The sequence below is a fragment of the Bradyrhizobium sp. LB14.3 genome (genome assembly GCF_040547985.1).
GTDB lineage: Bacteria > Pseudomonadota > Alphaproteobacteria > Rhizobiales > Xanthobacteraceae > Bradyrhizobium.
In genome coordinates, this window is sequence record NZ_JBEPQT010000017.1 from 1 (window position 1) to 57141 (window position 57141).

The 57141-nt window shown below is 63.9% G+C and carries 53 protein-coding genes, 1 tRNA gene and 1 pseudogene (1 of these 55 only partly in view); 31 read left to right on the forward strand and 24 right to left on the reverse strand.

The annotated features are described in order from the left end of the window. Positions 1–194, forward strand: a pseudogene (locus ABIB00_RS26260) (IS110 family transposase); the annotation flags it as partial. Between the two features lie 299 nt (positions 195–493). On the opposite strand, the gene ABIB00_RS26265 reads toward ABIB00_RS26260, so the two are convergent. After that, positions 494–1876, reverse strand: coding sequence for an MFS transporter (locus ABIB00_RS26265; RefSeq protein ID WP_354106363.1), 1383 nt, complete (start codon positions 1874–1876; stop codon positions 494–496). Positions 1877–1976: 100 nt separating this feature from the next. Here ABIB00_RS26265 and ggt point away from each other — a divergent pair, with 100 nt between their 5' ends. Both ggt and ABIB00_RS26275 read left to right on the forward strand, forming a co-directional pair. Next, on the forward strand, positions 1977–3728 hold the full coding sequence (gene ggt, locus ABIB00_RS26270) for a gamma-glutamyltransferase (RefSeq protein WP_354106364.1): 1752 nt from the start codon (positions 1977–1979) through the stop codon (positions 3726–3728). 96 nt (positions 3729–3824) lie between these two features. Next, positions 3825–5120 (forward strand): MFS transporter, encoded by a 1296-nt coding sequence (locus ABIB00_RS26275; RefSeq protein ID WP_247352487.1) that lies wholly within the window; start codon positions 3825–3827, stop codon positions 5118–5120. A 33-nt stretch (positions 5121–5153) separates the two neighbouring features. Here the strand turns inward: ABIB00_RS26275 and ABIB00_RS26280 are convergent, their stop codons facing one another. After that, positions 5154–5819 carry a glutathione S-transferase family protein gene (locus ABIB00_RS26280; RefSeq protein WP_354106365.1) on the reverse strand — a complete coding sequence of 222 codons (666 nt, stop codon included), beginning with the start codon at positions 5817–5819 and terminating at the stop codon, positions 5154–5156. 166 nt (positions 5820–5985) lie between these two features. Between ABIB00_RS26280 and ABIB00_RS26285 the strand changes: the two genes are divergently transcribed. The 4 genes from ABIB00_RS26285 (at position 5986) to panE (ending at position 9778) form a co-directional block, all read left to right on the forward strand. Continuing rightward, positions 5986–6567, forward strand: a complete 582-nt coding sequence (locus tag ABIB00_RS26285; protein ID WP_247444182.1) for a DUF2239 family protein — start codon at positions 5986–5988, stop codon at positions 6565–6567. A gap of 85 nt (positions 6568–6652) precedes the next feature. Beyond that, positions 6653–8002, forward strand: coding sequence for an MATE family efflux transporter (locus ABIB00_RS26290; RefSeq protein ID WP_354106366.1), 1350 nt, complete (start codon positions 6653–6655; stop codon positions 8000–8002). 94 nt (positions 8003–8096) lie between these two features. Beyond that, on the forward strand, positions 8097–8705 hold the full coding sequence (locus ABIB00_RS26295; RefSeq protein WP_247352494.1) for a 2-hydroxychromene-2-carboxylate isomerase: 609 nt from the start codon (positions 8097–8099) through the stop codon (positions 8703–8705). Positions 8706–8854: 149 nt separating this feature from the next. Further along, complete coding sequence (panE, locus tag ABIB00_RS26300) at positions 8855–9778, forward strand: 2-dehydropantoate 2-reductase (protein WP_354106367.1); 924 nt, start codon at positions 8855–8857, stop codon at positions 9776–9778. Positions 9779–9790: 12 nt separating this feature from the next. Here the strand turns inward: panE and ABIB00_RS26305 are convergent, their stop codons facing one another. The 4 genes from ABIB00_RS26305 to ABIB00_RS26320 all read right to left on the reverse strand — a co-directional run bounded on the left by ABIB00_RS26305 (position 9791) and on the right by ABIB00_RS26320 (position 13368). Continuing rightward, positions 9791–10384, reverse strand: a complete 594-nt coding sequence (locus ABIB00_RS26305; RefSeq protein ID WP_247352498.1) for a c-type cytochrome — start codon at positions 10382–10384, stop codon at positions 9791–9793. A 199-nt stretch (positions 10385–10583) separates the two neighbouring features. Beyond that, positions 10584–11852, reverse strand: coding sequence for a PQQ-dependent sugar dehydrogenase (locus ABIB00_RS26310; protein WP_247352500.1), 1269 nt, complete (start codon positions 11850–11852; stop codon positions 10584–10586). Between the two features lie 378 nt (positions 11853–12230). Then, entirely contained in the window at positions 12231–13217 is a 987-nt protein-coding gene (locus tag ABIB00_RS26315; protein WP_354106368.1) for an NAD-dependent epimerase/dehydratase family protein, read from the reverse strand. Positions 13218–13293: 76 nt separating this feature from the next. After that, positions 13294–13368, reverse strand: a tRNA-Gly gene (locus ABIB00_RS26320). Between the two features lie 273 nt (positions 13369–13641). Between ABIB00_RS26320 and trxA the strand changes: the two genes are divergently transcribed. Together trxA and ABIB00_RS26330 are read left to right on the forward strand one after the other, a co-directional pair. Continuing rightward, entirely contained in the window at positions 13642–14565 is a 924-nt protein-coding gene (gene trxA, locus ABIB00_RS26325) for a thioredoxin (protein ID WP_354106369.1), read from the forward strand. Between the two features lie 31 nt (positions 14566–14596). Next, entirely contained in the window at positions 14597–15274 is a 678-nt protein-coding gene (locus ABIB00_RS26330) for an LON peptidase substrate-binding domain-containing protein (RefSeq protein WP_247352505.1), read from the forward strand. 12 nt (positions 15275–15286) lie between these two features. Here ABIB00_RS26330 and ABIB00_RS26335 read toward each other — a convergent pair whose 3' ends face one another. The 6 genes from ABIB00_RS26335 to ABIB00_RS26360 form a co-directional block, all read right to left on the reverse strand. Next, positions 15287–17785: an EAL domain-containing protein gene (locus ABIB00_RS26335; protein WP_354106370.1), complete on the reverse strand. Its 2499-nt coding sequence runs from the start codon at positions 17783–17785 to the stop codon at positions 15287–15289. Positions 17786–17981: 196 nt separating this feature from the next. Then, the gene (locus tag ABIB00_RS26340) at positions 17982–18575 is read right to left on the reverse strand and encodes a cytochrome b/b6 domain-containing protein (RefSeq protein WP_354106371.1); all 594 of its coding nucleotides are present in this window, start codon (positions 18573–18575) and stop codon (positions 17982–17984) included. A 63-nt stretch (positions 18576–18638) separates the two neighbouring features. Beyond that, the gene (locus tag ABIB00_RS26345) at positions 18639–18917 is read right to left on the reverse strand and encodes a PepSY domain-containing protein (protein WP_247352511.1); all 279 of its coding nucleotides are present in this window, start codon (positions 18915–18917) and stop codon (positions 18639–18641) included. A 176-nt stretch (positions 18918–19093) separates the two neighbouring features. Next, a complete protein-coding gene (locus ABIB00_RS26350) occupies positions 19094–19891 on the reverse strand; it encodes an SDR family oxidoreductase (RefSeq protein WP_354106372.1) in 798 nt (265 codons plus the stop codon). Between the two features lie 25 nt (positions 19892–19916). Next, complete coding sequence (locus ABIB00_RS26355) at positions 19917–20720, reverse strand: crotonase/enoyl-CoA hydratase family protein (RefSeq protein WP_354106373.1); 804 nt, start codon at positions 20718–20720, stop codon at positions 19917–19919. Between the two features lie 43 nt (positions 20721–20763). Next, the gene (locus tag ABIB00_RS26360; RefSeq protein ID WP_354106374.1) at positions 20764–21114 is read right to left on the reverse strand and encodes a hypothetical protein; all 351 of its coding nucleotides are present in this window, start codon (positions 21112–21114) and stop codon (positions 20764–20766) included. Between the two features lie 108 nt (positions 21115–21222). Here ABIB00_RS26360 and ABIB00_RS26365 point away from each other — a divergent pair, with 108 nt between their 5' ends. Beyond that, positions 21223–21753, forward strand: coding sequence for a TetR/AcrR family transcriptional regulator (locus tag ABIB00_RS26365; RefSeq protein WP_247444192.1), 531 nt, complete (start codon positions 21223–21225; stop codon positions 21751–21753). 61 nt (positions 21754–21814) lie between these two features. Beyond that, the gene (locus ABIB00_RS26370; protein ID WP_027535355.1) at positions 21815–22012 is read left to right on the forward strand and encodes a Trm112 family protein; all 198 of its coding nucleotides are present in this window, start codon (positions 21815–21817) and stop codon (positions 22010–22012) included. 32 nt (positions 22013–22044) lie between these two features. Here ABIB00_RS26370 and ABIB00_RS26375 read toward each other — a convergent pair whose 3' ends face one another. Next, a complete protein-coding gene (locus tag ABIB00_RS26375) occupies positions 22045–23265 on the reverse strand; it encodes a ubiquinone biosynthesis hydroxylase (protein WP_354106375.1) in 1221 nt (406 codons plus the stop codon). 149 nt (positions 23266–23414) lie between these two features. Here ABIB00_RS26375 and tesB point away from each other — a divergent pair, with 149 nt between their 5' ends. Further along, on the forward strand, positions 23415–24287 hold the full coding sequence (gene tesB, locus ABIB00_RS26380; RefSeq protein WP_247447901.1) for an acyl-CoA thioesterase II: 873 nt from the start codon (positions 23415–23417) through the stop codon (positions 24285–24287). 31 nt (positions 24288–24318) lie between these two features. Here tesB and ABIB00_RS26385 read toward each other — a convergent pair whose 3' ends face one another. Further along, entirely contained in the window at positions 24319–25212 is an 894-nt protein-coding gene (locus tag ABIB00_RS26385) for a DUF4339 domain-containing protein (protein ID WP_354106376.1), read from the reverse strand. A gap of 240 nt (positions 25213–25452) precedes the next feature. Here ABIB00_RS26385 and ABIB00_RS26390 point away from each other — a divergent pair, with 240 nt between their 5' ends. The 13 genes from ABIB00_RS26390 (at position 25453) to xth (ending at position 39031) form a co-directional block, all read left to right on the forward strand. Continuing rightward, positions 25453–25791: a P-II family nitrogen regulator gene (locus ABIB00_RS26390; protein ID WP_007604102.1), complete on the forward strand. Its 339-nt coding sequence runs from the start codon at positions 25453–25455 to the stop codon at positions 25789–25791. Positions 25792–26022: 231 nt separating this feature from the next. Next, complete coding sequence (locus ABIB00_RS26395; protein WP_247447904.1) at positions 26023–27324, forward strand: ammonium transporter; 1302 nt, start codon at positions 26023–26025, stop codon at positions 27322–27324. A gap of 43 nt (positions 27325–27367) precedes the next feature. Continuing rightward, on the forward strand, positions 27368–27682 hold the full coding sequence (locus tag ABIB00_RS26400) for an ArsR/SmtB family transcription factor (protein ID WP_354106377.1): 315 nt from the start codon (positions 27368–27370) through the stop codon (positions 27680–27682). After that, complete coding sequence (locus ABIB00_RS26405) at positions 27679–28032, forward strand: SRPBCC family protein (protein WP_354106378.1); 354 nt, start codon at positions 27679–27681, stop codon at positions 28030–28032. Before ABIB00_RS26400 ends, ABIB00_RS26405 begins: the two co-directional genes overlap by 4 nt. Before the next feature lie 41 nt (positions 28033–28073). Then, positions 28074–28676, forward strand: coding sequence for an ATP-dependent Clp protease proteolytic subunit (locus ABIB00_RS26410; protein ID WP_354106379.1), 603 nt, complete (start codon positions 28074–28076; stop codon positions 28674–28676). Between the two features lie 431 nt (positions 28677–29107). Beyond that, a complete protein-coding gene (locus tag ABIB00_RS26415; protein ID WP_008142813.1) occupies positions 29108–29446 on the forward strand; it encodes a P-II family nitrogen regulator in 339 nt (112 codons plus the stop codon). Positions 29447–29483: 37 nt separating this feature from the next. Continuing rightward, positions 29484–30932, forward strand: a complete 1449-nt coding sequence (locus ABIB00_RS26420) for an ammonium transporter (protein WP_354106380.1) — start codon at positions 29484–29486, stop codon at positions 30930–30932. Between the two features lie 193 nt (positions 30933–31125). Then, positions 31126–32724 carry a caspase family protein gene (locus ABIB00_RS26425; RefSeq protein WP_354106381.1) on the forward strand — a complete coding sequence of 533 codons (1599 nt, stop codon included), beginning with the start codon at positions 31126–31128 and terminating at the stop codon, positions 32722–32724. Between the two features lie 118 nt (positions 32725–32842). Then, positions 32843–33247 (forward strand): GFA family protein, encoded by a 405-nt coding sequence (locus ABIB00_RS26430; RefSeq protein ID WP_247352536.1) that lies wholly within the window; start codon positions 32843–32845, stop codon positions 33245–33247. Between the two features lie 231 nt (positions 33248–33478). Beyond that, positions 33479–34693, forward strand: coding sequence for an aminotransferase class I/II-fold pyridoxal phosphate-dependent enzyme (locus tag ABIB00_RS26435; protein ID WP_354106382.1), 1215 nt, complete (start codon positions 33479–33481; stop codon positions 34691–34693). A gap of 9 nt (positions 34694–34702) precedes the next feature. Next, complete coding sequence (locus ABIB00_RS26440; RefSeq protein ID WP_354106383.1) at positions 34703–37177, forward strand: DNA translocase FtsK; 2475 nt, start codon at positions 34703–34705, stop codon at positions 37175–37177. 152 nt (positions 37178–37329) lie between these two features. Then, entirely contained in the window at positions 37330–38085 is a 756-nt protein-coding gene (locus ABIB00_RS26445) for an outer membrane lipoprotein carrier protein LolA (protein WP_247352892.1), read from the forward strand. Positions 38086–38215: 130 nt separating this feature from the next. Next, on the forward strand, positions 38216–39031 hold the full coding sequence (gene xth, locus ABIB00_RS26450) for an exodeoxyribonuclease III (RefSeq protein WP_354106384.1): 816 nt from the start codon (positions 38216–38218) through the stop codon (positions 39029–39031). A 54-nt stretch (positions 39032–39085) separates the two neighbouring features. Here xth and ABIB00_RS26455 read toward each other — a convergent pair whose 3' ends face one another. Both ABIB00_RS26455 and ABIB00_RS26460 read right to left on the reverse strand, forming a co-directional pair. Next, the gene (locus ABIB00_RS26455; protein WP_354106385.1) at positions 39086–39529 is read right to left on the reverse strand and encodes a cyclic nucleotide-binding domain-containing protein; all 444 of its coding nucleotides are present in this window, start codon (positions 39527–39529) and stop codon (positions 39086–39088) included. A 58-nt stretch (positions 39530–39587) separates the two neighbouring features. Then, positions 39588–40274, reverse strand: a complete 687-nt coding sequence (locus ABIB00_RS26460; protein WP_007598630.1) for a response regulator transcription factor — start codon at positions 40272–40274, stop codon at positions 39588–39590. Between the two features lie 202 nt (positions 40275–40476). Here ABIB00_RS26460 and ABIB00_RS26465 point away from each other — a divergent pair, with 202 nt between their 5' ends. Together ABIB00_RS26465 and ABIB00_RS26470 are read left to right on the forward strand one after the other, a co-directional pair. Beyond that, positions 40477–41046: a L,D-transpeptidase family protein gene (locus tag ABIB00_RS26465; RefSeq protein WP_502917885.1), complete on the forward strand. Its 570-nt coding sequence runs from the start codon at positions 40477–40479 to the stop codon at positions 41044–41046. A gap of 6 nt (positions 41047–41052) precedes the next feature. After that, positions 41053–41826, forward strand: coding sequence for a 2-keto-4-pentenoate hydratase (locus ABIB00_RS26470; protein ID WP_354106386.1), 774 nt, complete (start codon positions 41053–41055; stop codon positions 41824–41826). A 22-nt stretch (positions 41827–41848) separates the two neighbouring features. Here the strand turns inward: ABIB00_RS26470 and ABIB00_RS26475 are convergent, their stop codons facing one another. Next, positions 41849–42538, reverse strand: coding sequence for a YggS family pyridoxal phosphate-dependent enzyme (locus ABIB00_RS26475; RefSeq protein ID WP_354106387.1), 690 nt, complete (start codon positions 42536–42538; stop codon positions 41849–41851). Between the two features lie 107 nt (positions 42539–42645). Here ABIB00_RS26475 and ABIB00_RS26480 point away from each other — a divergent pair, with 107 nt between their 5' ends. Beyond that, the gene (locus tag ABIB00_RS26480) at positions 42646–44343 is read left to right on the forward strand and encodes a diguanylate cyclase domain-containing protein (protein ID WP_354106388.1); all 1698 of its coding nucleotides are present in this window, start codon (positions 42646–42648) and stop codon (positions 44341–44343) included. A gap of 3 nt (positions 44344–44346) precedes the next feature. Here ABIB00_RS26480 and ABIB00_RS26485 read toward each other — a convergent pair whose 3' ends face one another. Beyond that, positions 44347–45393, reverse strand: coding sequence for a GGDEF domain-containing protein (locus ABIB00_RS26485; protein ID WP_354106389.1), 1047 nt, complete (start codon positions 45391–45393; stop codon positions 44347–44349). A 192-nt stretch (positions 45394–45585) separates the two neighbouring features. On the opposite strand from ABIB00_RS26485, the gene leuS reads away from it, so the two are divergent. From leuS to holA, 3 genes are read left to right on the forward strand one after another with little or no spacing between them, the layout of a single operon-like run. Next, on the forward strand, positions 45586–48210 hold the full coding sequence (leuS, locus tag ABIB00_RS26490) for a leucine--tRNA ligase (protein WP_354106390.1): 2625 nt from the start codon (positions 45586–45588) through the stop codon (positions 48208–48210). Beyond that, positions 48197–48748, forward strand: coding sequence for an LPS assembly lipoprotein LptE (lptE, locus tag ABIB00_RS26495; RefSeq protein ID WP_247352557.1), 552 nt, complete (start codon positions 48197–48199; stop codon positions 48746–48748). Before leuS ends, lptE begins: the two co-directional genes overlap by 14 nt. Positions 48749–48795: 47 nt before the next feature. Next, the gene (gene holA / locus ABIB00_RS26500) at positions 48796–49824 is read left to right on the forward strand and encodes a DNA polymerase III subunit delta (protein ID WP_354106391.1); all 1029 of its coding nucleotides are present in this window, start codon (positions 48796–48798) and stop codon (positions 49822–49824) included. Between the two features lie 274 nt (positions 49825–50098). Here holA and ABIB00_RS26505 read toward each other — a convergent pair whose 3' ends face one another. From ABIB00_RS26505 to rho, 6 genes are all read right to left on the reverse strand, one after another. Beyond that, positions 50099–50983, reverse strand: coding sequence for a ParB/RepB/Spo0J family partition protein (locus ABIB00_RS26505; RefSeq protein WP_354106392.1), 885 nt, complete (start codon positions 50981–50983; stop codon positions 50099–50101). A gap of 149 nt (positions 50984–51132) precedes the next feature. Beyond that, entirely contained in the window at positions 51133–51987 is an 855-nt protein-coding gene (locus tag ABIB00_RS26510) for a ParA family protein (protein ID WP_247448231.1), read from the reverse strand. 30 nt (positions 51988–52017) lie between these two features. Continuing rightward, a complete protein-coding gene (gene rsmG, locus ABIB00_RS26515; protein ID WP_502917887.1) occupies positions 52018–52701 on the reverse strand; it encodes a 16S rRNA (guanine(527)-N(7))-methyltransferase RsmG in 684 nt (227 codons plus the stop codon). 99 nt (positions 52702–52800) lie between these two features. Then, on the reverse strand, positions 52801–54681 hold the full coding sequence (gene mnmG / locus ABIB00_RS26520) for a tRNA uridine-5-carboxymethylaminomethyl(34) synthesis enzyme MnmG (protein WP_354106394.1): 1881 nt from the start codon (positions 54679–54681) through the stop codon (positions 52801–52803). 282 nt (positions 54682–54963) lie between these two features. Continuing rightward, positions 54964–56322 carry a tRNA uridine-5-carboxymethylaminomethyl(34) synthesis GTPase MnmE gene (gene mnmE / locus ABIB00_RS26525; protein WP_354106395.1) on the reverse strand — a complete coding sequence of 453 codons (1359 nt, stop codon included), beginning with the start codon at positions 56320–56322 and terminating at the stop codon, positions 54964–54966. 317 nt (positions 56323–56639) lie between these two features. Next, on the reverse strand, positions 56640–57141 hold the 3' end of the coding sequence (gene rho, locus ABIB00_RS26530) for a transcription termination factor Rho (RefSeq protein ID WP_247448236.1). It continues 764 nt past the right edge of the window; 502 of the gene's 1266 nt are visible here — the last part of the coding sequence; its start codon lies off the right edge, out of view; it ends in the stop codon at positions 56640–56642.

A 57141-nucleotide genomic window follows, 5' to 3' on the forward strand; every position in this document is an offset into this window, starting at 1 on the left:
CCCACATCATCCTGACCAAGCCGATCAAGGGCTGCGCGCAGCTCAAGAGCTGGGCAATGCGGATCGCCAAGCGCGCCGGCATGAACAAGGCCAAAGTGGCGCTCGCGCGCAAGCTCGCCGTGATCATGCTTCGCATGCTCAAGGACAACGTACCTTTCAACTCGACTGCCAAGGCAACCGCCGCCGCAGCCTAAACAGGAGCGAACAGGTTTTCGGGCGGGTCACCACACCAGCCTTCCCGAAGCGAAGTCCCTTCGCCGGGACGATGGACCAGGTCAGGCCGTCATCCGGGTTGTCGACGCATCCCACGATGCGATCACGCTTCCGTAGATTGGCCGGCCTGCTCCTCTCTAGAACCCCATCAGGCGACGGCCTCCGCGCCGATCCCGTACAGAAGCAGGTTCCCGGCGAGAGGAATGACGCAAAAAGGGATTGACTAACCAAGGCCCGTTACAGAAGCCCGGATGGAGCGAAGCGAATCCGGGCTACGAAACTACTCTCGCACCCGCATCAACAGTCCCAGCCCCGCGACGAAGAACACCACCAGCACGGCCATGCCGGCCTTCTGGCTCGCCGTCACCGCGGTGATCACGCCGATCAGGAGCGGGCCGATGAAGGACGTCACTTTCCCCGTCAGTGCGAACAGACCGAAATACTGCGCGATGCGGTCCTTCGGCGCGAGGCGGATCAGGAGCGTGCGTGAGGCGGCTTGCAGCGGACCACCGGCTGCACCGATCAGGCAGCCCAGCACCAGATAAGCGCGTTCGGCCGCCGCGGCGAACATTGCACCGCCAGGCGCGGGCGGCGCGACCTCGATGAAGAAGATCGAATCCTTGTCGACCAGCAGGATCGCCGCCACCGCCAGCAGCAGGACCAGCATGCTGCCGGCGATCACACGCTTCGGCCCGATACGATCGTCCAGCTTGCCGCCAAGCCATGCGCCAAACGCGCCGGCGATCGCGAGCATGATGCCGAAGGTGCCGATCTGGATCGTGTGCCAGCCGAACGTGCCCGCGGCATAAATGCCGCCGAAGGCAAACAGCGACACCAAACCGTCGGTGTAGATCATGTTGGCGAGCAGAAACGCCGCGAGCGATTTCCGCTGCGGCAGTCCCTTGATCGATTGCTTCAGCTCCGACAGGCCTTCGTGCAGCGCCTCGCGCACCGGGCGCTTCGCCGGATAGTCCGGCGTAAACAGGAACATCGGCGTCACGAAAAGGATGAACCAAAGTCCGGTCAACGGTCCGGCGGCGCGGTCGCCCTGATGGCTGGCGGGATCGAGCCCGAACAAAGGCGTGAGCCCGAGCAGCGTGCGGCCGGTCTCGGGATTGGCGGCGAGCAAACCGAGCACGATCATCAGGCTGACGATGCCGCCGATATAACCTGTCGCCCAGCCGGTGCCGGAGAGCCGGCCGAGCCGCTCCGGCGGGACCAGGGTTGGCATCATCGCGTTGTTGAAGAGGGTGGCGAATTCCGCGCCGACGCTGGCGAGCGCGACCGCGGTGAGCAGCGGCGGAATGATGGAGGGATCGCCGGGCTTTCCGATCCACAGCGTGCAGGATGCCAGCACCAGCACCGCGCCGAAGCCAGCGATCCATGGCTTCCTGCGGCCCGAAGCATCGGCAATGGCGCCTAGCAGCGGCGACATCAGCGCGATCGCGAGGCCCGCGGCAGCCATCGCAAAGCCCCACAGCGATTGGCCGGTAGCGGGATTCGGCGCAATGGCGGTGGCAAAATAGGGTGCGAACACGAAGGTCGTGATCAGCGTGAAATAAGGCTGCGCGGCCCAATCGAAGAAGATCCAGCTGACGACGGCGGCGCGCGGCGGAAAGGTCCGCTCCGCCTTGATGCGCGCATCCGAGGTAATCGTCGTCATCGTCCAGACCTCATCACGAACAGTTTTGCTTCTCTTGGGTCAAACCGTATAGCATTGCGGCGGCGCGTGTGAACTGGCCGAAGGCCGCGGCGGAAATTTGATGATGTCGTCTTTTTCGACACGGCGAGCATTTTTCGCCTTCATTGCCACTCTGGCGTTCAGCCTTCCAACCGCGACCGCGCAGGATGCGCGGCGAGCTTATGTGCCGCCCGCGCTCGACACGGTGCACGCCGTTCCCGCCGAGCATGGGATGGTGGTGGCGCAGGAGAAAATCTCGGCGCAGGTCGGCGCGGACATCCTGCGGCGCGGCGGCAATGCCGTCGATGCCGCGGTCGCGACCGGCTTTGCCATGGCGGTGACCTATCCGCGCGCCGGCAATATCGGCGGCGGCGGCTTCATGGTGATTCATTCCGCCGAGCGCAACGAAGACATCACCATCGACTATCGAGAGACTGCGCCGGCTGCGACCACGCCGCAGATCTTCCTCGGCGCGGACGGCAAGCCCGATGCGGCGAAGTCGCGGGATTCCGCGCTCGGCGTCGGCGTGCCCGGCACCGTCGCGGGACTTGCGCTGGCCCTGGAAAAATATGGCTCGGGCCAGTTCACGCTGGCGCAATTGCTCGAGCCCGCGATCGCGATCGCCCGCGACGGCTTCGTCGTCAGCGACGACATTGCCGACACACTGCCGGGCTGGCACCGGCGCCTGGCGCGCTGGCCCACCTCAGCCAAAATCTTCTCGCGGCCTGATGGCACGCCACTCGGCGAAGGCGACAGGCTGGTGCAGAGCGATCTCGCCGAAACCCTGTCGGCCGTCGCCGCACAGGGTCCGCGCGGTTTCTATGAAGGTCCGGTCGCGGAAAAACTCGCCAAGGCCGTGAGCGACGCGGGCGGCATCATGACGCCGGCCGATTTGAAATCCTATCAGGCGGTGATCCGCGCACCGGTGCGCGGCACCTATCGCGGCTATGACATCGTGTCGATGCCGTTGCCGTCGTCCGGCGGCGTGGTGCTGGTGGAGACGCTCAACATCCTCGAAGGCTTCCAGCTCGTCGATTTGAAGCAAGGATCTCCGGCCTCGCTGCATCTGCTGATCGAGGCCATGAAGCGCGCTTATGCGGACCGTGCGCGCTATCTCGGCGATCCCGCCTTCGTCAACGCACCGATCGGGACGCTCATCGCCAAGGACTACGCCGCCAAGCTGCGGGCAACCATCTCCGCCGATCGCGCCACGCCGTCGAAGCAGCTCGTTTCCACCGCCACCTCGCCGCACGAGGGCAGCAACACCACTCATTTTTCCGTCGTCGACGGCAGCGGCAACGCCGTCAGCAACACCTATACGCTGAACTTCAGCTACGGTCTTGGCCTCGTCGCCGATGGCACCGGCGTGCTGCTCAACAACGAGCTCGACGATTTCACCGCAGCTGTCGGCGCTTCCAATGCCTACGGCCTCGTCGGCTTCGAGCCCAATTTGCCCGGGCCCGGCAAGCGGCCGCTGTCCTCGATGTCGCCGACTATCGTGCTGAAGGACGGCAAGCCGGTGCTGGTGACAGGCTCGCCCGGTGGCAGCCGCATCATCTCGACCGTGCTCCAGGTGATCGTCAACGTCCTCGACTACAAGATGGACGTTGCGGCCGCCGTGGCCGCGCCGCGGCTGCATCACCAATGGCTGCCCGACGAGGTGCGGATCGAGAGCGGCTTTCCCGACAATGTCCTGCTCGAGCTGAAGGCGATGGACCACCTCATCGTCGAGCCGATGGGGCAGACATCGGCGAACTCGATCGCGGTGACCGCCAACGGGCCGCTTGGCGCACGCGATCCACGCACGCGAGGCGCGGAAGCCGCGGGGCAGTAGCTCTGTCCCGGCATAGCGCGAAGGCCTGCTCGTGCTTGCGCAAGCCACCGCGCGTGCTACCACCGCCCGCATAAGGGAATTGCCGGGGAGACGCTCATGACCACGACCGATCCGACCGAGCGCATCGAACGCGCCGAGATCGAAGACACCAGCCTTCTTGCCTTCTATCGCGACATGAACGCACCGGAGCGCCGGACATTCTGGGCTTGCGCGGCAGGCTGGGCGCTGGACGGCATGGACTTCATGATCTACCCGCTGGTGATCGGCACCATCATCGCGCTGTGGAAGGTCGATGCGGGATCGGCCGGCCTCGCCGGCACCGTGACGCTGCTGGCGTCCGCCATCGGCGGCTGGCTCGGCGGTTATCTCTCCGACCATATCGGCCGGGTCAGGACGCTCCAGATCACTATCATCTGGTTCTCGGTGTTCTCGTTGGTCTGCGCGGTCGTGCAGAATTTCGAACAGCTCCTGATCGCGCGCGCGGTGCTGGGCCTCGGCTTCGGCGGCGAGTGGGCGGCGGGCGCCGTGCTGATGGGTGAAGCGATCCGGCCGCAATATCGCGGGCGCGCGGTCGGCTCGGTGCAATCGGGCTGGGCGGTCGGCTGGGGCCTCGCGGTGCTGTCGCAGGCGATCCTGTTCTCGGCTTTGCCGCCGGAGACGGCATGGCGCTGGATGTTCGTGATCGGCGCGCTGCCGGCGCTGCTGGTGTTCTACATCCGCCGCTCCGTCACCGAGCCCGAGGTCGCGGCCGAAGCCCGCGCCAAACAGGCCGCGAGTGGCAATCGTCCGGCGCTCTGGGAAATCTTCTCCGGCCCGATCCTGAAAACCACGATCCTGGCGTCGCTGATGGCGACGGGCTGCCAGGGCGGCTATTACGCCGTCACGTTCTGGGTGCCGCAATTCCTGACCAAGGAGCGGCACCTCTCGATCGTCGGCTCGACCGGCTATCTCTCGACGCTGATCATCGGATCCTTCATCGGCTATCTCGTTGGTGCCTGGCTTGCCGACCGGATCGGACGGCGCAATCTGTTCCTGATCTTCTCGATCGGCGCGATGGCGGTGGTGCTGCTCTACACGCAGCTGCCCCTGACCAACGAAATCCTGTGGGTGCTCGGCTTCCCGCTCGGCTTCTTCGCCTCGGGTTATTTCTCGGGGATCGGCGCGTTCCTGACCGAGCTTTATCCAACGCGGCTGCGCGGCTCGGGCCAGGGTTTTTGCTACAATTTCGGCCGCGGCATTGGCGCGCTGTTTCCGTTCCTCGTCGGCTCGCTCTCGGCGACGACGTCACTCGCGAACGCGATCGCTATGTTTGCAGTGGTGGCCTACGCGCTGTTCTTCATCGCCGCCTTCGCGCTGCCGGAGACCCGCGGGCGGATATTGCACGCGGACTAACGGGCACCATCGTCCCGGGGGCGGCGAGGAAACTTACCGCCCCACCTGATACGGCCCGCCCTTCTCAAGCGCACGGTTGTACGCCGGCCGCGCGTGAATGCGCTCCAAAAACGCCATCGCCTTGGGATGGCCGAGCTCGAGCCCGCCCCGCGCCTGGGCTGCCTCGAGCGGAAAGCTCATCTGGATGTCGGCCGCGGTGAACTCGCTGCCGGCGAACCACTCGCTCTTGCCGAGCTCGCCTTCCCAGTAATCCATGTGCTGCTTGAGCTGCGGATTGACGAGCGCGCTGAGCGCCTGGTTCGAGACTTTGCGTACCAGGGGGCGCAGCAGCGCCGGCGCGCGCTTCGGCATCAGCGTGAACAACAGCTTGAGCAGCAGCGGTTGCATCGCCGAGCCTTCCGCATAGTGCAGCCAGTAAGTGAAGCGCAGCCGCTCGGGCGTGTTCAGCGGCGGGACCAGCCGGCCGTTGCCGTAGGTGGCGATGAGATATTCGATGATCGCGCCTGATTCGGCGACGGTGTTGCCGTTGTCGGTGATGACGGGCGACTTGCCGAGCGGATGGATGGCGCGCAGCTCCTTCGGCGCGCGCATGTCCGGCTGGCGCTGATAGCGCACGATCTCGTAAGGCACGCCCAACTCCTCGAGCAGCCACAGCACCCGCTGTGAACGGGAATTGTTGAGGTGGTGTACGGTCAGCATCGCGTGGTCCCCGGGGGCTAGGCGTGGTCGATCGGCCGCGCGTTCGTGCCAGCCCGGGAACGCAATGTCGAGCCATCCGGCCGGATATTTTCACCCGGGTATATTGACGCCGAGAATTTACCCGGGTATTAAACTGTCCGACGTCGTCAATTTGGCAGTGATTTCGATGCAGAGGACTTTTACCGCATTCCAAGGCCCGCGCCGACTGGCGTCGGGACCGGCAGGAGAGGTCGCGCTGGTCGTCAAGCGGATCGCCCCATTGCCGGACGAGCCTATCATCATCTTCGAGGACGACACGGGCCGATCAATCGACTTCGATCTGCGCGGCGGGGATCGCGAGGTGTTGGCGCGGCTGACAAAGCTGGTCCCGCCTCCAGTTGAGGAGACGATACCGTCGAGCGAACCGCGTGGCCGCGGCCGGCCGAAGCTCGGCGTGGTCGCGCGGGAGATCACGTTGCTGCCGCGGCACTGGGAGTGGCTCAACGCGCAAGCAGGCGGCGCCTCGGTCGCGCTGCGAAAGCTCGTCGACGAAGCGCGCCGCGCGAGCGGCGACAAGGACCGCGAGCGTCAGGCGCGCGATGCGGCCTATCACTTCATGTCGACCATGGCCGGCAATCTGCCGCAGTTCGAGGAAGCTTCGCGCGCGCTGTTCGCGGATGACCGGCGGCGCTTCACCGGACTGATCGCAGATTGGCCCACTGACATCCGCGATCACATCGTCAAGCTCGCCTATAGCGACCGCGCCTAGGCGCGCCTTTACTCACAAACCCATCGACGGTCGAGCCGCGCATTGCGCGGCAACGGCTTCGCATGCCCTGATGAAAGACACATCCATGTCCGCCTCCAAACCGCTCCGGACGACGTTCCTGCGCTTCCTCGCACCGTTGATGCTGAGCAATGCGCTGCAATCGCTGTTCGGCACCGTCAGCAACGCCTATCTCGGCCAGATGATCGGCGTCGACGCGCTCGCGTCGGTCTCGGTGTTCTTCCCGGTAATATTCTTCCTGTTCGGTTTCGTCATGGGGCTGAGCACCGGCGCCACGGTCCTGATCGGCCAGGCCCATGGCGCGAGCGAGCAGGGTCGGATCAAGATTGTCGTGGGCACCACGCTCGCGGTCGGCCTGTTGCTGTCGATTTCGATTGCGCTGATCGGCGGGATCTTCAGCCGGCAATTGATGATGATGCTTGCGACCCCCGCGGACATTCTCGACCAGGCCAGCGCGTATGCCCGTGTCATGCTGTTCACCATGCCGCTCGGCTTCGTCTTCCTGCTGATGACAGCGATGATCCGCGGCGTCGGCGATGCGCTGACGCCGCTGCTGGCGCTGGCGTTGTCGACCGCGATCGGCTTGATCCTGACGCCAATGCTGATCCACGGGTCGCTCGGATTGCCGGCGGCCGGAATCACCAGCCCGGCCTGGGCGGCGGCGATCGCCAACGCGCTGACGCTGATCCCGCTGGCCGCCTATCTGCTGCGGAAGAAACATCCGTTGGCACCGGACGCTGCACTGCTGCGTCATCTCCGGCTCAATCGTGTGGTGCTGGGACAAATCCTCGGTATCGGACTGCCGAGCGCGATCGGCATGGTGGTGATGGCGATCGCCGAGCTGGTGCTGCTCGGCCTCGTCAACACCTATGGGTCCGACGCCACCGCCGCCTATGGCGCGGTCAACCAGGTGATGGGCTATACCCAGTTCACGGCGATATCGATTTCGATCGCGGTCTCGATCCTCGGCGCGCAGGCGGTTGGCCGCGGCGACAGAACGCGGCTCGATGGCATCGTACGCACCGGCCTCATGTTCAACATCGTCCTGACAGGCGGGCTGGTGGCGCTGATCTATCTCGCGCCGCGCGCCGTGCTCGGTGTCTTCATCACTGACGACATCGTGCTCGATCTCGCGAAGAGCTTGCTCCAGATTGCGTTGTGGAGCTCGGTGCCGTTTGGCCTTGCGACCGTGTTTTCAGGCGCGATGCGCGCTGCCGGCGTGGCGCTGACGCCGATGCTGCTCTCGATCGTCGCCATTGTCGCAATCGAGCTGCCATCTGCGGTGATCCTGAGCCGCACGATCGGCCTACAGGGTGTGTGGGCCGCCTATCCGATCGTGTTTTGCGCCATGTTCCTTTTGCAGATGGGCTATTACCTTCTGGTGTGGCGCAAGCGAACGATCCGGCGTCTGATCTGACGACATCATCAAGAGATTACGACCGTCATTAAGCGGTGGACCCGTGGCGCGCGCTGCGCCACAATGTGAAAAACCGACGTCAGGGAGAACGATTTTGACCCGCACAGCCCCGCAATTCCTGTTCGATTTCGGCAGTCCGAACGCCTATCTCAGTCATCTCGCGATTCCGGCGATCGAGCAGCGCATCGGTGTCAAGTTCGAGTACGTGCCGATCCTGCTCGGCGGCATCTTCAAGTCGACCAACAACAAGTCGCCGGCCGAGACGCTCGCCGGCATCAAGAACAAGCGCGAATTCCACACGGTCGAGACCGAGCGCTTCGTCAAGCGCTTCCAGGTTCAACCCTATGTCATGAATCCCTTCTTCCCCGTCAACACGTTGAACCTGATGCGGGCGGCGATCGCGGCGCAGCTCGAAGGCGTGTTCGAGACCTATGTCGCGGCCGCCTTCCATCACATGTGGCGCGAGCCGAAGAAAATGGACGATCCTGAAATCGCGGCGAAGGCGCTGGCGTCTTCCGGTCTCGACGCCCAAAAGCTGTTCGCCCGCGCGCAAGAGCCCGAAGTGAAGGGCAGGCTGATCAAGAACACCGAGGAGGCCGTCGCGCGCGGCGCGTTCGGCTCGCCGACCTTCTTCGTCGGCGACGAGATGTTCTTCGGCAAGGAGCAGCTGCGCGAGGTCGAGGAGATGGTGTCGGGAAAGTAGCCCGCTCATTCTCCAGCGACAGAATGTGATCGCGGCAGCATTCTGGATTGCTTCGCTTCGCTCGCAATGACGACTATAGATAGTTCGCCAAGAACAACAGTAAGAACTATTGCAAGCATAACAGCAAGAGCAACAACAAGGACAATCCCATGCGTATCCTCGTGGTCGGTGCCGGCGCCATCGGCGGCTATTTTGGTGGCAGGCTGTTGCAGGCCGGCCGCGACGTCACCTTCCTGGTCCGGCCGCGGCGCGCCAGCGAGCTCGCGAGCGCCGGCCTCGTCATCAAGAGCCCGAATGGCGACGTGACGCTGAAGGATCCGCCGCGGGTCGAGGCCGACGAGCTCAAGGACAAGTTCGACGTGGTGCTGTTGAGCTGCAAGGCGTTCGATCTCGACGACGCCATCAAGTCGTTCGCGGCGGCGGTCGGGCCCGACACGGCGATCATTCCGATGCTCAACGGCATGAAGCATCTCGATATCCTCGACGGCAAGTTCGGCAAGGAGCGCGTGCTCGGCGGCCTCTGCGCCATCGCCGCGACGCTCAACGAGAAGCGCGAGGTGGTGCAGCTCCAGCCGATGCAGTCGATCAATTACGGCGAGCGCGACGGAAAGCTGTCGGATCGCGTCAAGGCGATCGACGAGGCCTTCAAGGACGGCATCAATGGTGCCACGGCCAGCCAGAACATCATGCAGGACATGTGGGAGAAGTGGGTGTTCCTCTCCTCGCTGGCGGCGTCCACCAGCCTGATGCGCGCCTCCGTCGGCAACATTCTCGCCGCCCCCGGCGGCAGGGACTTTTTGCTCGGCATGCTGGACGAGACCAGCGCGATCGCCACCGCCTCAGGCTACACGCCGGGCGGTCCGTTCTTCGAGCGCGTGAAGGGTAACCTCACCACCGAGGGTTCGCCTATGACGGCGTCGATGTTCCGGGACGTCAAGGCCGGCCTGCCGGTCGAGGCCGATCACGTCATCGGCGACCTCATCGCGCGCGCCGATGCCGCCAAGGTGCCGGTGCCGAAGCTGCGCATCGCGTACACGCATTTGAAGGCGTATGAGAAGCAGCGGGCGGGCTGACCGCACCTTCCGCTATTTGAAGTACGCGAGATAGTGCGAGACGGCCGTGATCTCCTCGTCGCTCATGTGATAGGCGACGTCAGCCATCGCGGCGCCTCCGCCGCCGACGCGCTGGTTGGTCTTGTAGTCGCGCAGCGCCTTGACCAGATATTCCTCGCGCTGACCCGCGAGTCGCGCGACGGCCTTGGTGCCGGCAAAGCTATCGGTATGGCATGAGGCGCAGCGGCGGCCGACGGCAACTTGCGCGCCCTTTTTCGACAGGTCCGGGTCTTTGTCTTCCTCGCCCTTTGGCGGCGTCATTTGCGCGAAATAAGCACCGAAATTGCGGACGTCCTCGTTGGTGATTTCCTCCGCGATGGGCTGCATCTGGTCGTTCTTGCGCGAACCAGCGCGGAAGAACACGAGCTGCCATTGCAGAAATTGATCGGGCTGGCCGGCGAGCGAGGGGATATTCTCGGTCTGCGAGATGCCGTTCTCGCCGTGACAGCCGGAGCAGACGGCGGCCTTCTCCTTGATCGCGGCGTTGTCGGCGGCCTGGGCCGGGACGAATGCGAGCGCTGTGAGCGCGAGCGCGTTGATAGCGAGCGAGATGACCTGCCGGCGCATGATTGAAGATTCCGCTTTGACGAGTTCGTCATTCCCGGAGCGCGCCTGAGGACGAACCCGGACTCGATAACCCTCGTTCGTGGTTTTGGGTTCCAGACTTGTACGCAGGCAGCGCGCAGATTCGGAACCACAGCGTGCGAAATTGAAAACGAGAAAGGCTGCGGTGCCCCTCTGCCCCGCAGCCTCGCGTCCTTGTACGCTACTTCTTGCTGTAGCTGATGCGGTAGATCGCGCCGGCCCAATCGTCGGCGACGAGGATCGAGCCGTCCTTGGCGAGGATGATGTCGTCGGGACGGCCGAGATAGCCCTGGTCGCCCTCGATCCAGCCGGAAGCAAACACCTCCTGCTTGGCATTCTTGCCGTCGGGTCCGACGATCACGCGCATGATGCGGCCGCCCTGGTATTTGTGACGATTCCAGGAGCCGTGCTCGGCGATCAGGATGTTGTTCTTGTACTCAGGCGGAAATTGATCGCCGGTATAGAACTTCATGCCGAGCGGAGCGACGTGCGCGCCGAGGTTCAGCACCGGCGGCGTGAACTCGGAGCACTTGTGGCCCATCGCGAACTTCGGATCGGGCAGGTCACCCTGATGGCAATAGGGATAGCCAAAGTGCTCGCCCATCTTCGAGATCATGTTCAGCTTGTCGCTGGGTAGATCATCGCTGACCCAGTCACGCGCGTTCTCGGTGAACCAGTACTTGCCGGTACGCGGATCGACGTCGCCGCCGACCGAGTTGCGGACGCCGAGCGCATAGACTTCGGCATTGCCGGTCTTGGGATCGACGCGGCGGATTTGCGCGACGCTGGTTGGGGGCACGCCGATGTTGAAGGGCGGTCCGAACGGAATGTAGAACCAGCCTTCCTTGTCGACCGCGATGTATTTCCAGCCGTGCGCGGCATAGGACGGCATATCGTCATAGACGACCTTGCCCTCGCCGAGATTATCCATCTTGGCTTCGGCATCGTCGTAGCGGATCAGCTTGTCGACCGCGATGACGTAAAGCGCGCCGTCCTTGAAGGCCAGACCGGTGGGCATGTTCAGCCCCTTCAGGATGGTCTTGACCTCCTTCTTGCCGTTGTTGTCCTTGATGGCATAGACGTTGCCGAGGCCGAACGAGCCGACGAACAGCGTGCCCTTGTCACCCCAGGCCATCTGCCGCGCGGCCAGCACACCGGACGCGTAGACCTCCATCTTGAAGCCCGCCGGCAGCTTGACCTTCTTGACGATATTGGCGAGTTCGGCCTCCGACGCGCCGGTCGGCGGACCCGACGGCGGCGCCAGGCCCTTCTGCGCCTCGGTCTCGTCGCCGAGGAACCAGTCATCCGGCGGATGGGTCCAGAACTCCTTGGTGCCGGATTCGTATTTCTTCAGCGGCTTGTTCTTGTCCTGCGCGTAGCCAGCGCTGGTCCCCGCAAGAAGGGCCACGGCCGCAAGCGCCAACACGGATCGATGGAACATCGATGTCATCGCGTCACTCCCTAAGGCAGCCGTCAGGGCTGCACGTTATTTTATTATGGCTAGTCGAGAGGCGAAGTTTTGAGTCTGTCGAGAGGACAGACGCAAAAAAGGTTAGCACATCTGCGAGCAGTGAGAAGCGCGCCGCATGCGATGCCATTGCCCTCGATAAAAATTGAGACGGATGTTCTCGGCCCGAGCACGACAGCGGCACGGTCTCGCTGCAACGCGGAATCGAGACAGCGCGTGGCCAATTTGCAGGCAGCAGGACGGTCGGGAACAAAAAAACGCGAAAACAACCCCATGCACAGTAGAACGGCGGAGGCCATTTTGGTCCCGGTGACCCCGGACAGGCATTTGAAGCGTCGAGCAAATTGGCAAAAGCGGCGACTACGGGGCGGCGGGGTAGGGACCATCGCCGAAAATCGTCTCGTGATAGCCTTTCGACCCCACATCGCGCGCCAGCGTGCTGCGAAAATCGCGGCCATCGCGAAGGCAGTTCAGGACATGGGCGAAGTCGAATGCGGGCCGCCAGCCCAGCTCGCGCATCGCGCGGTCGTTGACATAGACCCGGTCGATCTCGGGGAACAGCCGCCAGCCGCGCGCCGCATAGAGCTCCGCACAATCCGGATAGAGCTCGCGCACGACAGTGGCCGCATCGCGCGCAAGTGCTGCCAGATGGCGCTGCTCGAACGGGCTGGTGGCCGACACGATGTAGCGGGCAAACCCGATCTTCGGCGCCCGCTCGGCGGCGAGCAGATGGGCGTTCACCGCGTCCGCGATATCCAGCCGGCGATAGAGCAGCTCGTTGGCCTGCGCGTTCTCCGGCGCGTAAGCTGATCGCATTGCAGGATCGTCATCGTCTTCGGGGAAGAAGCGCGAGGTTCTCAAGATCAGGACCGGCAGGCCGCGCTCGCGACAGAACAGCTCGCAGAGAGTTTCGGCCATCAGCTTGGTCGTGCCGTAGATGTTCTTGGGCACCGCCGGCAGGTCCTCGGTGACCCACACCGCGGCTTGGCCGGCGTCGGGCCGAAGCTGCGAGCCGAACGCGCTGGTTGTGCTGGTGAAGACGAAGCTGCGCACGCCAGCGGACACCGCCGCTTCGAGCAGATTGAGCGTGCCGGTGACGTTGGTGTCGATGAAATCCTGCTTGGAGTGCGTCGCCACATGCGGCTTGTGCAGCGTCGCTGTGTGGATCACGGCGGTAACGCCGGCCATCTGGCCTCGCACGAAATCAGAATCGACGATCGAGCCGACGGCATCGGTGAAGGGCGATGCCTTCAAATCGATCCCAAGCACAGTTGAACCGCGTCCGCGGAGCGTGCGGAGAAGGGCCTCCCCGAGATGGCCGGCGCTGCCTGTGACCAGAACTGTCATTCGAGGCCCAATACAGCCGCCACCGGCGTGGGAAACCACGACCCCGTCCGGCTCGGCTGGATACTTTGGGAAAAATTGGAGCGGGCGAAGGGGCTCGAACCCTCGACCCCGACCTTGGCAAGGTCGTGCTCTACCACTGAGCTACACCCGCATCCTGTGTCGGCCGCGTGACGCGCCCGGCAACGGCTGTCGTATGCCAAAACCGGACGCCGAATGCAACAGCTACGCGCGGCATAGATTCGCATTGGACGGCCCATATGGACCCAAACCCGGGCAAATCGGCCAAAAACGCCCCGCAACCGCCGAATCGTCGCGCACGGATTGAAATTCGGCCGCCCCGGCCCAATTTTAGGGCGGACAGCGAAGCATATGAATTGGCGGCGTGCTAAAGACCCGCCATTCCAGATACAGACGAGGGGATCCCGTGACGATCATCGAACAGGGTAACGGAGCGGCGGGCCCGGCTGCGACCGATCTGATCAAGGACACGACCACCCAGACCTTCGTGAAGGACGTCATCGAGGAATCGAAGCACCAGCCGGTGCTGATCGACTTCTGGGCGGAATGGTGCGGCCCCTGCAAGCAGCTTACGCCCTTGCTGGAAAAGGCCGTCAAGGCCGCCAAGGGCAAGGTCAAGCTGGTCAAGATGAACATCGACCAGCACCCGGCGATCCCGGGCCAGATGGGCATCCAGTCGATTCCGGCGGTGATCGCCTTCGTCAACGGCCAGCCGGCCGACGGCTTCATGGGCGCGGTGCCGGAGAGCCAGCTCAACGCCTTCATCGAGAAGCTGACCAAGGGCGTGACCGCCCCGGGTGAGCCGAATGTCGCGGAAATCCTCCAAGAGGCCGAGGCCGTGCTCGCCGAGGGCGATGCCGCTGCGGCCGCCCAGATCTACGCGGAAGTGCTGGAGCACGAATCGACCAACATCGCGGCCCTTGCCGGACTCGCGAAATGCTACGCCACCTCCGGCGCGATGGAGCAGGCCAAGCAGACGCTGGCCATGGTGCCGGAATCCAAGCGCAACGACCCCGCGGTGAAAGCCGTGCAGGCCGCGATCGATCTCGCCGAGCAGGCGCAATCGCTCGGGCCGGTCGCCGAGCTGGAACAGAAAGTCGCCGCAAACCCGCTCGATCATCAGGCGCGATTCGACCTCGCGACCGCGCTCAACGCGCAAGGCAACCGCGCCGCCGCCACCGAGCAACTACTCGCGATCATCAAGCACGACCGCAAATGGAACGACGACGGCGCCCGCAAGCAGCTGGTGCAGTTCTTCGAGGCCTGGGGCGGCACGGATGATGCAACCGTCGAGGGACGCAAGCGCTTGTCGATCATCCTGTTTTCCTAAGGCGAGCAGGCAAGGCCAGGGGACCGGGCAGATGCCGATCAATATCGAATATCGCGGGCCCGCCGACCTTCCGGAGATCCTTCCGGTGTTTCCGCTGCCGGGCGCGCTGCTGCTGCCGCGCGGGCAGATGCCGCTCAACATCTTCGAGCCGCGCTACCTCGCGATGATCGACGATGCCTTCCGCGACGGCCATCGCCTGATCGGGATGATCCAGCCCGACATCGCGCACTCGCGGAAGAACTCCGACAGGCCGGCGCTGTTCAGCGTCGGCTGTGTCGGCCGCATCACCCAGCTCGCCGAATCCGGCGACGGCCGCTACATTCTCGAGCTGACCGGCGTCTCGCGCTTCAGGGTGCTCGAGGAGCTCGAAGTGCTCACCGCCTACCGGCAGTGCAAGGTCGACTTCTTCGCCTTCGTCGACGATTTCACGCCGCGCATGGGCGAGGACGAGGTCGATCGCGAGGCGCTGCTGACGGTGCTGGCGGACTTTTTGAAGGCCAACAACCTCAAGGTCGATTGGGAGGGCGTCGAGACCGCTCCCAATGAGGCGCTCGTCAACGCGCTGGCGATGATGTCGCCCTATGGCGTGGCCGAGAAGCAAGCGATGCTGGAAGCGCCTGACTTGAAGACCCGCGCCGAAATCCTGATCGCCGTCACCGAGATGGATCTCGCCAAGAAGCGCACCAGCGGCGATCCGCCGCTGCAGTGAGGGCTTGGACGCTCAGGCAGCGCGGACGGCCGCTCCGGCACCTCGCAGTATTCTGGCGATGTCGGATGCAGGCATCGGCCTACTGAAATAGTAGCCTTGCGTCTCGACGCACCCCTCCTCACGGAGGATATCCAGCTGCTCCTTCGTTTCGACGCCCTCGGCGGTCGTCACCTTACCGAGGCTGATTGCGAAACGAACCACTGCTCGCGCGAGATGGTGCGCCTCTGCCCGCGCGCTGGATAGTTCGTTGACGAAACTGCGGTCGATCTTGATCTTGTCGAACGGGAATCTTTGCAGAAAGCTCAGTGATGAATAGCCGGTGCCGAAATCGTCCAGGGCGATCCGCACGCCGAGTTCGCGCAATTGGCCGAGCACTGCAAAAACAGCCTCGCTGTCATGCATGATCGCCGTCTCGGTGACCTCGAGCTCGAGTCGGTGCGACGCGACTCCCGAATTCGCCAGCGCGCCGATAACGACCGGAACAAGCTCCTTGCTCCTGAATTGAGCGGGAGACAGATTGATCCCGATCCTGACATGCGCAGGCCATTTGGCCGCTTCCGCACAGGCGGTTCTCAGGACCCATTCTCCCAGCGGCACGATCAAGCCGGTCTCCTCCGCAAGCGGGATGAATTCGTTCGGCATGACCAGACCGTGCTGTGGGTGATGCCAGCGTAGCAAGGCCTCGAAGCCGCTGATTTTGCCGGTCGCGGAGCTGACGAACGGCTGGTAGTGGAGCTCGAATTGATGGCCGGCAATCGCAGCCCGCATGTCGCGCTCCAGGTTGCGTCGCGCATGCATGAGCTCGTCGAGTTCCGGCTCGAAGAAGCGGAATGCACCACGTCCGCCACTCTTGGCGGAGTAGAGAGCGAGATCCGCACTCTTCATGATCACGTCGGAATCGTTGCCATCACGCGGCGCGATGGCAATGCCGATGCTGGTGCCCACCGTGACCCGGTGATCGCCGAGATCGAACGGTTCGCAAAGCGCTTTTCTGATGTTCTCGGCGAGGGCGGCGGCTTCCACGGCTGGGCTGGTCACGTAGTCGATCACCGCGAACTCGTCGCCGCCCAGTCGAGCGATCAACGCAGTTTCCGTGGTGCATTCGCGCAGACGCGCAGCAACGGCGCGCAGCAGGGAATCGCCCGTCGGATGTCCAAGGGTGTCGTTGACTTCCTTGAAGCGATCGAGGTCAAGTATGAGCACGGCTAGATCGACGCCGCCGTTGCGCGTAACCGCAATGGCATGCTCCATCCGCTCTCTGAGCAGCACGCGATTTGGCAGATCGGTCAGCGCATCGTGTTGCGCCATATGAGTGATCTTCGCCTCGGACCGGCGTTGCTCGGTGACGTCGAGATGCGTAGCCACCCATCCGCCACCGGCCATTGGCTGTCGCGTCACGCAGATCAGCCGACCATCCGCAAACTCGTCGATTCTGCTCGAGACAGCATCGAAAGGCAACGCGGCCAGCTTCGAGATGAATTGCTCGGCAGCGTCCTCGCTGGGGTCGCCCTTGAGGACTCCCTTCACGATGCGATGCCTGATGATGTCGGTGTGCGATGTCCCCGCCCTCAGTAGCTCCGGCGGCAGCCGATAGAGCAGGGCATAACGCTCGTTGCAGACGACAAGCCGCTTCTCCGCATCGAACATGCAAAGGCCCTCGACCATGTTGTTGATGGCCGTGTCCAGCCTGATTTTCTGGTCCTGGATTTGCTTTTGCGAATCTTCTACCTGTTGCCTGGCGAGCGAAAGCTCACTGATGATTTCCTCGAATCTGCTGGTTCTGGTCGCAAGGCGGCGATCCGCCAGCACGCCGATAAAGCTCATCCCGAGTACTGACAGAGCCACACCCGCAATTGCCACGGCGAGGAAGCCGGGAGAAAGCGACAAGGTATCGCTTGCCAGCGTCGGGTCTGGGATGATCTGCACGGCCCCCATAGCCGTGAAATGATGCGACACGATGGCGAGAGTCAGCAGCAGCGCCGCTACGAAGGTCCCCCACTTGTTCTTGCTGCCCAGCGCAACCGCAAGGGCGGCGTAGCCCAGGACCATGCCGAGGGCGATGGAGACGAGCACCAGCTCCGGCGACCAGCTCACGCGACCAGGCACTTCGAGGGCCCACATGCCGAGATAGTGCATGCTCGCAATACCGGCGCCGATAATTCCGCCGCCGGCAGCCGCGCGCCACGGGCCGGAATTGCTGACGGCAACGCCAAAACCGCATGACGTCAGGATCATCGCCGCGGCGAGCGACAGAGCTGTCAGAGCGATGCCGTAACCGGTTGAGACTCCGGGCTCGTAGGCGAGCATTGCAACAAAATGCGTTGCCCAGATTCCATAACCGATGGCGGCGCCGGCGATCGCAATCCACATCAGCCGGGTCCAAGCTCGCGACGCGATCGCCCGATGAAAAATGCTGACGGCTACAATACTTGCGGCGAAGCAAACCAGACCGGCGAGCATGACAAGGCGCCAATCATGCTCTGCCGTGAGGCAGGTAAAAACGCGGAACATCGAAATCGCCTCCGTCGTCCGATATCGCCGATTGTGGATGGGCTAAACGTTCTTCGCGTTAATTTGGTGCAACTCCTGATTGCATGCTTAGCGGCAGGTTAACGCTATCTATGCAATTCGATTTGCCGAGCATTTGCGCGGAGGATGTAGCGCCATCAGACTGCGAACAACCTGTGCCGAGATCCGCAACGGACATTTAGAGATGACCGCGGATGCGCTTGCGTCCCGTGATCATCGCGCGGATCAGGTTCTCGCGCTGAAGAAGCCCCATCAGCAGCACGCCCAAGACGTGCAGCACGACCAGGACGATGACCGCGTCCGATGAATAATGGTGGGTGTCCTCGACCCACCAGACGCCGAAGAAGGTCACGGTCACCGACATCGCGCCTGATATCGTCGAGACCGCGAGTGAGGCCAGCAGCGCCACCAGCATCAACGTGCCGGCGGGATTGAGCCCGATATAACGGCCGGTGATGCCGCGGCGCAGATTCCAGAGATAGCGCGGCGCGGCCCGAAGCCTGACGCCGACCATGCGGAAGCGCGAATAGCGGCTTCCCCAAAAACCCCAGACCAGACGGAAGGCGAGAAGCCCGAGCACCGCATAGCCGACGATGCCGTGAAGTCCGTCATAGACGGTGGGCGTGAACCAGGCGGCCAGAACGCAAGCCGCGAGCGCCCAGTGCCAGAGGCGCAGCGGGAGATCCCAGATCGTGACTGTCCGCGAAGCGGTTCGATCCGCGGGGCTCCGGTTGGACACCCCGCGCGCTTCCGGTACCGGTTCTTCAATCAAGCGAGGGCCACCCTCAGGCGTGACTTTGCGCAGACCATTTGCGCGCAGACTATCTCGCGCGGTCTACTTCGCAATCGTGTGCTTGAGGCTGAGATCTTCGGGGCTGTAGAACAGTTCGTAAAGCTTGCCTTCCTTGACGCCGTAGACCTCGTAGCAGGAGCCTTCGATCTTGGAGCGTCGCACCTCGTAGCCCAGCGCCTTGGCCTTGGCTTCGGCTTCGCTCGCCGGCTTCCACGACGCCTTGTCGAGCTTGGTGCAGTCCTTGAAACCGTCAGCCATGGCCGCCGATCCCGCGCCAATCCCGATCGTCAATGCAATGGCAACAACACGAATGACCTTCACGAACGTCTCCTCCTCTGTCGTGGGCGCTGCGCCTGGGGCGAAGCGGGACCGAAGGAAGCAAAGCACATGATGAAGTCAATCCGGTTCAGCGCCGGCAGGCTTTAGAGTTATTCTAACGATCCGAAAAAGATCAGTTCTCTCCGTATGCAGCACGCATTTGCCGGACTACTGCGGCCTTACGTCTCACGGTTTGCGCGCAGCCAATCCGACCACGAGAGACGTCCACGCACGCCGCGGCTGACGACAATACCCATGCCCCGGGCCTTCGCATCCGAAAGGCCGATCGGCAGGATCCTTCGATGCAATTTCCTCGCATCCTGATATTGGCGGGCGAAGGTAACGAGATCGAGCGCTTCGGGGCCGCCGATCTCCGTGCGCTCGCCGCGCAGCCCGTCGAACGCGCAAGTCACGACATGAGCGGCCACATCGGAAGCGTCGACGGGATCGAACGTCGTGGTCGGCACCGGCCAGAGCGGAAGCCAGGCGAGGCCCGAGAGGAACTTGTCGAGCAGATAGTAGAACGGCATTGCGCGAACCACGGACCAGGACAGGGCCGACGCACGCACCAGCCGCTCGCCGGCCAGCTTGACCCGCGCATACGGCAGGGTCGCCTCTTCGAGGCCGACGATCGAGACGTGCAGGAAGTGCCGCACCGACGCCTTCCGGCATAGCGACAGCAACCGCTCCGTTCCCTCGACATCCACGGCGGAGGGCGATCTGAAGAAGTCCACGGGCCGCACACCGCCGCGCCGCGCGATCGGCGAGCAGGTCGCCGCGTTGATGACCGTATCGACACCATGCAGCGCTTCGCGCAGCCCAACGCCGGTGGCGAGATCGCCGGTTGCCCATTCGACGTCCGGTCGCACGGCAGGCGATCGCGCGAAAACCCGGATCCGATGTCCGTCCCGAACGAGGCGATCGACGATATCCCGGCCAAGATGGCCGGTTCCGCCGGTGACGAGTGTCAGGGCCATGCTTCAAAGTTCGTTCGTGTTGCGCTCATGGGTGACACCATCGCGGCGTGCGGTTTTCGAGATTGCTTCTGACCGCCTCGACGTGATTGGCGGAACCGAGCAGTGCCGCCTGCTCGGCCGTTTCGGCAGCGAGACCCGTGGCCACGTCGCAGGTCGCGGCCAGATTGAGCAGCCGCTTGGCGGCGCGCACCGCATCCGGGCTCCGGCCCGCAATCTCGTGCGCGATTGCCAGCGCAGCCCTCACGGGATCGTCGGCGAGCTTCGTGGCAAAGCCATAGGCAAGCGCATCCTGCGCCGAGAACACCCGGCCGGTGTAGGTCAATTCGCGCACGACATCCTCGCGCGCGAGGCGGCGCATGAGTTGCGTGCCACCCATATCCGGCACCAACCCCCATTTCGCCTCGATGATTGCGAGCTTCGTGTCGGGCGCGAGATAGCGGAGATCGGCGCCGAGCGCGAGCTGGAAGCCGCCGCCGAAGGCGACGCCGTGGACTGCGGCCAGCACAGGCACGGGCAGCTCGCGCCAGAGCCACACGAGGTGCTGGGCATAGTTCGCCAGACCGTGGGTTCGGCGCGTCAGGTCGACCGAGGGGATCAACGGCTCGCCGGTCGTCGTGGCCAGAAGCCGGTCCAGATCGAGCCCCGCGCAGAAGGCGCGGCCTTCGCCGGAGAGGACGACAGCGTGGACGTCGCTGCGTTTTGCAAGTTTGCTACCCGCCTCGATGATCGCCTCGAACATCGCCGGATCGAGCGCGTTCATCTTGTCCGGACGATTCAGCCGGACATGAGCCACACCGTCGTCAATGGTCAGGCGAACACGATTTTCCATGGCGCCGCTCTCCGCTGTAACGCGTGACTTCTCGTTTTGGTACTCAGTAGCCGGCAACCGCGATGACGACGACGGTGCTGAGCGCCATCCAGCCGAAATGCCGGCCGCGCGTGGCCCATGCGTTGGCGAGCGCGGAGAAACCGAACACACAGGCCATGGTGACGACGATCCAGTGGCGCGCCGGCTCCGATTCCATCCACGGCGCCGCGATCAGGAGCACACCGCCGCCGATCCATGCGACGGTCGAGGCCTGCCAGACCAGGCGGATCAGGGTCCGGAGCCGTTCCGGCTCGATGCGGGCACGGGCAAAGACCTTGGCCTCGCCGAGGATGCCATGGATGAGCGCGACGACAATGGTCAGGACGCCGGCGCACTGGAGCAAGAGGTCACGCATGGTCAGGGGCTCCCTAAGGCTTCATCCATACAGCTATGTATGGATAGATAAGTGCTGGCTTGCTGTCTGTCAATACACTAGTGTATGGTTGGACTCCGGGAACCCGATATGACCGAACAGCTCTCTGCCGACGACTGGATCAAGGAGGGACTGAAGGCGCTGGCTAAAAGCGGCTTCACGGCCCTGAAGGCAGATCCGCTTGCCAAGGCCATGGGCGTCTCGCGCGGCAGCTTCTACTGGCATTTCGCCGATCTCGGCGCGTTCCACGCCACTGTCCTGAAGCGCTGGCGCGAGATCGCGGCCGAGCAGATCATCGCCGATGTCGAAGCCGCCAGCGACGAGCCGCTGAAAGCGCTGCTGCGCAGGACGTTTGGCGCGCGGCTCGACCTCGAGCGCGCGGTGCGGAACTGGGCGGCCTTCGATGCGGCGGCACAATCGGCGGTGCGTGCAATCGACCGGCGCAGACTGGACTATATCGAGACGCTGCTCTCGAAGCGGGGGCTTGCGCCCGCGATAGCGCAGGCGCGGGCGCAGGTTCTGTACTGGACCTTTCTCGGTTTTGCCTTGTCGGGCACGCCGGTGCCGGCGGCACGACTCCAGGGCCTGCTCGACGAGATCCTGCGGATGGTATCGGCCTAGCGGACCGCAATGGGCGGCCGCGGTTTTCTGTGCTAGAGGCAACCGATCGTCGGAGACAAAAATGAACGCGCCCACCGAACGCCCCGAACCCAGCGTCGATCCCAAATTGCTGGAGATCCTGGTCTGCCCGCTGACCAAGGGCCCGCTGGAGTTCGATTCTGCAAAGCAGGAGCTGATCTCGCGCAGCGCCAAGCTCGCTTATCCAATCCGCGACGGCATCCCGATCATGCTGCCGGAAGAGGCGCGGAAGATCGATTGAGGGTTTTGTAGCCGGATGGAGCTACGAAAATCCTACAACGCCTCGCCTTTCAACAACCGCGGTATCTCACCGGTCAAACCCGCGGCCTGGCGGATGAAGAGGTTCTTCAGCGGCGGGGCGCGGTCGACGAGGCCGAGGCCGATGTCGCGCACCGTGCGCAGCAGCGTCGACTGGTTGGAGAACAGGAAGTTCAGCGAGTTGGTGGCAACGCCCATCGCCATGGTGTCGAAGCGCCGCCAGCGCTGGTAACGTTCGAGCACGTCGGCGCCGCCGATATCCATGCCGAGCCGCGCGGCATCGACCACGACCTCGGCCAGCGCGGCGACGTCCTTCAGCCCCATGTTGAGACCCTGGCCCGCGATCGGGTGGATGACGTGGGCGGAATCTCCGACCAGCGCGAGACGCTGGGCGATGAAGGAGCGCGCGACGAAATAGGACAGCGGGAACGCAAGCGGCTTGTCGAGCGCCTTCACCTCGCCGAGATGCAGGCCGAAGCGTCGCTCGAGCTCGCCGTGAAATTCCTCGTCGCTCAAGCCAATGATGCGCGCGGCTTCGCTGCGGCGCTCGGTCCACACCAGCGAGGAGCGCTTGCCCGATAGCGGCAGGATCGCGAACGGACCGGCGGGCAGAAAGTGCTCTTCGGCGCGGCCCTCGTGATCGCGCTCATGCCCGACGGTGACGACGATGCCGGACTGGTCATATTCCCAGCCATGGGTGGCGATGCCGGCGCGCTCGCGCAGTTTCGACTTCGCACCGTCGGCCGCAACCAGGAGGCTCGCCGCAATGACACTGCCGTCACCGAGCGTCACGTCGATGCCCTCGGAACGCGCGTCGTAAGACGACACGGTGGTCGCGCGGAGATCGATGCCCTCGGCCTCGGCGCGCACCACCAGCGCATCGATCAGGCGGCGGTTCTCGACCATATGCGCGAACGGCTCGCCCGGCGCGACGTCGCCGGCAAAGTTGAGGAACGCCGGACGGGTGGCGTCTTCCAGCTTTGAATCGGTGACGACCATGTCGAGGATCGGCTGCGCCTCGCCCCTGACGTCGTCCCAGGCGCCGATCGCCTCGAACAGGCGGCGGCAGGCGGCCACGATCGCGGTCGCGCGCGGGTCTCGGCTCGGACGTGTGGAGAGCGCGGGGTCGGCGACGATGACGGGGATCTCGGGGCCGAGCCCCTGGCGCAGCGCCAGGGCCAGCGCAAGGCCCGCAAACGCGCCGCCACCGATGACAATGCTACCCTGTACTGACATACCCAATTCCCGGCCAAATCCTGGTCTTGCTAGCAGACTTGAGGTGGGCGAAACAGTGCGGTGAAACAAGGGCGGAACGGCCCGAGCTGTCATTCCGGGGCGCGCACAAGCACCAACCCGGAATGGCGAGGCATTTTGAAAGCACCACCATGTCCAAAAGCCTGATCGACCTCATTTCGATCCTCGACCTCGAACAGCTCGAGGTGAACCTGTTCCGCGGCAACAGCCCCAAGACCAGCTGGCAGCGGGTGTTCGGCGGCCAGGTGATCGGACAGGCGATGGTCGCGGCCTGCCGGACCGTGGAGGGCCGGCTGCCGCATTCGCTGCACTGCTATTTCATCCTGCCGGGCGATCCGCAGATCCCGATCATCTACCAGGTCGAGCGCCTGCGCGACGGCAAGAGCTACTCGACGCGCCGCGTCACCGCGATCCAGCACGGCAACGCGATCTTCTCGGTCATGGTGTCGTTCCATGCCGAGGAGGAGAGCGCGTTCGACCACCAGGACAAGATGCCCGACGTGCCGCCGCCGGAAAAGCTGACCGCGGAGGAGGTGGCGAAGCAGCCGATGTTCAAGGAGATGCCGGAGTTCATCCGCCGCTACTATGAATCCGACCGTCCGATCGAGCTGCGCCCGGTCGAGCTCGGCCGCTATTTCGGACAGAAGATAGAGGACGGCCGCATCCATGTCTGGATCAAGACCGCAGCGACGCTGCCGGACGATCCGGCGCTGCACATGTGCGCGCTGGCCTATGCGTCGGACTTTTCGCTGCTCGACGCGATCATGGCGCGCTACGGCCGCACCCTGTTCGACAAGCGCATGATGCCCGCGAGCCTCGACCACGCGATGTGGTTTCACCGTCCGTTCCGAGCGGACGAATGGCTGCTCTACGCACAGGATTCGCCGAGCGCGCGAGGCGGCCGCGGCTTGACCCGCGGCTCGATCTTCAAGGCCGATGGCACGCTGGTCGCCTCCGTCGCGCAGGAAGGCTCCGTGCGCGAACGGAAAACCCCAGAGGCATAAGCGCGATTGATCGCGCCTATGGCTCTCGACGTCATGCCCGGAGCGATCCTCGCGGAGCCAGGACAGTCTCCGAGGCGAACCAGTTCATGATCCAGCGATACACCCAGGGGATCGGGATGATGAAGCCGCACAGGAATGCGGCCACGATGCCCCGCCAGAGAATCCCGAGACCGCTGCCGTTGAAGACGATCTCGCGCCGCGTGCCTTCGATGCTGCGGCAGAACCAGCGCATCTGAGCCGCGGCGACCCAGGCCCAGCCGATGATGGTGATGATGGAGATCGCAAACAGCAGGCTCCAGCCGACATAGGCCCAGACCGTGCCGGTGAAGCTCAGGCCGAGCGGCTGCCCGTTGGAGGCGAGGTTCGCGACCATCCATTTGATCAGGAGCCAGTAGAGAACGATCTGGGCGATGAATATCAAATTGCTCAGCAACGGGACGCCGATGTAGCCGATCACGATCGCCAGAACGATGAATCCGAAATACCAGGGCACCAGCGCCATCGCATTGCCGGTGAAGCTGAGATTGGGCCTTCCGGGGACCTGCACGCAGGACACGATCCATTTCGTGTACCAGACGAACACCCACGGCACCGGGATGATGAAGCACATGCCGATCAGCATCACGATGCTGCGCCAGGTGAACTCGAGGATGCCGAAATCGACCGCCAGCGATCCGCCGCCGCCACCGCCAGCATAACCGCCGGAGCCCATCATCGGCGGTCCACCGGCCGGCATCATCGGGGGCGCACCGCCGCCGCCGCCGATCAGGCCGGGGATTTCGGCGGCCTTCTGCCAGCCGGCCATGCCCTCCGACCACACCAGCGTATCCGGGCGCACGATTCCTTGCGCGGCCAGGTCGCGGAATTGCCCTTCCGGATAGGGCCCCTGCTGCTTGCCCTCGGATGCGTAGAACCAATTCGCCATGATGCGTCCCCCCTCAAACATACTTATGTACCGGCCGGGACGCTTGGGTTCACCGCATCCATGCCAAAAACGCATTGTGGAGGATGAACGGCTGCCCTGTACAGAGGCGGCCGTTCACATGGCTCCACGTTTTTCCGCTTCAATCTGCAAGTTTTTTATGCCATTTGCCCGGAAAGATGCCAGATTGACGCAGCGCCGGGGACATACGGCGCGGCGCATCCCCGGGGAATAGGCCTGACCATGAAACTCGTCGTCGCGATCATCAAACCCTTCAAGCTCGATGAGGTCCGTCAGGCCCTGACGGCGATCGGCGTCCACGGCATGACCGTGACCGAGGTGAAGGGCTATGGCCGTCAGAAGGGCCACACCGAAATCTATCGCGGCGCCGAATACGTCGTGAACTTCCTGCCCAAGCTCCGGATCGAGATCGCGGTGGCCTCCGATATCGCCGAGAAGGCCGTCGCCGTGATCACCGCGACGGCGCGCACCGGCCAGATCGGCGACGGCAAGATCTTCGTCACGCCGATCGATCACGCGATCCGCATTCGCACCGGCGAAACCGACAGCGACGCGCTTTGAAGACCCTCAGGGTGAGGAGCGCGGAACGCGTTTCCGGACGATGCTTTGCATCGCCGGGCGAACCATGAAGGCCCGGCACTCGCCCGCGGCCGTCCTTCGAGACGCCTGCTTGTCGCGGGCTCCTCAGGATGAGGGTGGAGTGCGGTGAGACAGGGACTAACTCTTATCTAGATCGCACCGGGCAACGACGCCACAGCGTGCGACGCAATCACTATGCTGGGGGAAATCGACATGGCGGGATTGTTGCGCCGCGCGGCTGCTATGGCCGCGCCGATCGGGTTTGTGTCGATCATGGCTTCGCCGGCGCGCGCCGCAGGCTCCGAGATCAACACCGCCGACACCGCCTGGATGATCGTCGCCACCGCGCTGGTGCTGATGATGACGATCCCGGGGCTCGCGCTGTTCTATTCCGGCATGGTGCGCAAGAAGAACGTGCTCGCCACCATGGCGCAAAGCCTCGCCGCGGTGACGATCATCTCCATTCTCTGGGTCGCGTTCGGCTATTCGCTGTGCTTCGTCGGCGACGGCCCATGGATCGGCACGCTCGACCGCTGGTTCCTCGCCGGCATGACCATGGACAGCGTCAACCCGGCGGCGAAGACGATCCCGGAAGCGCTGTTCATGCTGTACCAGATGACGTTTGCGATCATCACGGTGGCGCTGGTCGCGGGCGCGGTTGCCGACCGGATGCGGTTCTCCGCCTATCTGCTGTTCTCCGTCGCCTGGTTCATCTTCGTCTACATTCCGCTGGCGCATTGGGTCTGGGGCGGCGGCTTCCTCGCCGGCATGGGCGTGCTGGATTTCGCCGGCGGCCTCGTGGTGCATCTGTCGGCCGGCACCGCTGGCCTCGTCGCCGCGAAGGTGATGGGACGCCGCCATGGCTACGGCACCGAAAATCTTTCGCCGTTCGATCTGTCGCTTGCGGTGATGGGCACCGGCCTGTTGTGGGTCGGCTGGTTCGGCTTCAACGGTGGCTCGGCAGGCGCGGCCAATTCGCGCGCGGTGCTGGCGATCATCGCGACCCATCTCGCAGCCTGCTCCGGTGCGCTGACCTGGGCCGCGATCGAATGGTCGACGCGGCGCAAGCCTTCCGTGCTCGGCATGATCTCAGGCGCGGTGGCCGGCCTCGGCACCATCACGCCGGCATCGGGATTCGTGGCGCCCTGGCACGGTATCGTCATCGGCGTGATCGCAGGCCTCGTCTGCTACTGGGCCTGCACCTGGCTGAAGCACCGCTTCGACTATGACGATTCGCTCGACGTGTTCGGCGTCCACGGCATCGGCGGGATGACCGGGACCCTGCTGGCCGGCGTGTTCGCAACCAGCGCGATCGGCGGCACCGCCGGCCTGCTCGAAGGCCATCCGCAACAGCTGCTGATCCAGCTCTGTGGGGTCGCCGTCACCTTCGTCTGGTCGGCGGGTGTGAGCTTTGTCCTGCTCAAGCTGGTCAGCCTGTTCGTGCCCTTGCGCGTATCCCGCGAGCACGAGCTCGAAGGACTGGACATTTCGCAGCACGGCGAGGCGCTGCAGTAATCGGGGGCTTGCGCAACACATAAGCGTATGCTTATGTGTTGCCATGATCGAAGCCGATATCTTCAAGGCGCTGGCCGACCCGACCCGCCGCAAGGTCTTTGAGAAGCTTGCCGGCGGAAGCCTGAATGCGAGCGCTTTGCGCAATGGATTGGAGATCAGCCAACCGGCGATGTCACAGCATCTTGCGGTGCTGCGCGGGGCAGGCTTGGTGCGCGAACAGCGCCAGGGCCGCTTTGTGAATTACGAAGTCGATCCCGAAGGAATCGTCGCTATCGGGGCCTGGCTTGCGCGCTACCGCGCCTATTGGCCGAAACGCATGGATGCCCTCGCCGATCTCTTGAAGGATATGGATCAATGAGTGACGCCGTGAAGCCTGATCCCTCCGACGCAGCGCTCGTGCTCGAATATGAATTCGATGCGCCGCCGGCAAAGGTCTGGCGCGCTGTGACCATTCCGGCCCTGCGCGAGCGCTGGCTACCCGATTCCGACGTTGTGGGCGCCGAGCCTGAATCATCGATCGTGGGCGAAGAGGTGCGCTACCGGCTTCGCGATTCCGAACCGCCGTTTCGCGAAAGCCATGTCATCTTCCGGATCGAACCGAACGAAGCTGGTGGCACCCGCGTTCGCATCATCCAGCAAGCCTGCGACGATCGCGTAAAGCTGCCGCAGGCCGCCAATACCAATTGCTGTCTGATGCGCGCGGCCTAGCGGCAAAAAGACTTCATCACCTGCAGAAATGGAGGTCGCCGATGCGCGACATGCTTCAGCTCGTCCCTATGGTCGTCGAACAATCCGCCCGCGGCGAACGATCTTTCGACATCTATTCGCGGCTCCTGCGCGAGCGCATCATCTTCCTCAACGGCGAGGTCAATGACGCGATGTCCGGACTGGTCTGCGCGCAGCTCTTGTTTCTGGAGGCGGAGAATCCGAACAAGCCGATCAATCTCTACATCAATTCCTATGGCGGCGTGGTCACCAGCGGCCTCGCGATGTACGACACCATGCAGTTCATCAAGGCGCCGGTCCACACGCTGTGCATGGGCACCGCGCGCTCCATGAGCTCGTTCCTGCTGATGGCCGGCGAACCCGGTCACCGCGCCGCGCTGCCCAATGCAAGCCTCCACGTGCATCAGCCGCTCGGCGGCTTTCAGGGCCAGGCGTCCGACATCCTGATCCACGCCAACGAAATGCAGGAAACCAAGCGGCGCATCATCCGGCTCTATGCGCAGCATTGCGGGCGCCCTGAGCAGGACGTGGAACGCACCCTGGACCGCGACCACTTCATGACCGCACAGCAGGCGGTCGACTGGGGACTGATCGATAGGGTTTTTGCAGAGCGCGACGCCGCCTGATGGTCTCTGCCGGCTACCGTCCGGCAAGCCTCGACCCGCCCAAGCTGGTTGGCCGGTTGCGTTTCCCGTGAGCACAAGTGCGAGGGGCCCGATATTTCGCAGCACGAGAAGCCCTGCAACAGGCTCCGCCTTACTAAATTACCTTTCTGCTGCCCGACGCGTGAGCACCATTGTGTCGGCAGCCTGTCGTGCCTTTATTTTAATCAGGCATGATCAGGTATTGAGCGCGACGTAATAGCGCACTGCAGCGCGATACGCGCCAAACGCGAAAACACCCGTTTTCATAGTCCGTTAGCCAACGCGCCCGATCTGGCACGGCATTTGATTCTATGGGTCCTGGCTGTGCCCGCGTAGTGAACTTTCTCCCTCGTGGCGAACCAGTCGAGAAACGCCCGGCCATGTCCGGACCGGGCCAAGCGGGGATAGGACCCATGAAAATTGTTATGGCGATTATCAAGCCATTCAAGCTGGAAGAAGTCCGTGACGCCCTGACCGCCATCGGCGTTCACGGTCTCACGGTGACGGAAGTCAAGGGGTATGGCCGCCAGAAGGGCCATACGGAAATCTATCGCGGCGCCGAATATGCCGTGAGCTTCCTGCCCAAGATCAAGATCGAGGTCGCTGTCGCCTCCGACCAGGTCGACAAGACCATCGATGCCATCACGTCCGCCGCGAAAACCGGACAGATCGGCGACGGCAAGATCTTCGTCATCAATCTCGACCATGCGGTTCGGATCCGCACCGGCGAGGCCGATGCAGCGGCCCTCTGATTTCGCGCTCAACCTTTACCAATCAGGAGTGAATACAATGACGTTTAAGCGTCCCTACGGCGCGGGATTGGCGGCTCTCGCAGTCGGCATGTTCGCTGCGACCGCGGCCTATGCCGAGCCAACGGTCAACAAGGGAGACAACGCCTGGATGCTGACATCGACAGTGCTCGTGCTGTTGATGACGATCCCCGGCCTCGCGCTGTTCTACGGCGGCCTCGTCCGCTCCAAGAACATGCTCTCCGTCCTGATGCAGGTGTTCTACACCGTCTGCGTCGTCACCGTGATCTGGGCTGTGTACGGCTACAGCCTCACCTTCACCGGCGGCTCCGACTTCATCGGTGGCTTCTCCAAGGCCTTCATGATGGGCGTCACCACCGATTCGAAGGCTGCGACCTTCTCGGTCGACGCCAACATCTCGGAGCTCATCTATATGTGCTTCCAGATGACCTTCGCGGCGATCACGCCCGCCCTGATCGTCGGCGCCTTCGCCGAGCGCATGAAGTTCGCTGCGATCGCGCTCTTCATCCCGCTCTGGGTGACGCTGATCTACTTCCCGATCGCGCACATGGTCTGGTACTGGCCCGGCCCGGACATGATCCAGGACGCAGCCAAGGCGCTCGCTGCTGCCACTGACGCGGCGGCCAAGACCGCGGCGCAGGCCAAGCTCGACGAGATCAACGCCGACGCCGGCTGGATCTTCAAGGCGGGCGCGATCGACTTCGCAGGCGGCACCGTGGTGCACATCAACGCCGGCATCGCAGGGCTCGTCGGCGCTCTGCTGATCGGCAAGCGCGTCGGTTACGGCAAGGAGCTGATGGCCCCGCACTCGCTGACCATGTCGATGATCGGCGCCTCGCTGCTCTGGGTCGGCTGGTTCGGCTTCAACGCCGGCTCCAACCTCGAAGCCAACGGCGGCGCAGCCCTCGCCATGACCAACTCCTTCGTCGCTACTGCAGCCGCCGCGCTGTCGTGGATGTTCGCGGAGTGGATCATCAAGGGTCACCCGTCGGTGCTCGGCGTCATCTCCGGCGCTGTCGCGGGTCTCGTGGCCGTCACGCCTGCCGCCGGCTTCTCCGGCGTGATGGGTGCGATCGTCCTCGGCCTCGTGGTCGGCGTGGTCTGCCTGTTCTTCTGCACCGTCGTAAAGAACGCGCTCGGCTACGATGACTCGCTCGACGTGTTCGGCGTGCACTGCGTCGGCGGCATCGTCGGCGCCCTCGGCACCGGCATCCTGGTCAATCCTGCTCTCGGCGGCGCCGGGATCATGGACTACACCGCGATCCCGCCGAAGGTGGCCGATTACGACTTCGCAGTACAGATGATCGCCCAGTTCAAGGCCGTCGGCACCACGTTGGTGTGGTCGGGCATCGGTTCGGCGATCCTCTACAAGGTCGTCGATGTGATCGTTGGCCTCCGCGCCAATGTCGAGAGCGAGCGGGAAGGCCTCGACATCACCGAGCACACCGAGCGCGCTTACAACATGTAAGTCTCCTCCCGGGCGCGGCGTCCTCGGGGGCCGCGCCCACAACTACGGTTCGGGGCACATACCCGGCAATGTCCCGACCGTTGAGGGGCTCCAGCGCAAGTTGGAGCCCCTTTCTTTTTGTCCTCGCGGAGGCCCGCACAAATTGCTTTGTATCGGCGTTGAGGAATATCATGGGCGGATTGGGGCTTATCTCATGCGCCTGTTCATTCGCCTCGCATTCTGTTCATGGCTGCTCGTCCTGTCCGTTTTGGAAGCCCAGGCCGATAAGCGCGTCGCGCTGGTGATCGGAAACAGCGCCTACAGGAACGTTCCCGCGCTGCCCAATCCGACCAATGATGCAGCCGACGTTGGAGCGGCCTTGAAGCGATCGGGATTCGATCCTCTCATCGCGACCGATCTCGATCAGGCCGCCATGCAGGAGACCGTTCTTCGCTTCGCGCGTGAGGCCCGCGGCGCCGATGTCGCCCTGTTCTACTACAGCGGGCACGCGCTCCAGTTCGCCGGCGTCAACTATCTGGTGCCTGTCGATGCCGTCGTTCGCGACGAGGTCGATCTGCGCCGCCTGGTACGTGCAGACGAGATCCTGGCGGATCTGCAGCAGGCCAAGAACCTGCGCATCCTCGTGCTCGACGCCTGCCGCGACAATCCATTTGCCGACGAGTTGCGGCGAAACGTCGGACAGGGCCGCGGCGTCACCGTCTCACGCGGCCTCGCCAAGATGGAAAGTCCCGAGGGCACCATCATTTCCTATGCAACACAGGCCGGCCGGACCGCCGACGACGGCAGCGGCCGCAACAGCCCGTATACCAGCGCGTTCCTGGAGCACATCGGCGACAAGGGCAACGTCAACACGGTATTTCAGACGATCAGCGCCGGCGTCTACCAGCGCTCCAAAGGCTCGCAAGTGCCGGAGCTGTCGCTGTCGTTCTTCGGCGAGTTCTACCTGAACGGCAAGCCCGAGACGGCGGCGTTGTCGCCTGCGACGCCCCAGGTCGATCCCTGCGCGGAGGCCGGAGACCATTGGCGCAGCGCGGAAGCGCTGGGAACGCTCGCGGCATTCAAGGATCACCTCGTACGATTCCCGGCCTGCGCCTTCGCAGATCTGGCGAAATCACGCATCGAGACCTTGGCGAAACCAGCGGACGCCGCCAAGCACGTAACCGCGTTCGATGGAACCTGGATCGCGAAGGAGACTTGCGACAACAAGCCTCCATTTCCCGAGGCCTATTTCCAGTATGCGCTGCGCGTCAAGGATGGCGTGCTGCACACTCTCTCCGGGGAAGAGGGCAAGCCCGGTGCGACAATCTATGACGGGAAGATCGAAGCGGACGGCAGCGCGACGGTCACCGTCAGCGGGCTGATTGGCGAGAATGATCCGCTGCGCCGCACCGCCGGCGCGCCCTATCAGTACAAGCTCGCACTCGAGCTGAAAGGAACCACCGGCGCCGGCGTCCGCACCGAGACCAGCCGACCGTGTCGGATGGAACTCTCCAAGCTGACGACACAGAGCCCCGCTGCAAGTCCGGGCCAACCTGATTCGAAGCGGGCGCCCAAGCGCGGGGACAAGACGGCCGTGCTGCCGCCAGATCAGGCCGGAGCAGGGCAACCGCGGCAGACCGGAAGTGGCATGAGCTGTTCGTTCATGCGAAGCAGGTGCGCCACGGCATGCGTCAGTATGGGCGGCCGCGCGGATTGCGCTTCAACCGCTTGTCCACGGCTGGAAGCCGAGTGCATGAGCAGCGGGTGCTGGCGCGGCCGGGGATTCAACGGCTGCGGACTTGCCAAGAGATAGTGCACGAACCGGCTGCAGGCGGTCTGTCTTGGTCCGTCCAGGCGAAAGAAAAAGATTGCCATTCCAGGCAGCCGGCGCAGAAATATCAACCACAAGAAACAACAATCGGGAGGTCGTCATGCGTTTGGAAGGCAGATGCTATTGCGGCGAAGTGCGCTATGTCGCCGAGGGCGACCCGATGATGCAGGCCCAGTGTCATTGCCGCGAGTGCCAGTACATCTCGGGCGGCGCGCCCAACACCTTCATCGCGATGCCGGCGGCCGGCTTCAGCTACATCACCGGACAGCCCAAGCAGTTCACGCGCAAGGACCTCGAGCGCGCCGTCACGCGCGAATTCTGCGCGGAATGCGGCACGCATCTGGTGACGAAAGTGCCGGGACTGCCGGCGACGATCGTGAAGGTCGGTACGCTGGACGAGCCAAAACAGTTCCATCCGCAGATGGCGATCTACACCTGCGACAAGCAGGAGTTTCACGCGATCCCCGCGGGCATGGCGACATTCGAGAAGCTGCCGGGGCATTAGGCGCCTTCCGGGGTCGCTAGAGGTCGGGGGCACATCGGTTGCTTTGCCGCGGTCAGTGCCAGCGCGCGGCCATGCATCCCGTTGTTATCCGGCCTCATTATTCCGGCTCTGGACCGAGGCGGCGACCGATGGTTAATCGCGTCTTAACCTCGCCCTATCTATGGTGAACTGAACCGCTTCCCCGCCGGCGTATCCATGCGACCGGCTGTTCCAAGAGTGCTGGCGCCCAGAATGGCTATGACCGCTTCATCCCGCGCGCCGCAGGCCGGTGGAAGCTCCGATACCGAACGCTCGCCCTTCGTCCGGCTGAACGAGCTGCTGGCGCCGCATCAACCCGGCAAGCCCTTGATTTCGCTTGCGGTCGGCGAACCGCAGCATCCGGTGCCGGACTTCGTCGGCCCGGTGCTGACCAAGCACATCGCCGATTTCGGCCGTTACCCCGCGAACAAGGGAACCGACCCGTTCCGCAAGGCGGCGGGCGCCTGGCTGTCGTCGCGCTTCAAGCTGCCGCGGCCGCTCGACCCAGAGAGCGAGATTCTCGTCCTCAATGGCAGCCGCGAGGGGCTGTTCCTCGCCGCGATCGCGGCCGCGCGCTATCTCGGCCCGCGTCCCGGCAAACCCGCCATCCTGATGCCGAACCCGTTCTATCCGGTCTATGGCGCGGGCGCCGGCGCCGCCGCTTGCGAGCCAATCTTTCTGCCGACCACGGTCGAGAACGGTTTTCTGCCCGATCTCGACGCGATCGACGAGGCGACGCTGGCGCGCACGGTGGCGTTCTATCTGGCGTCACCCGCCAATCCGCAGGGCTCGGTCGCGTCGCGCGATTATTTCACGCGCCTGAAGAGCCTCGCCGATCGCTACGGCTTCGTGATCCTCAGCGACGAGTGCTATTCCGAAATCTACACCCGCGAGGCGCCGGGCAGTGCGCTGGAATGCGCCGGCCCCGACTTCACCCGCGTGGTTGCGTTCCAGTCGCTGTCGAAGCGCTCCAACCTGCCGGGCATGCGCGTCGGTTTTGCCGCCGGCGACAAAAAATTCATCGGCATGTTCCTCGAGCTGCGCAACATTGCGGCGCCGCAGGTGCCGGTTCCGCTCCAGCATGTCGCGACAGTTGCTTACGGCGACGAGGCGCATGTCGAGGAGAATCGCAGGCTCTACCGGATCAAGTTCGATCTCGCCGACCAGATCATCGGCAATCGTTACGATTATCGCAGGCCCGATGCCGGCTTCTGCGTCTGGCTCAACACGTCCGAAATCGGCGACGACGTGTCTGTGTGTCTAAAACTCTTCACGGAAGCAGGCGTGCGCGTGGTGCCCGGCAGCTATCTGGCGCGGCTCCAGCCCGACGGCTTCAATCCCGGGGCAGGCTACATTCGCCTCGCACTGGTGCAGGATGGCGAGACCACGGCGCAGGCTCTGCACCGTCTGGTCGAGACTCTGGGTTAGGCGGGGCCCATGAGCATGTCGGCAATCGAACGTGTCATTCCCTTGGTCGGCCATCTGCCGCCCTCGATCCGCGAGGGGCTGGCGCGGCGTGTGCGCGAGCTCAGCGGTCTCGGCCTGATCACCTTGTCGGGCGTCGCCTCGGCGGCGATGATGACCTGGTCGGTGCAGGATCCGAGCCTCAGCCACGCGACCTCGCGGCCGATCCGCAACATTCTCGGCTATGCCGGCGCGATCGGCGCCGACCTTGCGATGCAGATCCTCGGGCTCGGCGCGATCATGCTGGTCCTGACCGTCGCGGTCTGGGGCTGGCGCATGCTGACCCATCGTCCGTTCGACCGCGAGGCGCTGCGGCTCGGCTCCTGGATTCTCTGCACGGTGATCGCGGCAGGCTTCGTCAGCTGCTGGCCGCATGGCGGCGCCTGGCCGCTGCCGACCGGCCTCGGCGGCGTGGTCGGCGATGCCCTGGTGCGCGCGCCCGCGGTGATTTTCGGACCGCCGGGCACGATCTATCGCATGGTGCTGGGCACGATCCTGTTCGCCGCGATGGCGGCGACCTTCCTGATCGCCTGCGGCCTCGGCGCGCGCGAGCATGATGACGAGCTCGCGGAGATCGAGGACAATGACAAGCCGCTCGACCAGGACGAGGACAGCGATCGCGGTTCGGTGTCGCTGGGCTGGCTGTTCCACGCATTGATGAGCACGAAGGCACGGCTGATCTGGTTGCTCGGCGCCGCCTACCGCTCGCTGGTCTCGAGCGGACCGAAGACCAAGGCCGTTGCGTTCAGCCGCCATGAGCCGAATCTCGGTGGCGGCCGCGCCGCACCGTCGATCTCGCCGCAGTCCGAAGACGAGCACGACGAGGACGATCACGAAGAAGAGGACGAGGAGGAAGAAGAGGAGGAGCCGGCCGCGCGCGCCCCGCGCAAAAAGGCTGCGCCGAAGGCCGCTTCCAGGAAATCCTCCGACAAGTTCGAGCTTCCGTCCGTGTCCGTGCTGGCCGCCCCCAAGGCCGGCGATCGCCAGCCGCTCAGCAAGGCCGAGCTGGAGGCCAATTCGCGCGCGCTCGAAGGCGTGCTGCAGGATTTCGGCGTGCGCGGCGATATCGCGAAAGCCAATCCGGGTCCCGTCGTCACGCTGTATGAGCTGGAGCCGGCGCCGGGCATCAAGTCGTCGCGCGTGATCGGCTTGGCCGACGACATCGCCCGTTCGATGAGCGCGCTGTCGGCGCGTGTCGCCGTCGTGCCGGGCCGCAATGCCATCGGTATCGAGCTGCCGAACGCGCATCGCGAAAAAGTCTATTTGCGCGAGCTGCTGGTGGCCAAGGAGACAGTCGATTCGGTTGCGAAGCTGCCGCTCTGCCTCGGCAAGACCATCGGCGGCGACCCCGTCATCATCGACCTCGCACGCACGCCACACATGCTGATCGCCGGCACCACCGGCTCGGGCAAGTCGGTCGCCATCAACACCATGATCCTCAGCCTGGTCTATCGGCTGCGCCCGGACCAGTGCCGACTGATCATGGTCGATCCGAAGATGCTCGAACTCTCCGTCTATGACGGCATTCCACACCTGCTCACGCCGGTCGTGACCGACCCGAAGAAGGCGGTGGTCGCGCTGAAATGGGCCGTGCGCGAGATGGAAGAGCGCTACAAGAACATGGCCAAACTCGGTGTGCGCAACATCGACGGCTACAACACGCGCCTGCTCGAATTGAAGGCCAAGGGCGAAGAGCCCACCCGCACGGTGCACACCGGCTTCGACAAGGAGACCGGCAAGGCGATCTACGAGGAAGAGAAACTCTCGCTCGACCCGTTGCCCTACATCGTCATCATCGTCGACGAAATGGCCGATCTGATGATGGTTGCCGGCAAGGACATCGAAGGCGCGGTGCAGCGCCTCGCGCAGATGGCGCGCGCCGCCGGCCTGCACGTGATCCTCGCGACCCAGCGGCCGTCGGTCGACGTCATCACCGGCACCATCAAGGCGAACTTCCCGACCCGCATCGCCTTCCAGGTGACGTCCAAGATCGACAGCCGCACCATTTTGGGCGAGATGGGAGCCGAGCAGCTGCTCGGCCAGGGCGACATGCTCTACATGGCCGGCGGCGGTCGCATCAGCCGCGTGCACGGACCTTTCGCGTCGGACGAGGAAGTCGAGAAGGTGGTGCGCCACCTCAAAACGCAGGGCCAGCCGGAATATCTCGAAGCCGTTACCGCCGAAGAGCCCACTGAGGACGAGGATGGCGCGGTGTTCGACGCCTCCGGCATGGGTGCGGACGGCGGCGGCGATCTGTTCTCGCAGGCCGTTGCCATCGTCAAACGCGACCGCAAGGCCTCGACCAGCTACATCCAGCGCCGCCTGCAAATCGGCTATAACCGGGCCGCATCGCTGATGGAGCGCATGGAACTGGAAGGCATCGTCGGACCCGCCAACCACGCCGGCAAGCGCGAGATTCTGGTCGAGGAAGAAGACAGCCATATGTGAGGCGAGCCGCCTCAGACGACCATTTCACGCAAAAACGTTATCTGCTTTTGGCCGAAATCACGCTAAAAGGGCGCCCAGCCACACAGGACGACGCGTTGATCAGACATCCGGACATTCGATTCGCTGCCATCGTCGCTGCGCGAAGCGCGCGCATGGCCGGCGTGCTTCTCGTCACCGCCGCGATGGTGACCGCGACGTCGTTCGCGCAGACCGTTCCCGTGCCGAAGCCCGCGCCGAAGGGCCGCGATGGCGGTGCCACTGCCGGGGGCCCGTCGATCACCGGCGCGACTCAGACACCGCCGAATCCGGTGATTCCGGATCCGCGCCGCAACGTGCCGAGCAGCATCTTCCAGACCTTCGATGCCAATCAGAAGGCCCAGGCCGCCAAGGTCAGCGCCTACCTGTCGTCGTTGTCGACGCTGGTCGGGAATTTCGTTCAGGTCGGCCCCGACGGCAGCAAGACGCAAGGCGACTTCTACATCCAGAAGCCGGGCAAGGTGCGCTTCGAATATGACGCGCCGAGCCCGATCGACATCGTCGCCGACGGATCGTCGCTGGTGGTGCGCGACCGCAAGCTCGCGACGCAGGACGTCTATCCGCTGTCGCAGACGCCGCTGCGATTCCTGCTGTCCGACCGCATCGACCTGATGAAGGACACCAACGTCGTCAACGTCTCGGCCGACGACGTCTTCGTCAGCGTCACCATCGAGGAGAAGCAGGCGCTGGTCGGCACCAGCCGCCTGATGCTGATGTTCGGCGCCAAGGACGGCCAGTTGAAGCAATGGACCGTCACCGACCCGCAAGGCTACGACACCACGATCGCGGTCTACAATCTCGACACGAGCAAGAAGCTCGATCCCGGCATGTTCAAGATCGACTTCACCAATTACGGCCCCGCGCCGGGCTGAGACCTGCTGGCTGCTCCGACGATCGTCACGCCCGGGCTTGTCCCGGGCATCCACGTTCTGGACCTACAAAAAGGCGTGGATGGCCGGGTCAAGCCCGGTCAGGACGGATGGAGTTTGTTAGATCAATCTCATGCGTTTTTCCCTGACAACCTGGAACATCAATTCGGTGCGGCTGCGCATCGATCTGGTCGCGAAATTTCTCAAGAGCGCGCGACCGGACGTGCTGTGTCTCCAGGAAACCAAGTGCATCGATGACGCTTTTCCGTTGAAGCGCTTCAAGCGGCTCGGCTATGAGCACGTCGCGCTGAACGGGCAGAAGGGCTATCACGGCGTCGCCATCGTCTCGAGGATTCCGTTCGAGTCGAAGGACATCCGCACCTTCTGCGACAAGGTGGATTCACGCCACATCTCGGTGTCGTTCGGAGAGAAGGCCGGGATCGCAAAGCCCCTGGTGGTGCATAATTTCTACGTGCCGGCCGGCGGTGACATTCCCGATCCCGCGCTGAACGAGAAATTCGATCACAAACTCCGCTTCCTCGACGAGATGAAGGCGTGCGAGCCGCTGCATCCGCGCGGCGAGGATCGCCACATTCTGGTCGGCGATCTCAACGTCGCGCCGCATGAGAACGACGTCTGGTCGCACAAGCAGCTTCTGAAAGTGGTCTCGCATACGCCTGTCGAAACCGAGAAGCTGCAAGCCGCGCTCGCAGCCGGCGAGTGGGTCGACATCGCGCGCGAGCGCATTCCGATGTCGGAGAAGGTCTACACGTGGTGGAGCTACCGCTCCGCGGACTGGACCGTCGGCGACCGTGGCCGCAGGCTCGACCACATCTGGGTCTCGCGCGCGCTGAGGGATGCGGTCAGCGATTTCAAGATTCTTCGCGATGCGCGGAGCTGGGAGCGGCCGTCGGACCATGTGCCGGTCACGGTGACGCTGGAGGTGTGATCTTGCAGCCCTGATGGAGCGCAGCGAAATCCGGGCTACGGATGCTTCTCAGGACTACGACGTCAGCTTCGCGCCCGCCATCAGGATATCGCTGGCGATCTGGCTGGAGCGAACCGCGAATTCGTCGCGAAGGCGGACGGCGGCGGCAGGGTCGCTCTCGAGCACGCGCTGAAACAGGCTGCGCGCGACGCGGATGACGGAGGCGTGCTCCAGTGCGATCGCGCTCGACGGACGCTTCATCGGCACCACCAGCGCCAGCTCGCCGATCAGAGCACCGGGACCTGCGATCATCTCCGCGCCGGCACCGTCGTCGACCCGGAAGGCGCCGCGCTGGACCACGAAGCCGGCATCGGCATCGTCGCCGAGATTGAACAGGACGTCGCCGCGGACGAAGTCACGCTGCTCGGAGCCGATCGCCAGCATGCGCAACGAAGCGTCTCCCAACAGGCGCAGTGTCGGGACACGCTCGAGAAGCGCTACATCGTCGTCGATTGACATTCAGGTCCGAGGCTCAAAGGCACGCGATCTAAAACGATTCGCACGCCCCTGAAGCGTATCACGGCACCAGCTTGTAGCCACCGGCTTCCGTGACCAGGATCTCGGGGTTGGCGGCGTCCTTCTCGATCTTCTGGCGAAGGCGGTAGATGTGGGTTTCCAGCGTGTGGGTGGTGACGCCGGAATTGTAGCCCCAGACCTCCTGGAGGAGGGTCTCGCGCGAGACCGGCATCTGGCCGGCCCGGTAGAGGAAGCGGAGGATGGCGGTTTCCTTCTCCGTCAGCCGGACCTTGCGCGCATTGGCGGCGGTCAGCATCTTGGAGCCGGGCCGGAAAGAATAGGGGCCGACCGAGAACACCGCGTCCTCGCTGGCTTCGTGCTGGCGGAGCTGGGCGCGGATACGAGCCAACAGAACCGCGAAGCGGAAGGGTTTTGCGACATAGTCGTTGGCGCCGGATTCCAGCCCCAAAATCGTGTCGGAATCGGTGTCATGCCCGGTAAGCATGATGATCGGAGCCTTGAACCCGCCCTTGCGTAAGGAACGGACCACTTCACGGCCATCGGTGTCGGGCAAGCCAACATCCATCAGGACGAGATCAGGAGCATTGGCCTTCGCGGCGCTCGCGCCCTTGGCGCCGGTATCGACGGCGGAGGCTTCAAATTCCTCGTGCAGCGATAATTGCTCCACCAACGTATCGCGCAGATCGGTATCGTCATCCACGATCAGGATCTTGCGGGCATTGGCCATAGGGGGTCATCCTTTTGGGGTCCGGCGCGGCGCGCATCCATGCTGCACCCAGCCGAGAGGGAAGTTTAGGGGTCGCTGTTATTATTGTTGTTCGTGTTGAAGTAGTGGGCTGTTACCGATTCACAAGCCAGAACCACTCTAACCCAGAATAGCAGGGCGCTTCGATGAATGTCCTGTAATGAATTCGACATTGCACGTTCACATGAAAAACAAAGCTGCTTCAGCTAGTTACACCATGAACCGAGGCGCCGGACCATTGTCCGCGATCCGCATTAAGCCTGCGGCGGGGAATCCATGCCGGGGCTGGCTGACCGCGGGGGCGCTGACGATTCCGGTCGCGCTCGGGCGGGGCGGCATTCTGGCCAACAAGCGCGAGGGCGATGGCGGCACCCCGAGGGGCAGCTTCCGTCCCAGGCGCTTGTGGTGGCGGGGCGACCGGCACAGCCGCCCGCAGACTTTCTTGCCGGCGAGGAGCATCGGCGACACGGACGCCTGGTGCGAGGATCCCGGGGACCGTCATTACAATCAGGGAATCCGGCTCGGCGAGGGGCAGGGCGGTGACCGGCTCAAGCGGACCGACCATCTCTATGACTTCATCATCGAAATCGACCACAACACGAGGCCGCGCATCGCCGGCCGCGGCAGCGCGGTGTTCTTGCATCTGGCCCGCGACAATTTCGGCCCGACCGCAGGCTGCGTCGCGATGACCAAAGCGGCGATGCGACAGTTGCTGCGGCGGCTGGGACCAAAAACAAAAATCATCATCGGGTGAGGATACATGCTCGACGGGGATCAGATCGCCGCCGCATCGCGCGTCCTCGTTCAACATTGGCGCGACGGCACCAAGCTTGACGCGCTGGAGCCACGGTTGCGGCCACAGAGCCGCGCTGAGGGCTACGCCGTGCAGGCTGCGCTCAGCGGGACGTTGTTCGGCTGGAAGATCGCAGCAACGAGCGAGTCCGGACAAAAGCACATCAATGTCGCGGGACCGCTGGCCGGCCGCATCATGAGCGACACCGTGATCGCCGATGGCGGCACGGCTGCGATGAAGGGCAACGCGATGCGCGTCGGCGAGCCTGAGTTTGCTTTCCGCATGGGACGCGATCTGCCGCCGCGTGCAGCGGCGTACACCGTCGACGAGGTGCTGGCCGCCGTGGACGGCTTGCATCCTGCAATCGAGATTCCCGATTCGCGCTTTGCCGATTTCGCAGGCGCCGGCGAGGCGCAGCTCATCGCCGACAATGCCTGCGCGCATCTGTTCGTGCTCGGTGCGGCGACCACTTCGAACTGGCGCGCCATGGATCTCGTCGAGGAGCGGCCGCAGATCACGCTACGCGGCGAGCGCTATCTCGGCCACGGCAAGAACGTGCTCGGCGATCCCCGAATCGCCCTGGTCTGGCTGGCCAACGAACTGAGTGGCCTCGGCATCACCTTGCGGGCAGGGGAGGTGGTGACCACGGGCACGTGCCATCCGCCGCTGCCGATCCAGGCCGGCGATCATCTTGCGGTGGATTTTGGGGTGCTGGGGAAGGTGTCGGTGGGGTTCGCATAGGCGCTACGCGCCCCCGGCGAAATTACCGGTGCCCGAAGATCGCGCTTCCCACACGCACATGCGTGGCGCCGAGCATGATGGCGGTCGCAAAATCCGCGCTCATGCCCATCGAGAGCTTGTTCAATCCATTGCGCGCGGCGATCTTGGCGGTCAGCGCGAAATGCGCCGCCGGCGGCTCGTCCACCGGCGGGATGCACATCAACCCGGAGATCGTCAGCCCGTAGGTGTCGCGGCAGCTCGCGATGAAGGCGTCGGCCTCCCCGGGGGCAATGCCGGCCTTCTGCGGCTCCTCGCCGATATTGATCTGGACGAACAGTTCCGGGTGCTTGTCCTGAGATTCGATTTCCTTGGCTAACGCTTGGCAAATGCTCGGGCGGTCGACCGAATGGATGGCATCGAACAGCGCCACGGCCTCTTTCGCCTTGTTGGATTGCAGCGGCCCGATCAGATGCAGCGCAATATCGGAGTAAACAGAAATTAACGCGGGCCACTTGCCCTTGGCCTCCTGCACGCGATTCTCACCGAATACGCGCTGTCCGGCATCGATGACCGGGGTAATTGCATCTGCTGCGAAAGTTTTCGAGACCGCGATCAGCGTCACGGAGGCACGTTCGCGCCGCGCATCCGCGCAGGCGCGCGCGATTTCGGCTTCGACCGCGGCGAGCGCGTTTGGTGAATCGCCGGTTACCGGCGCGGCGTTGGCTTCAGTCATGATGTCGCATGGGTTCTGGTTGTTGCGGAGCTAGTTCTAATTTTACCGAGTTCAAGAAAGAGTTTTTGAACCCTTCGCTTTACCTTGGCCGCGGGTGGGCAGCGAAGATGGCAAACGTCAGTTTCAACCGCAAACGAGCGAAACTCAAGCAGGTTCTCGGAATCCGGGCGCGGCTTGCGTTGCTCGCGGTAATTCTGGTGGCGCCCTTGATGTTCGAGCGCATCCGTTCGCTCGAAAACACGCGCACGAAGCAGATCGCGCAGGCCGCAGCTGAATTCACCACCGTCGCAAGGCACAGCGCCGACGCCCAGCGCGAGGTGATCTCGTCAGTCGAGACCATCCTGAAATCTGAAGCCTTCATCCGCGCCTCCGCCGGCGGCATCAGCAAGAGCTGTGACGTGCTGCGCGCGAGCCTGCCGTCGAATCTTCCCTGGATCCGTACGCTTCTGATCGCCGGCCAGGACGGGCGCATCCAGTGCGCCACCAACAACATGTATGTCGGCCTCGATCTCAGTGACCGGCCGTACTTCCAGCAGGCGCAGGAAACCGGCCGCTTCGTGCTGAGCGACTTCATCCTGTCGCGGCCGGTGCTGGCGCCGACCGTGATGGCGGTTTACCCGGTGTCCGCCTTCAGCGGCGTAGCCGATGCCGTCGTGCTTGCCACCGTCAATCTCGACTGGATGTCGAAGGTCATGAGCAATCTGGGTGGCCGCGCCGGCATCACCGCCGTCCTGGTCGACAGCGCCGGCACCGTGCTGGCGGCACCGGCCGACCAGCACAGCGCGGTCGGTCGTCCGCTCGACAACATGCCGCTGATGTCCGCGATCGCCGACAAGGCGCTGCGGTCGGACCAGGACGAGGGCGCATTGTCTTTCCTCGCCGCCGACGGCTCCCGCTGCGCGGTCAGTTATATCCGCATCGCCGGCACCAATGCCCGCCTGATCGCCAGCATCGACGAGGACAAGGTGTCTGCGGCCGTGAGCCGCGACATCCGCACTGCTTATCTCCAGCTCGCTTTCGTCGTCGTGTTCGTCCTGCTCGGCGCGCTGATCGCCGCCGAAAAGCTGGTGATCAAGCCGATCGAGATGCTGGCCGATATGGCCAAGCGCCTTGGCGAGGGCGATCTGTCGGCGCGCGCTGCGCGCAATCGTCTGCCGGCCGAGTTCGTGCCGCTGGCCCGCGCGTTCAATGCGATGGCCGCGCAGCTGAGCCAGCGCGAACGCGAGCTGATGGCGAGCAACGACCGGCTCACGGTGATGGCCTCGATCGACATGTTGTCGGGGCTCGCCAACCGCCGCGGCTTCCAGAGCCGGCTCGACTTCGAATGGATGCGCGCGCAGCAATATGGCAGCGAACTCGCGCTTTTGATGATCGACGTCGACCATTTCAAACTGTTCAACGACACCTATGGTCATCTCGAAGGCGATTCCTGCCTGACCAGGCTCGGCGAGTCGCTGTCCGGCATCGCCGCCGACACGATGGGCTTCGCGGCCCGCTATGGCGGCGAGGAATTCTGCCTGTTGCTGCCGAACACCGACGTGGCGCGCGCCGTCGAAATCGGCGAGCAGGCCCGCGCGGCCGTATTGAAGCTGTGCCTACCGCACATCACTTCCGCCCACATGATCGTCACCGTCTCGATCGGTGTTGCCGCGGCAAAGCCAAACGAGAGTCTGCGCCCCGGCGATCTGATCGAAGCCGCCGACGCCGCGCTCTACGCCGCCAAACACCGCGGCCGCAACAACGTCGTCGAGCACGGCATCACCGTGATCGACAACGGCGCGGCGGAAATGATGATGGCCGGTTGAGGGTTAACCCGCGGCCGCGGCGCGATCGAGCTCGATCTCCGTCACCACACGATTGCGGCCGCCGTTCTTCGCAAGATAGAGCGCGCGGTCGCAGCGCTCGATGAGGTCGGCGGTTGCCTCGCCGATCCGATACTGCGCCACGCCGATCGAAACCGTGATGTCAGGCAGGACCTCGCCGGTCGAGCGACGGGTGATCCTGGATTCCGCGATTGCTCGCCTGATTCGCTCGGCGACCTCGGCGCAGGCGGCCAGATCGGCATCCGGCAGCACCGCGATCAGCTCCTCGCCGCCGTAGCGCGCCGATAGATCCTGCTCGCGGACCTTTTCGCGCAACACCTTTGCCATCAGGCGCAGCACCTGGTCGCCGACGCCGTGGCCGAAACTGTCGTTGAAGGTCTTGAAGTGGTCGATGTCGAGCATCAGCACGCTGAGCGGCTCACCCCAGTCCGCAGTCGCCTGCGCCTTGCGCAGGAATTCATCGAGCGCCCGCCGGTTGGCAAGGCCAGTGAGCGTATCGGTCCGGGCACGCTGCTCGGATTTGGAGAGAGAGTCGCGGATCACGTCGAGCTCGCGGGTCTTTTCCGCAAAGCCCGCCTCGAGCCGAGTCGCGCGGGTGGCCGCGCGGCCCAACTCGTTCATGAGCTGGGCAACCAGTACTTTGGGGTCGACACCGGCGTTGCCCTGGTCGGCGACCTCGTTGATCGCTTGCATCTGGGAGTGATTGTCGGCAATCGCAGTCGCGAGAAAATCCTTCGCCGCACCCATCAGGCTATGCAGCCGCTCGGACGTGTCGACAACGACGGCGCTCACCCGGGGCGCGACGTAGGTCTCGAACAGATCCTGATTGGTCCTGACGTCGAAGGGCCGATTGTGATCAATCAGGAGATCGATCGCGTTGCGCAGATCGTCATGGGTTCCCGCGAAATATTGGAACCAGACGGCGAAATTGGTCGGCGTTGCGGGGATCCGCTGTTCGGCCATGCTCCGCATCGCCCGTCCGGCAATGGACGCGGCATAGTCGTAATCGGGATCGTCGAAGCTGGCGTCCATCACAAGTCTTGAGAGTTCTGGTCGGTCGCAAACTCGCATCGACCCCTTAATCACACCCCAACGCAGCCTCAGTAGTTATGCGGTGCAGCGACGAAGGTTCCCAAATTGCGGCAACCCATTGACCCCTTGAGGACTTCTATGGCCTAGTCCGCCGTCTTTAGACAGCCGAACCCACGAAAACCCAACGATTCCATGACCTCCGAACGTTATAACGCCCGCGACGCCGAACCGCGCTGGCAAGCCGCCTGGGACCAGCAGGCGATCTTCGTCTCCAAGAACGACGATCCGCGGCCGAAATACTATGTGCTGGAGATGTTCCCCTACCCGTCGGGGCGCATCCATATCGGCCATGTCCGCAATTACACGCTCGGCGACGTGCTGGCCCGCTTCATGCGCGCCAAGGGTTTCAACGTGCTGCACCCGATGGGCTGGGACGCTTTTGGCCTGCCGGCCGAGAACGCCGCCATCGAGCGCAAGGTCGCGCCGAAGGCCTGGACTTACGACAACATCGCCGCGATGAAGAAGCAGCTCCGCTCGATCGGGCTGTCGCTGGACTGGAGCCGCGAGATCGCAACCTGCGATCCCAGCTACTACAAGCACCAGCAGAAGATGTTTCTGGACTTCCTGGGCGAAGGCCTCGCCGAGCGCGAAAAGCGCAAGGTGAACTGGGACCCCGTCGACATGACCGTGCTCGCCAACGAGCAGGTGATCGACGGCAAAGGCTGGCGTTCGGGTGCCGTTGTCGAACAACGGGAAATGAACCAGTGGGTCTTCAAGATCACGAAGTACTCGCAGGAGCTGCTGTCGGCACTGGATACGCTGGACCGCTGGCCCGACAAGGTGCGGCTGATGCAGCGCAACTGGATCGGCCGGTCGGAAGGCCTGTTGATCCGCTTCGCGCTCGATGCGGCGACGACGCCGGCCGGCGAGAGCGAGCTGAAGATTTTCACGACGCGCCCGGACACGTTGTTCGGCGCAAAATTCATGGCGATCTCGGCCGATCATCCGCTGGCGCAGGCCGCCGCGGCGAAGAATCCGAAACTTGCCGAGTTCATTGCCGAGATCAAGAAGATCGGCACCGCGCAGGAAGTCATCGACACCGCTGAGAAGCAGGGTTTTGACACCGGCATCCGTGCGGTCCACCCGTTCGATCCCTCCTGGAAGCTGCCGGTCTATGTCGCCAACTTCGTGCTGATGGAATACGGCACCGGCGCCATCTTCGGCTGCCCCGCGCATGACCAGCGCGATCTCGACTTCGTCAACAAGTACAGTCTCGGCAACATTCCGGTGGTGTGCCCCGAGGACCAGGATCCGAAATCGTTCGTCATCACCGACACCGCCTATGATGGTGACGGCCGCATGATCAATTCGCGCTTCCTCGACGGCATGACCATCGATCAGGCCAAGGACGACGTGGCGAAGCGTCTCGAAACCGAGCTGCGCGGCAACGCGCCGGTCGGCGAGCGCCAAGTGAACTTCCGCCTGCGTGACTGGGGCATTTCGCGCCAGCGCTACTGGGGCTGCCCGATTCCGATCATCCACTGCCCCAAATGCGATGTGGTGCCGGTGCCGGACGCCGACCTGCCCGTCATACTGCCTGATGATGCGACCTTCGACAAACCCGGCAACGCGCTCGATCATCATCCGACTTGGAAGCACGTGACCTGCCCGCAATGCGGCGGCAAGGCGCAACGCGAAACCGACACCATGGACACTTTCGTGGATTCGTCCTGGTACTTTGCGCGCTTCACCGATCCCTGGAACGAGAACGCGCCGACGACGCCAGAGGTCGCTAACCGGATGCTGCCGGTCGACCAATATATCGGCGGCGTCGAGCACGCGATCCTGCATCTGCTCTACAGCCGCTTCTTCACGCGTGCGATGAAGGCGACCGGGCACATTGCGCTGGACGAGCCGTTCGCCGGCATGTTCACGCAGGGCATGGTGGTGCACGAGACCTATCAGAAGGCCGACGGCACCTATGTGCAACCGGTCGAGGTCAAGGTCGAGACCGGCGCCAACGGCCGCCGCGCGACGCTGCTGACGTCAGGCGAAGACATCCAGATCGGCCCGATCGAGAAGATGTCGAAGTCGAAGAAGAACACGGTCGACCCCGACGACATCATCGAGACCTACGGCGCCGACGTCGCCCGCTGGTTCATGCTGTCGGACTCCCCGCCCGACCGCGACGTGATCTGGAGCGACGAGCGCGTCCAGGGCGCCTCGCGCTTCCTGCAGCGGCTGTGGCGGCTGGTGAACGACTCCATGGAACCGGGCAAGACCGCGCCGGCGGCTCGCCCGGCCAGCTTCGGCCCGGACGCCACCGCCTTGCGCAAGGCCGCCCATGGCGCGCTGGACAAGGTCACCACCGGAATCGAGCGGCTGCACTTCAACGTCTGCCTCGCCCATATCCGCGAATTCGCCAATACGTTTTCGGAAGTATTGCAGCGCCCCGGCCAGCCCACCCCCGACCTCGTCTGGGCAATCCGGGAGGCCAGCCAGATCCTGGTCCAGCTGTTCTCCCCGATGATGCCGCATTTGGCCGAGGAGTGCTGGCAGGTTCTGGGCCACAGCGGGCTGGTTTCCGAGGCCAATTGGCCCCAAATCGAACGCGATTTGCTGGTTGAAGACAGCGTGACCCTGGTGGTCCAGGTCAACGGCAAGAAGCGGGGTGAGGTCACAGTTGCAACAGCGGCCGAGAATCCGGAAATCGAGGCTGCCGTTTTGGCCCTCGATACGGTAAAACTGGCTCTGGACGGCAAGCCCGTCCGCAAGGTGATTATCGTCCCCAAGAGGATCGTGAATGTTGTCGGCTAGGATCCGCATCGCAGCCCGCTTGCTGGCGGTTGCCGCCTTGGCGGCCCTGACGGCCGGCTGCTTCCAGCCGATGTACGCCGAGCGCACCGACGGCACCCCCGGCCTGCGCGAGAAGCTGATGGGGGTCGATCTGCCCCCGATCGCCAAGGCGAATGCCTCCCGCGAGGCCCGCGTCGGCGTCGAGGTCCGCAACGCGCTGGCCTTTAAGCTCTATGGCACCGCCACCGGCATGCCGCCGACCCACCGCCTTGAGATCCGCTTCTCAAGCAGCAAGTCGTCGCTGATCGTCGATGCCAATACCGGCCTGCCGAGCAGCGAAAACTACGGCCTCGACGCCCAGTACAATTTGATCGAGGTCGTCAGCGGAAAGTCGGTGATGACCGGCACCACGTTCTCGCGCGTGTCCTACGACATGCCCGGCTCCTATCAGCGCTTCAGCCGCAACCGCGCGGTACGTGATGCCGAGGATCGCGCCGCCAACGAGATCGCCGAGAACATCACGACGCGCCTCGCCTCGTTCTTCACCGCGGGCACTTAATTCATCCCGTCATTCCGGGCCGCCCGGAACGACGAACCTCAGGCAACATGGTCGCGCTGCGCGGAAAAGAGATCGACGCCTTTCTCGCCCGCCCCGATGCGGGCCGTCCGATCATCCTGCTCTATGGTCCCGATGCCGGCCTCGTGCGTGAACGCGCCGATGCGCTGATCGCCTCGGCTGTCGACGATCCCAACGATCCCTTCTCGCTGGTCAAGCTCGATGGCGACGAGCTCTCCGCCGAGCCGTCGCGGCTCGTGGACGAAGCGATGACGGTGCCGCTGTTCGGCGGCCGCCGCGCCATCCGCATCCGCGCCGGATCGCGCAGCTTCGCCAGCGGCATCGACACGCTGGCGGAGATGGGCGTGAAGGATTGCCGCATCGTGATCGAGGCCGGCGAGCTGCGCCCGGAATCGCCACTGCGCAAGGCCTGCGAGCGCGCCAAGACGGCCGTCGCGATGGCCTGCTATCCCGACACCGAGCGCGACCTAGCCAAGCTGATGGAAGACGAGCTCCGCATCGCCAATCTGCGCATCGCGCAGGACGCCCGCGCGGCGCTGATGTCGTTCCTCGGCGGCGACCGCCAGGCCTCGCGCAACGAGCTGCGCAAGCTCACGCTCTATGCCCATGGCAAGGGCGAGATCACGCTGGACGACGTGATGGCCGTCGTCGCCGATGCGTCGGAGCTGAAACTCGATCCGATCGTCGACGGCGCCTTCGCCGGCCGACCCGAGACCGTCGAGAACGAGTTCGCCAAAGCCATGATCGCCGGCACCTATCCCGGCGTGATCATCTCTGCGGCGCTGCGTCAGGCGGCGTGGCTGCACAAATCGGCGCTCGCAATCGCCGACGGCACGCCCGCTTCCGCGGTGCTCGACGGCGGCTATCCACGCCTGCATTTTTCACGAAAGCCCGCGGTCGAAACCGCGCTGCGCAATTTCAGCGTGGCGCGGCTCGCCGCCATCATCGAGCAGCTCGCGACCGCTGCGCTCGACACCCGCAAGCAATCCACCCTCGCCGCCGCCATCGCCCAGCGCACGCTGATGTCGATCGCCGCGAACGCGAAGCGGCGGGGCTGAACTTCCGTTCTCTCCGCGCGTCATTGCGAGAGTGTCTCTCCCTCTCCCCTCGTCATTGCGAGGAGCGCAAGCGACGAAGCAATCCAGAGTCTCTCCGCAGAAAGATTCTGGATTGCTTTGCTGCGCTCGCAATGACGTGTGGATGGGCGTTAATTCCTCATCCTGAGGAGCGCGCTCTTGCGCGCGTCTCGAAGGATGAAGGCCCGGGCCCTTGCCCTTCGAGACGCTGCTTCGCAGCTCCTCAGGGTGAGGGTAAGAGAGTACGAATGACGGCCTACAGCGCGCCCTTTGCCAGCCGCCGCATTACCTCGTCGAGCTGGTCGAGATTGCGATAGTTGATCTGGACGGAGCCGCCGGGGTCGCGGTGGCTCACGGTGACCTTGAGGCCGAGCGCGTCGCTGACGCGCTTCTCCAGGTCGACCGTGTCTGGGTCCTTTTCCTTCGCCCCCGTGCGCGCCTTCTGCGGCTTGCGTTCCGGCACGCCCTCTTCATGCGCCAGCGCCTCGGTCTGGCGCACGTTGAGGCCCTCTTCGACGATGCGCTTGGCGGCCGTGAGCGGATCGGGCACGCCGATCAGCGCACGGGCGTGACCTGCGGTCAGCTCGCCGCTCGTGATCAAGGCTTGCACCTCGTCGGGCAGCTTCGTCAGCCGCATCATGTTGGCGATGTGGCTGCGGCTCTTGCCGACGACTTTGGCGATGTCGTCCTGGCTGCGTTTGAACTCGTTGGCGAGCGCGTGATATCCGAGCGCTTCTTCCATCGGGTTGAGGTCTTCGCGCTGCACGTTCTCGACGATCGCGAACTCCAGCGCATCGCTGTCGCTGATGTCGACCGGCACGATCGGCACTTCATGCAGGCCGGCCATCTGCGAAGCACGCCAGCGACGCTCGCCGGCAATGATCTCGAAGCGGTCCTGCACGCCCTTCACCGGACGCACCACGATCGGCTGGATCACGCCATGCTGCTTGATGGAGTCAGAGAGCTCCTTGAGCTCGGCCTCCGAAAAGGCGCGGCGCGGGTTGCGCGGATTGGGCTTGATGAATTCGATCGGCACCTTGCGCTGCGCGCGCGGGCGGTCGACATGCTGAGCCTCGCCGCCGACGTCCCCGATCAGACTCGCAAGACCCCGGCCCAATCGCGAACGCGCTTCATCGGCCATCGTCAGCTCCCTTGGATTCACGGTGCAGCACTCCAGAACTGAATTCTCGAAACTTGTAGGATGGGTAGAGCGAAGCGAAACCCATCGCTGTTGGCGCGTTCGATGATGGGTTTCGCTGCGCTCTACCCATCCTACGAATTAGCGCAGCTTCAATGCGTCGTCCGCAGCTCGCGCTCGCGCTGGATCACTTCGGTGGCGAGCCGCAAGTAAGCTTCGCTGCCGACGCATTTGAGATCGTAGACCAACACCGGCTTGCCGTAGGACGGCGCCTCCGAGATGCGCACGTTGCGCGGGATCATGGTCTTGTAGACCTTTTCGCCCATGAACTGCCGGACGTCGGCAACGACCTGGTTCGAGAGGTTGTTGCGCGAGTCGAACATGGTCAGCACGATGCCGTGGATCGACAGGTTCGGATTGAGCGTCGAGCGCACCTGCTCCACCGTCTGCAGCAATTGCGACAGACCTTCGAGCGCGAAGAACTCGCACTGCAGCGGCACCAGGATCGCGTCGGAAGCCGCCATCGCGTTCACAGTGATCAAGTTGAGCGAGGGTGGACAGTCGATCAGCACGTAGGTGTAATCGGCGTCGGGCGAGACGTTGTTGTTGAGCGTGCTGATCGCGTCACGCAGCTTGTAGGCACGACCGGGCGTGGTGCCGAGCTCGAGCTCGAGGCCGGAGAGATCCATGGTCGAGGGCGCGATATGCAGCCGCGGCACGGCAGTCGACACCACCGCTTCTCGCAGGCTCGCCTCGCCCACCAGAACGTCATAGGTCGAGCAGGAGCGGTTGCGGCGATCGATGCCGAGGCCAGTCGAGGCGTTGCCCTGCGGATCGAGATCGACGATCAGGACGCGTTCGCCAATCGCCGCGAGCGCCGTGCCGAGATTGATCGCCGTGGTTGTCTTTCCCACGCCGCCCTTCTGATTCGCCAGCGCCAGGATGCGCGGATGGCCCTGGGGGACGGCGGCGGTCTGTTCCTGCTGCGGTTCGTCAATCACGCTCATCGCAAATTCCCCACTCGACCCCTGAACGCCTCACCCGCGCCGTTCGGCGGAAGCCAGCTCGACGATCCAACCGTCACCTGTCCGGCTTTGGTGGAGCTGCGGCTGAATATTCCAATATTTAGTGGCTTCGGTCAATTCAGACTCTACATCTTGACCCTTGAGAAACAACGCTTTTGCGCCCTGGCGCATCAGCGGCTCCGCAAAGCCGATGAGCTGGTGTAGCGGAGCCAGCGCACGCGCGGTGACGCAATCGACCGGGCCGGTGATTCTATCCACATTATCCCTGATCTCGGCGAGATGTACGACTCCCGGAGATGTCGTGACGCGAATAGCTTCGCGCAGGAAGGCCGCCTTCTTGGCGGTTCGCTCGACCAGATGGACGCTCGCCTCGGCGGTCCCCGCCATGGCGCAGGCGAGGACGACCCCAGGAAAACCGCCGCCGCTGCCGAGGTCGGCCCAGCGTTTGGCCGACGGCGCGAGCGCCACGAGCTGAAGCGAGTCGGCGATGTGCCGGGTCCAGAGATGCGGCAACGTCGAGGGCGCGACGAGGTTGGTCTTGGCTTGCCATTCCCGGAGCAGTGCGATGTAGCGATCGAGCCGGGCTTCCGTTTCATGTGAAACGGGCGCGAGCTTGAGCGCCGCGATCTTGTCGGCAGCGACGATGGAGTCCAGCGACTGATCGTTGGCGCTGGCCTTGTCGAGCTTCGGCCTGATCGGCGCCGGTTCGGAGCGAAGACCAGTGCCCTCGCCCGCCGAGGGTTTTCCTGATGACGATCTGCCGCCGCCCGGCCCGCGTTGTTTCACGTGAAACGCCTATGCGATTGCTTTGGAAGCCTTCCGCGCCTCACGGCGAAGATAGGCCGCGAGGATGCCGAGCGCCGCCGGAGTCATGCCGTCGATCCGGCCGGCCTGGCCGACGGTGAACGGCCGCGTCTTCTCCAGCTTGGCCCGGACCTCATTGGAAAGACCGGGGACCTGCTGGTAATCGACGTCCGACAGCACCATCCCCTCATCCCGCCTGAAGGCTTCGACGTCCGCGCTCTGGCGCTCCAGATAGACATCGTACTTGGCATCGATCTCGAGATGGGTCGCAATGACGGGATCAATGGCAGAGAGCTGCGGCCAGATCGCGCGGACCTGGCTCCAGCCGATGTCGGCATACGCCATCAGCTCGAAGGCCGATCGACGCTGGCCATCCCGGTTCAGGGACTGCCCGTGCTTGATGGCTTCGTTTGGGGTGATCGTCAGTGACTTCGATAGCACTCGTGCCGCATTCAGAGCGTCCATCTTGGCCCGATGATGCAGCGTTCGGGCGCAGCCAACACAGCCCAAGGCGATGCCCTTCTCGGTCAGACGCTGATCGGCATTGTCGGCGCGCAGCGTCAGCCGGTACTCGGCCCTTGAGGTAAACATCCGATACGGCTCGCTGATGCCGCGAGTGACGAGGTCGTCAATCATCACACCGAGATAGCCATCGGCACGATCGAACACCGTCAGTTCGGCGCCGCTGGCGGCCAGCGCCGCATTCAGCCCGGCCACGATGCCCTGGCCGGCGGCTTCCTCGTAGCCGGTCGTGCCGTTGATCTGCCCGGCCAGGAATAGACCGCGAAGTCGCTTGGTCTGGAGAGTCGGATCGAGTTCCCGGGGATCGACGTGGTCGTATTCGATGGCATAGCCCGGCCGGACCATCTTCACCCGCTCCAGGCCGGGAATGGTTGCGAGGATGGCGAGCTGGACCTCCTCCGGCAGCGAAGTCGAGATGCCGTTGGGATAGACGGTGCTATCGTCGAGACCTTCCGGCTCCAGGAAGATCTGGTGACCGTCGCGATCGCCGAAGCGAACGATCTTGTCCTCGATCGAGGGGCAATAGCGCGGTCCGGAGCTCTTGATCTGGCCGGAGTACATCGGGGAACGATGCACATTGGCCCGGATCACCTCGTGGGTCGCGGACGTGGTCCGGGTGATCCCGCACTGGATCTGCGGCGTGGTTATCCGCTCGGTCATCACCGAAAACGGCTCCGGAGGCTCGTCGCCCGGCTGCATCTCGACGGCAGACCAGTCGATCGTCGTACCATCCAGACGCGGCGGAGTCCCCGTCTTGAGCCGTCCAAGGGTGAACCCGGCTCGCTCAAAGGAGGTCGAAAGGCCGATCGCAGGAGGCTCGCCAACCCGGCCGGCCGGCCAGTTCTTCTCACCGAGATGGACCAGGCCGCGGAGGAAGGTGCCGGTGGTGACGACCACGGCCCCTGCTCGAAGTTCGCGCCCATCCGCTAGACGCAAGCCGGTCACGCGGCCCTCGATCACGATCAGCTCGTCCGCCTCGCCCTCGACAACGGAAAGACCCTCGGTCTCCCGGATCGCCGTCTGCATCGCGGCGGCATAGAGCTTTCGGTCCGCCTGCGCGCGCGGTCCACGGACAGCCGGTCCCTTGCGACGGTTGAGAACACGGAACTGGATTCCGCCGGCATCGCCGACGCGGCCCATCAGACCATCAAGGGCATCGACCTCACGAACCAGATGGCCCTTGCCGAGACCGCCGATGGCGGGATTGCAGGACATCGCGCCGACCGTGGAGAATCGATGCGTCACCAGAGCGGTCGCTGCGCCCATGCGGGCAGAAGCAGCCGCGGCCTCACAGCCGGCATGACCGCCGCCAATCACGATGACGTCGAAGCTCTCTCGCTCTGTTCGCATAGGCGGACTTGTATCCCAGAGACCGGGAAGCCGGAAGTGGAAACTGAATGAGGACGCTGTTTCACGTGAAACGGAACTTCGAGGCCAGAACGCTCTTCGTGAAAACAACCCCATGCACAGTAGACAGTGCCTTGTTCCGCCTCCTGTTTTTCACGAAGCAGAACGAGTCAAAGAGCCAATGTTTCACGTGAAACACATGGAACTCCACTCTTCCTCAGCCAAAGTCCAAAGAGTGGAACAAGAGCTGGTCCTACAATCTAGTCCTACAATGAAGAACTAGCCCTACTTTCCGATACAGAATTTCTGGAAAATCGCCCCGAGGACGTCCTCGACGTCCACCCGACCCAACAGCCGGCCCAAGGCATAGGCGGCAGCACGCAGTTCTTCGGCGGCAAGCTCCTCGCCCTCTTCTATAAGCTCCAGACTCCGGCGCAAGCTGTCCGATGCCCGGCCTAACAGATCCCGCTGGCGGGCCCGGGTCACTAAGGCCCCCTCGGTCGTTCCGAAGAAGTCCGCGGCGAATTTCACGAGGGCATCGACCAGCTCGGGAATGCCGTCGCCCCGGCTCGCTGAGATTCCGAACTCGCCGCGCGGCCTGGCGTCCTTGACCCCGCTGAGATCGATCTTGTTGCGCACGATCCAGACCGAGCCGCTGGAGGGACTGCTCCCGCTGCCGGACTTCCCCAGCGACCCCATCGTGTCCGGATCGACAGCGCTGCCACCCTCCACCAGCCACAACACGAGGTCGGCGTCTTCGGCCCGCGCTCGCGCCCGGCGGACTCCCTCCTGCTCGACCGGATCATCGGTCTCGCGAATGCCGGCGGTGTCGATCACCGTGACGGGATAGCCGTCGAGATCGAGCTGCACTTCGATCACATCACGTGTCGTGCCGGCATGCGGCGAGACGATCGCGACGTCGCGGCGCGCGAGCTGGTTGATGAGTGTCGACTTGCCGACATTCGGCTCGCCCGCAATCGCAACCACCAGACCGTCGCGCAGACGTTCAGCTTGTCCCTGTCCCGCAAGGACTTCTGCGATTTCACCATGCAGGGCCCTGATCGCCTTGACCGCAGGCGCCCTCAACTCGGCGGGCACATCGCCCTCGTCGGAAAAATCGATGCCGGCCTCGATCAAGGCCGAGGCCTCGATGATGCGCTCACGCCAGTCGCGCGCGCGATTGCCGAGGAGGCCCTGCAACTGCCGTAGCGCCTGGCGGCGCTGGCGGTCGGTGTCGGCATGAATGAGATCGTCGAGGCCCTCCGCCTCGGTCAGATCGAGCTTGCCGTTCTCGAACGCGCGCCGCGTGAACTCGCCGGGCTCTGCGGCGCGCATGTTCGGAATTACGGAAATAGCGGCGAGGAGTGCGGCCAGCACCGCGCGGCCGCCATGGACGTGAAATTCGGCGACGTCCTCGCCAGTCGCGCTGGCCGGCCCCGGGAACCACAGCACCACCGCATCGTCGATCGGCTGGCCCGCGCCGTCACGAAGCAACCGGCGGCTGGCCTGCCGCGGCGCCGTCAGCTTGCCTGCCAGCGTCGTTAGCGCCAGGCTGGCGCCTAGCCCGGAGACACGCACCACCGCGAGCGCGCTCGGCGGGCGGCCGGACGACAATGCAAAGATGGTCTGGTCTCGCGGATGCATGGCCTATTTGTCCGGCTGATGGGGAAAAGGCAAACGTCAGTTTCGGGCGACGCATCGGGTGGTTTTGCTGCACCAATTCCCGCAGCAAAATCCATATTGCGATGCAATATGTCCGGGACGAGGTTTGCTATAAAATTGCTCGCCGCCGATTAAAGTGGCATTCCAGAATTCTATTATTACTAAAATAATATCAAAGACTTATGATAAAATCGGGTTAAGCCGAAAATGCCCAACCATGCTGCACCTTCGCTGCAACAAAGCCGCACAAAAGAAAAGGGCGCCCGGAGGCGCCCTCTGATTTCCACGCTGCACCTGGCTCAGGTGTTCATCGAGTCGAAGAACTCGGAATTGCTCTTGGTCGAGCGCAGCTTGTCGAGCAGGAAGTCGATGCCATCCATCGTACCCATCGGGTTCAGGATGCGCCGGAGCACGTACATCTTCTTCAGGACCAGTGGATCGGTGATCAACTCTTCCTTGCGGGTGCCGGAGCGGGAAATGTCGATCGCCGGGAAGGTCCGCTTGTCCGAGACCTTGCGGTCGAGGATCAGCTCGGAGTTACCGGTGCCCTTGAACTCTTCGAAGATGACTTCGTCCATGCGGCTGCCGGTATCGACCAGCGCGGTCGCGATGATCGTCAGCGAGCCGCCCTCCTCGATGTTGCGGGCGGCACCGAAGAAGCGCTTCGGGCGTTGCAGCGCGTTGGCGTCGACACCGCCGGTCAGCACCTTGCCGGATGACGGCACCACGGTGTTGTAGGCGCGCCCGAGGCGCGTGATCGAATCGAGCAGGATCACGACATCGCGGCCATGCTCGACCAGG

Coding starts and splice junctions, on each gene's coding strand:
- ABIB00_RS26265 (WP_354106363.1), bottom strand. CDS start 1,876: ATGACGACGATTACCTCGGATGCGCGCATCAAGGCGGAGCGGACCTTT.
- ggt (WP_354106364.1), top strand. CDS start 1,977: ATGATGTCGTCTTTTTCGACACGGCGAGCATTTTTCGCCTTCATTGCC.
- ABIB00_RS26275 (WP_247352487.1), top strand. CDS start 3,825: ATGACCACGACCGATCCGACCGAGCGCATCGAACGCGCCGAGATCGAA.
- ABIB00_RS26280 (WP_354106365.1), bottom strand. CDS start 5,819: ATGCTGACCGTACACCACCTCAACAATTCCCGTTCACAGCGGGTGCTG.
- ABIB00_RS26285 (WP_247444182.1), top strand. CDS start 5,986: ATGCAGAGGACTTTTACCGCATTCCAAGGCCCGCGCCGACTGGCGTCG.
- ABIB00_RS26290 (WP_354106366.1), top strand. CDS start 6,653: ATGTCCGCCTCCAAACCGCTCCGGACGACGTTCCTGCGCTTCCTCGCA.
- panE (WP_354106367.1), top strand. CDS start 8,855: ATGCGTATCCTCGTGGTCGGTGCCGGCGCCATCGGCGGCTATTTTGGT.
- ABIB00_RS26305 (WP_247352498.1), bottom strand. CDS start 10,384: ATGCGCCGGCAGGTCATCTCGCTCGCTATCAACGCGCTCGCGCTCACA.
- ABIB00_RS26310 (WP_247352500.1), bottom strand. CDS start 11,852: ATGACATCGATGTTCCATCGATCCGTGTTGGCGCTTGCGGCCGTGGCC.
- ABIB00_RS26315 (WP_354106368.1), bottom strand. CDS start 13,217: ATGACAGTTCTGGTCACAGGCAGCGCCGGCCATCTCGGGGAGGCCCTT.
- ABIB00_RS26330 (WP_247352505.1), top strand. CDS start 14,597: ATGCCGATCAATATCGAATATCGCGGGCCCGCCGACCTTCCGGAGATC.
- ABIB00_RS26335 (WP_354106370.1), bottom strand. CDS start 17,785: ATGTTCCGCGTTTTTACCTGCCTCACGGCAGAGCATGATTGGCGCCTT.
- ABIB00_RS26350 (WP_354106372.1), bottom strand. CDS start 19,891: ATGGCCCTGACACTCGTCACCGGCGGAACCGGCCATCTTGGCCGGGAT.
- ABIB00_RS26355 (WP_354106373.1), bottom strand. CDS start 20,720: ATGGAAAATCGTGTTCGCCTGACCATTGACGACGGTGTGGCTCATGTC.
- ABIB00_RS26360 (WP_354106374.1), bottom strand. CDS start 21,114: ATGCGTGACCTCTTGCTCCAGTGCGCCGGCGTCCTGACCATTGTCGTC.
- ABIB00_RS26365 (WP_247444192.1), top strand. CDS start 21,223: ATGACCGAACAGCTCTCTGCCGACGACTGGATCAAGGAGGGACTGAAG.
- ABIB00_RS26370 (WP_027535355.1), top strand. CDS start 21,815: ATGAACGCGCCCACCGAACGCCCCGAACCCAGCGTCGATCCCAAATTG.
- ABIB00_RS26375 (WP_354106375.1), bottom strand. CDS start 23,265: ATGTCAGTACAGGGTAGCATTGTCATCGGTGGCGGCGCGTTTGCGGGC.
- tesB (WP_247447901.1), top strand. CDS start 23,415: ATGTCCAAAAGCCTGATCGACCTCATTTCGATCCTCGACCTCGAACAG.
- ABIB00_RS26385 (WP_354106376.1), bottom strand. CDS start 25,212: ATGGCGAATTGGTTCTACGCATCCGAGGGCAAGCAGCAGGGGCCCTAT.
- ABIB00_RS26390 (WP_007604102.1), top strand. CDS start 25,453: ATGAAACTCGTCGTCGCGATCATCAAACCCTTCAAGCTCGATGAGGTC.
- ABIB00_RS26395 (WP_247447904.1), top strand. CDS start 26,023: ATGGCGGGATTGTTGCGCCGCGCGGCTGCTATGGCCGCGCCGATCGGG.
- ABIB00_RS26400 (WP_354106377.1), top strand. CDS start 27,368: ATGATCGAAGCCGATATCTTCAAGGCGCTGGCCGACCCGACCCGCCGC.
- ABIB00_RS26405 (WP_354106378.1), top strand. CDS start 27,679: ATGAGTGACGCCGTGAAGCCTGATCCCTCCGACGCAGCGCTCGTGCTC.
- ABIB00_RS26410 (WP_354106379.1), top strand. CDS start 28,074: ATGCGCGACATGCTTCAGCTCGTCCCTATGGTCGTCGAACAATCCGCC.
- ABIB00_RS26415 (WP_008142813.1), top strand. CDS start 29,108: ATGAAAATTGTTATGGCGATTATCAAGCCATTCAAGCTGGAAGAAGTC.
- ABIB00_RS26420 (WP_354106380.1), top strand. CDS start 29,484: ATGACGTTTAAGCGTCCCTACGGCGCGGGATTGGCGGCTCTCGCAGTC.
- ABIB00_RS26425 (WP_354106381.1), top strand. CDS start 31,126: ATGCGCCTGTTCATTCGCCTCGCATTCTGTTCATGGCTGCTCGTCCTG.
- ABIB00_RS26430 (WP_247352536.1), top strand. CDS start 32,843: ATGCGTTTGGAAGGCAGATGCTATTGCGGCGAAGTGCGCTATGTCGCC.
- ABIB00_RS26435 (WP_354106382.1), top strand. CDS start 33,479: ATGGCTATGACCGCTTCATCCCGCGCGCCGCAGGCCGGTGGAAGCTCC.
- ABIB00_RS26440 (WP_354106383.1), top strand. CDS start 34,703: ATGAGCATGTCGGCAATCGAACGTGTCATTCCCTTGGTCGGCCATCTG.
- ABIB00_RS26445 (WP_247352892.1), top strand. CDS start 37,330: ATGGCCGGCGTGCTTCTCGTCACCGCCGCGATGGTGACCGCGACGTCG.
- xth (WP_354106384.1), top strand. CDS start 38,216: ATGCGTTTTTCCCTGACAACCTGGAACATCAATTCGGTGCGGCTGCGC.
- ABIB00_RS26455 (WP_354106385.1), bottom strand. CDS start 39,529: ATGTCAATCGACGACGATGTAGCGCTTCTCGAGCGTGTCCCGACACTG.
- ABIB00_RS26460 (WP_007598630.1), bottom strand. CDS start 40,274: ATGGCCAATGCCCGCAAGATCCTGATCGTGGATGACGATACCGATCTG.
- ABIB00_RS26465 (WP_502917885.1), top strand. CDS start 40,477: ATGAAAAACAAAGCTGCTTCAGCTAGTTACACCATGAACCGAGGCGCC.
- ABIB00_RS26470 (WP_354106386.1), top strand. CDS start 41,053: ATGCTCGACGGGGATCAGATCGCCGCCGCATCGCGCGTCCTCGTTCAA.
- ABIB00_RS26475 (WP_354106387.1), bottom strand. CDS start 42,538: ATGACTGAAGCCAACGCCGCGCCGGTAACCGGCGATTCACCAAACGCG.
- ABIB00_RS26480 (WP_354106388.1), top strand. CDS start 42,646: ATGGCAAACGTCAGTTTCAACCGCAAACGAGCGAAACTCAAGCAGGTT.
- ABIB00_RS26485 (WP_354106389.1), bottom strand. CDS start 45,393: ATGGACGCCAGCTTCGACGATCCCGATTACGACTATGCCGCGTCCATT.
- leuS (WP_354106390.1), top strand. CDS start 45,586: ATGACCTCCGAACGTTATAACGCCCGCGACGCCGAACCGCGCTGGCAA.
- lptE (WP_247352557.1), top strand. CDS start 48,197: ATGTTGTCGGCTAGGATCCGCATCGCAGCCCGCTTGCTGGCGGTTGCC.
- holA (WP_354106391.1), top strand. CDS start 48,796: ATGGTCGCGCTGCGCGGAAAAGAGATCGACGCCTTTCTCGCCCGCCCC.
- ABIB00_RS26505 (WP_354106392.1), bottom strand. CDS start 50,983: ATGGCCGATGAAGCGCGTTCGCGATTGGGCCGGGGTCTTGCGAGTCTG.
- ABIB00_RS26510 (WP_247448231.1), bottom strand. CDS start 51,987: ATGAGCGTGATTGACGAACCGCAGCAGGAACAGACCGCCGCCGTCCCC.
- mnmG (WP_354106394.1), bottom strand. CDS start 54,681: ATGCGAACAGAGCGAGAGAGCTTCGACGTCATCGTGATTGGCGGCGGT.
- mnmE (WP_354106395.1), bottom strand. CDS start 56,322: ATGCATCCGCGAGACCAGACCATCTTTGCATTGTCGTCCGGCCGCCCG.